We start from the raw sequence: 54,742 nt of genomic DNA, 5'->3' as shown, positions 1-54,742 counted from the left end.
ACGATCTCCTGGCCGGTGCCGCCGGTGGCACCGAAGACAGTGAGTTTCATGGGGTCTCCCGAGGACGAGTCGCGGGTGGGTGAGTATTCACTCACCTCTGCTCCTACTAGAGTGAGTAAGCACTCACCCACCCGTCAAGGGCGATTGGACATCTCATGGAGAACAAGCCGACCCGCGTCCGACTCCTCGACGCCGCACACGAGTTGATGCGCACGGTCGGGCTGGCGCGGGCCACGACGAAGGAGATCGCACGGGCGGCAGGGTGTTCCGAGGCAGCGCTGTACAAGCACTTCGACAGCAAGGAAGAGCTGTTCATCAGCGTGCTCACCGAGCGGCTGCCCCCGCTCCGCCCCCTGCTCAGCAGCCTCGCCGCCGAGCCAGGGCGGCACGCGCTCACGGAGAACCTCACCGAGATCGCCCGCCAGGCGGCCCTGTTCTACGAACAGAGCTTCCCGATCGCCGCGTCCCTCTACGCCCAGACCGACCTCAAGCGGCGCCATGACGACGCCGTACGGCAGATGGGGGTGGGCCCGCACGTGCCGATCCAGGAACTCGACACCTATCTGCGGGCCGAGCAGGAACTGGGGAGGGTCAGCACGGACGCGGACACGTTCGCGGCCGCGTCGCTGCTGATGGGCGCCTGCGCGCAGCGGGCGTTCGCCTACGACGCCACAAAGGAGGCCGTACGTCCGCCGGTGGACGAGTTCGCCGCCCGGCTGGCCCGCACGCTGCTGGCCGGCATCGCCGACTGAGCCGAGCCAGGGCGCATCCGGCGCATCAGGCACACCCTGCGGGCTACGCGGGCAGGGCGAGCCAGTCCTCCACCCCTGCCAGCAGCTTCGCCTTCGTCTCCTCCGGAGCCGCGGACCCCCGCACCGACTGCCGGGCCAGCTCCGCCAGCTCCTCGTCCGTGAAGGCGTGGTGGTGGCGGGCGATGTCGTACTGGGCGGCCAGACGCGAGCCGAAGAGCAGGGGGTCGTCGGCGCCCAGGGCCATCGGGACGCCGGCGTCGTACAGCGTCCGCAGCGGGACGTCCTCGGGCTTCTCGTAGACGCCGAGGGCGACGTTCGAGGCGGGGCACACCTCGCATGTGACGCCCCTGTCGGCGAGGCGCTTCAGCAGCCGCGGATCCTCGGCCGCCCGCACCCCGTGGCCGATCCGGTTCGCGTCCAGGTCGTCCAGGCAGTCACGGACCGAGGACGGACCGGTCAGCTCGCCACCGTGCGGGGCCGACAGCAGGCCACCCTCACTGGCGATGTGGAAGGCGCGGTCGAAGTCGCGCGCCATGCCCCGGCGTTCGTCGTTCGACAACCCGAAGCCGACCACGCCCCGGTCGGCGTACCGCACCGCCAGACGCGCCAGCGTGCGGGCGTCCAGAGGGTGCTTCATACGGTTCGCGGCGACCAGGACACGCATCCCGAGCCCGGTGTCCCGCGACGCCGTCTCCACCGCGTCCAGGATGACCTCCAGCGCCGGGATCAGTCCGCCCAGCCGGGGCGCGTACGACGTCGGGTCGACCTGGATCTCCAGCCAGCCCGAGCCGTCGTTCAGATCCTCCTCCGCGGCCTCCCTGACCAGGCGCTGGATGTCCTCCGGCTGCCGTAGGCACGAGCGCGCCGCGTCATACAGGCGCTGGAAGCGGAACCAGCCCCGCTCGTCCGTCGCCCGCAGCTTCGGCGGCTCCCCGCTGGTCAGCGCGTCGGTCAGCGCCTCGGGCAGACGTACGCCGTATTTGTCGGCCAGTTCCAGCAGGGTCGTAGGCCGCATCGACCCGGTGAAGTGCAGGTGCAGATGGGCTTTCGGCAGTTCAGAGACATCACGTACACGCTCCATTCCAGGATCCTGCCGTACGTGTCCGCCGTCCCGGTAGCGCTTTCGCCATTAGTGGTCTTGCTCGCACAAACAAACGGGGCACATACCAAACTCGGTATGTGCCCCGGGCCGATGCGGAACCGTCAGTCCCGCGCCTCGGCCAGCAGCTTCTGGATGCGGCTCACGCCCTCGACGAGGTCCTCGTCACCGAGCGCGTACGACAGTCGCAGATAGCCCGGCGTGCCGAAGGCCTCACCCGGGACGACCGCGACCTCGGCCTCCTCCAGGATGAGCGCGGCCAGCTCGACCGAGTCCTGGGGGCGCTTGCCGCGGATCTCCTTGCCGATGAGGGCCTTCACCGAGGGGTACGCGTAGAAGGCGCCCTCGGGCTCCGGGCAGACCACGCCGTCGATCTCGTTGAGCATCCGGACGATCGTCTTGCGGCGGCGGTCGAAGGCCTCGCGCATCTTCGCGACCGCGTCCAGGTCACCGGAGACGGCGGCGAGCGCGGCGACCTGCGCCACGTTCGAGACGTTCGACGTCGCGTGCGACTGGAGGTTGGTCGCGGCCTTCACCACGTCCTTCGGGCCGATGATCCAGCCGACCCGCCAGCCCGTCATGGCGTACGTCTTGGCCACACCGTTGACCACGATGCACTTGTCGCGCAGCTCGGGCAGGACGGCGGGCAGCGACACGGACACCGCGTCGCCGTAGACCAGGTGCTCGTAGATCTCGTCCGTCATCACCCACAGGCCGTGCTCGACGGCCCAGCGGCCGATCGCCTCGGTCTCGGCCTCGCTGTAGACGGCGCCGGTCGGGTTGGACGGCGACACGAAGAGGACGACCTTCGTCTTCTCCGTACGGGCCGCCTCCAGCTGCTCCACCGAGACGCGGTAGCCGGTCGTCTCGTCGGCGACGATCTCGACCGGGACACCGCCCGCGAGACGGATCGACTCCGGGTACGTCGTCCAGTACGGGGCCGGGACGATGACCTCGTCGCCCGGGTCGAGGATCGCGGCGAAGGCCTCGTAGATGGCCTGCTTACCGCCGTTGGTGACGAGGATCTGCGAGACGTCGGGTTCGTAGCCGGAATCACGCAGCGTCTTCGCGGCGATCGCGGCCTTCAGCTCGGGCAGACCGCCGGCCGGGGTGTACCGGTGGTACTTCGGGTTCTTGCAGGCCTCGATGGCGGCCTCGACGATGTAGTCCGGGGTCGGGAAGTCGGGCTCACCGGCGCCGAAGCCGATCACCGGACGCCCGGCGGCCTTGAGGGCCTTGGCCTTGGCGTCCACGGCGAGGGTGGCGGACTCGGAGATCGCGCCGACTCGGGCGGAGACCCGGCGCTCGGTGGGAGGGGTTGCAGCGCTCATGGGGCCCATCGTTTCAGACAGGAAACGCGCCCGGCACGGGGGTTTCACAGACTGAACATCAGCTGAACAACCGTGCGGATCCGGGCCACGGCCAGCGGATCTTGCGCCCGGCGACCGCTGTTCTTCGGCCGATCTTTCGTCGGCCAACCCTCCCACGGGCACTTTCTGTTCGACGGCGCGCCCAGGACCACGTACACTCTCACCTCGTTGGCCTTCAGCGGCCCGCAGTCACAGGGTGCACACCGTGCATCCGTCCGGATGCGGTACGTTGGGGGACATACAAAGGGTCGTAGCTCAATTGGTAGAGCACTGGTCTCCAAAACCAGCGGTTGGGGGTTCAAGTCCCTCCGGCCCTGCTACACACACCTTCGCCAGGATGTGTGCGCATGTACGTACAGCAATGCACCGCCGTGCGGCTCAAACCGGGCGCGGCACGGCCACGACCCGGAATCAGGTGAGGACGAGTGACGGACGCCGTGGGCTCCATCGACATGCCTGATGCCCAGGACGAGGCGCCGGAGTCCAAGAAGACCCGTAAGGGTGGCAAGCGCGCCAAGAAGGGCCCGCTGAAGCGACTCGCCCTTTTCTACCGCCAGATCATCGCGGAGCTCCGCAAGGTCGTCTGGCCGACGCGCAACCAGCTGACGACGTACACCACCGTGGTGATCATCTTCGTCGTCATCATGATCGGCCTGGTGACCGTGATTGACTATGGGCTCGACAACGCCGCCAAGTACGTCTTTGGCTGAGCCAAGAGCGAAGGGCGCCGAGGTTACCGGCGCCCCTTTCGCATGTTCCACCCCTATGTATCCAGGAAGAAGCAGCCACCGTGTCTGACCAGAACGTGAACGACGCCATCGAGCCACACGGGCAGGGCGTCGAGTCCGTGGAAGACGAGCTCGACATCGTCGAAGGCGCGGACGAGGACCTGGACGAGGTCGAGGCTGCCGACGCCGAGGCAGGCGAGCCCGCCGAGGAATCCGCCCTCCACGTCGAGGACGAGTCCGGCGGTGACGTCGAAGCCGTCGAGGACGAGGAAGAGGACGCCGAGGAGGAGCCGGCCGAGCCGGTCGACCCCGTCGCCGCCCTGCGCGACGAGCTCCGCACGCTGCCCGGCGAGTGGTACGTCATCCACACCTACGCCGGTTACGAGAACCGCGTGAAGACCAACCTGGAGCAGCGCGCCGTCTCGCTGAACGTCGAGGACTACATCTTCCAGGCCGAGGTGCCGCAGGAAGAGGTCGTCCAGATCAAGAACGGCGACCGCAAGACGATCAAGCAGAACAAGCTGCCGGGTTACGTCCTGGTCCGCATGGACCTGACCAACGAGTCCTGGGGCGTCGTCCGCAACACCCCCGGCGTCACCGGCTTCGTGGGCAACGCGTACGACCCGTATCCGCTGACCCTGGACGAGATCGTCAAGATGCTCGCGCCGGAGGCCGAGGAGAAGGCCGCCCGCGAGGCCGCCGAGGCCGAGGGCAAGCCGGCTCCGCAGCGCAAGGTCGAGGTCCAGGTGCTGGACTTCGAGGTCGGCGACTCGGTCACCGTCACCGACGGTCCGTTCGCCACGCTCCAGGCCACGATCAACGAGATCAACGCCGACTCGAAGAAGGTCAAGGGCCTGGTGGAGATCTTCGGGCGTGAGACTCCGGTCGAGCTGTCCTTCGACCAGATCCAGAAGAACTGAGCCAGTTGGCCGACATACGCAGCGAGGGCGCCCCGCCGGAGGAATCCGGTCCGGGGCGTCTTCGCCGTTTCCGCTGGCCCATCGTGTTCCTGTCGTTGACGGCGATTTTCGCGACCGCCCCGGCCTACGTCGGCACCACCCAGTGGCAGCGGGTGGCAAAGGTCCAGGACGGTGTCCGCGCAGTCGGCGTCTTCCACGCCGAGAGTTCCAACTGCTGGAGTCAGCGCTGCTGGGTCGAGTTTGAGATCGACGGCAAGCGCGTTGAGGCCGATCTGCCGGCCCTCACCTCCGAGGGGAGGCGCAGGGCCTCCCGTGAGGGCAGGCCGATCACCATCAGGTACCTGGCCTCGGACCCGATGGTTGCGGCCGAGGAGGACGGCTTCGGCTACGTCGTCGCCGTCACCGCCGCGCTCTCCATGCCCGCCGGGATCATGCTGATCTTCGGTCTCGGCACCCTCGGCGCTGCCCTGCGGGGGCGGCCACCCTTCGCCCCGTGGTCCTCCTGAGCTGCCGATTTCATGTCTCGCGACCACAGCGGCTATCGTTGTGCGGTATGCCATCTGCCTGATGATTCATCCGAATGACGCAGGTGGTACTCAACCTCTCAGTAAGGACCCGGAGAGAGCATGCCTCCCAAGAAGAAGAAGGTCACGGGGCTCATCAAGCTCCAGATCCAGGCCGGCGCAGCCAACCCGGCCCCGCCGGTCGGCCCCGCGCTGGGCCAGCACGGCGTCAACATCATGGAGTTCTGCAAGGCCTACAACGCCGCGACCGAGTCGCAGCGCGGTTGGGTCATCCCGGTGGAGATCACGGTCTACGAGGACCGTTCCTTCACCTTCATCACCAAGACGCCGCCGGCCGCCAAGATGATCCTCAAGGCCGCGGGCGTGGAGAAGGGCTCCGGCGAGCCGCACAAGACCAAGGTCGCCAAGATCACCGAGGCGCAGGTCCGCGAGATCGCCACCACCAAGATGCCCGACCTCAACGCCAACGACTTGGACGCCGCCGCGAAGATCATCGCCGGCACCGCCCGTTCCATGGGCATCACGGTCGAGGGCTGACCTCCAACCCCCCAAGCAGAAGTAAGTGGCAGGGCCTGCTCGGCCCGGACCACAACTCCTAGAAATCACAGGAGCAGTAGTGAGCAAGCGCAGCAAGACTCTCCGCGCTGCGGACGCCAAGATCGACCGGGAGAAGCTGTACGCCCCGCTCGAGGCCGTCCGTCTCGCCAAGGAGACGTCCACGACCAAGTTCGACGGCACCGTCGAGGTCGCCTTCCGTCTGGGTGTCGACCCGCGTAAGGCCGACCAGATGGTCCGTGGCACCGTGAACCTTCCGCACGGCACCGGTAAGACCGCCCGGGTCCTGGTCTTCGCGACCGGCGACCGTGCCGAGGCCGCGCGTGCCGTCGGCGCCGACATCGTCGGTGCCGACGAGCTGATCGACGAGGTCTCGAAGGGCCGCCTGGACTTCGACGCCGTCGTCGCCACCCCGGACCTCATGGGCAAGGTCGGCCGCCTCGGCCGCGTGCTCGGTCCGCGTGGCCTGATGCCGAACCCGAAGACCGGCACCGTCACCCCTGACGTGGCCAAGGCCGTCACCGACATCAAGGGCGGCAAGATCGAGTTCCGCGTCGACAAGCACTCGAACCTGCACTTCATCATCGGCAAGGTGTCGTTCGACGACAGCAAGCTGGTGGAGAACTACGGCGCCGCGCTGGAGGAGATCCTCCGTCTGAAGCCGTCCGCCGCCAAGGGTCGCTACATCAAGAAGGCCGCGATCAGCACCACGATCGGCCCCGGCATCCCCGTCGACCCGAACCGCACCCGCAACCTCCTCGTCGAGGAGGACCCGGCCGCGGTCTGAGCCACTGGCTCACCAGGCTCGAAAGCGGGCCCCACACCCTTCCCGGGTGTGGGGCCCGTCCCCGTTCTCGGACACGTTTGTCAGTGCCCTGGGTTAACGTGCATTCACGGGATTCGCACAGGGGGGACGAATGACGAGCACGAGGGTGCGCCGGTCGGCGTTCTGGGTCGGGCTGCTGACCGCGCTGACGGCCCTGGCCGCCTGCACCTCCTCCGGCAGCCCCGACGGGCCGGACCGCACCGCGCCGGCCCGCGCCGTGACGGCCGCACTGCGTGCCGTGGAGCGATCCACCGACCGGGCCGAGTCCGCCCGCGTCAGGTCCACGACCACCATGGGCTCGACGCTGTCCATGACGGCCGACGGCACCCTCGCCTGGGGCGACGACCTCACCGGCACACTGACGATCACGTACACCGGGGGCACGACGGCCGAGACGATGCGCCGTCTCGGCACGACGTCGATGGAGGCCCGCTACCTCCCCGACGCCTACTACGCGCGCATAGGCGACTCGTTCGCCGAGAAGACCGGTGGCAGGCACTGGATCAAGTACGCCTACGACGACCTGGACGACCTCGCCGGGAGTTCCGGAGCGGATCTCGCGGACCAGATGCGCGGCACCGCGCCGCATACGTCGGTGCAGCGGCTGCTGTCCTCCACGGACGTACGGAGGGTCGGCGAGGAGACGGTGAGAGACGAGCGCACCACGCACTACTCCGGGACGGTGCAGGGGGACGGTGCCACCGAACAGACCGTGGACATATGGGTCGACCGCCGGAACCTGCTGGTAAAGAAGGTCGAGAAGGGCCGGACGGCCACGGGGCAGTTGACCCAGACCGCGTACTACAGCGACTACGGAGTGAAGGCCACGGCCGAGAAGCCTCCGGCGGGGGACACCGCGGATCTCAGGGAGCTGCTGAAGGACTCGGCGGGCCGCTGAATTCGCGAGCCCGCTCAGGGCGCCTGGTATACGCTCCCGATCTTGCTGTGCGTCGACCACGCATCAGCCATGTGTTCCTTGGGGGGAATCGATGAGGCTTGCCGTACGTGCCGTCCTGCCCGCGGCCGCGCTGCCTGCCGCCGTCCTGCTGCTCGCCGGCTGTGGAGCGGGTGCCGGTGCGGAGCAGTCCGCGGGCTCATCGGCCGCCGACGCCGTCGCGCGTGCCGCGGAGAGGACCAAAGGCGTCACGTCCCTGCACTACCGGGTGACCGGAGACTTTCCGGAGCGGGGGCGGATAGCGGACGAGGGGACCGTCCGCACGAAACCGATGGTCGCGCGCCTCAGAACGGCCAACCTGAGCGGCGACGAGCGGGGCGAGACCGAGCTGCGCCTGGTCGACGGGGTGCTGTACGGCAGCGCGACCGACGACATGGTGGAGGAGATGGGCGGCCGGCACTGGATCAGCTACGGCCCGAAGGCCGAGTTCACCACGCACGGCGGCCTGCGCATGGACGTCGGTGGCCTGCGCGACCAGGTCGGCCGGAACCCGGCGCGGGAAGCCGCCTTCCTGGCCGACGCCGAGGACGTGAAGCGCATCGGCTCCGAGAAGGTCGACGGCGCCGACACCACGCACTACGCCGGGACGGCCACGATCGACGAGCTCCGGACCTCCCTCAAGCAGATCAAGGACAAGTCCACCCGGGAAGGGCGGGCGAACAGCCTCGACCAGTACCGGAAGGTGGGCGTGGACGAACTCACCCTGGACGTGTGGGTCGACCGCGACGGCCACGTCAAGCAGCTCCGCACCCAGGGCTTCGGCCGCCACGGCGTGCTCGACCTCACCTTCACCTTCCTCGACCGGGGTAAGCCGGTGACGGTCCGGGCGCCTCGTGCCGACGACACGGCGGACCTGCGCAAGCCGCTGAAGAAGAACGGCAGCTGAAGGGCCGTAGGGGCCGATTTGCCTGACAGCGACCGAGTCCCGTACTCTCCTACAGAAGCCAAAGACCGCTGGTCGTTGCCGTGCGCTCGCGAGAGGGTGCGGTGGCCGAAGGATCCGCTGAAAATGCGGGCGACCCGCGCAGGTGACAGTGGAAGAACTCCCGGAGCGCGTACGGCAACGTGTGTGCAACCGGTCGAGTCCGCCCCGTGCGCCTGCGCCGGGGCGTTTCGTTTTCCCCAGTCCTCCTTCGGGTCCGCGCGGTCAGAATCACCCGGAAGGAGGCCGAGGCTCATGGCGAGGCCCGACAAGGCTGCCGCAGTGGCCGAGTTGACGGAGCAGTTCCGCAACTCCAACGCTGCCGTGCTGACCGAGTACCGCGGTCTCACCGTGGCGCAGCTCAAGACGCTGCGTCGTTCGCTCGGTGAGAACGCCCAGTACGCCGTGGTGAAGAACACGCTGACCAAGATTGCGGCCAACGAGGCCGGGATCACGACGCTGGACGACCTGTTCAACGGTCCGACGGCTGTCGCCTTCGTCACCGGTGACCCGGTGGAGTCGGCGAAGGGTCTCCGTGACTTCGCCAAGGACAACCCGAATCTCGTCATCAAGGGCGGTGTCCTTGAGGGTAAGGCGCTGAGCGCCGACGAGATCAAGAAGCTTGCGGACCTCGAGTCCCGCGAGGTTCTGCTCAGCAAGCTGGCCGGTGCCTTCAAGGCGAAGCAGTCCCAGGCTGCCTCCGTCTTCCAGGCGCTGCCGTCGAAGCTCGTCCGCACGGTGGACGCGCTCCGCGCCAAGCAGGCCGAGCAGGGCGGTGCCGAGTAATTCGGCTCGCACACTGGCCGCCGCAGCCTGACCGCGGAGGCCACAGCGGGCCGACGTACGCCCGCCTCACCCAGTACACCCGGCACCTGCCGATTTAGTGGAAGGACCGCCATCATGGCGAAGCTCAGCCAGGAAGACCTGCTCGCGCAGTTCGAGGAGATGACCCTCATCGAGCTCTCCGAGTTCGTGAAGGCCTTCGAGGAGAAGTTCGACGTCACCGCCGCCGCTGCCGCCCCGGTCGTCGTTGCCGGCGCCGCTGGTGCCGGTGCGGGCGCCGAGGCCGTCGAGGAGAAGGACGAGTTCGACGTCGTCCTCACCGGCGCCGGCGACAAGAAGATCCAGGTCATCAAGGTCGTGCGTGAGCTGACCTCCCTCGGCCTGAAGGAGGCCAAGGACCTGGTCGACGGTGCGCCGAAGCCGGTTCTGGAGAAGGTCAACAAGGAGGCCGCGGACAAGGCCAAGGAGGCCCTCGAGGGCGCCGGTGCGGCCGTCGAGGTCAAGTAAGACCCCTCCGGTCGAGTACGACCTTCGCGCATGCTGAACGCAGCCTCCTGAGGCTGTAACGCAGTCGCACCGAAGAGCGATCATCCATTCGGGTGGTCGCTCTTCGGCGTTCCTGGGGGCGCGGCCACGGTTACCTTGCACCCGCTATGGCGGGGGGTATGGTGATCTTCGTCGTGTCTCCGGGAGCCCCTGGGTTCGGGCATGGGGGCCTTGACGAACCGCACGCAGCGCGCAATTCTCAGGACGCGTCGTCACAAGGATCCGAATCCGAGGCATGGATCGGCGACGAAGAGGGCAGTATCAACGTGCAATGAGGGCAGGCATGCCGAGGGCGTTGAGAACAACGAGGGTCGCGAAAAACCCGCACTGGACATCAGTGTGCCAAGTGGCTACACTGACCCTTTGCGCTGCCTGTTAGCTGTCCCCTGCCCGTCACCAGGGGCATGCCCTCGCTTGAGCACCGATGACCGGACCGTCCCTGACCTGGCCATTCTTTGGTCGGAGAAGGAAACGCCTGTCTCTGTGTCCCTGTGAGGGGCCGGTACGCGCGTAGTGAGTCCGAGCCCTCGGAAGGACCCCCTCTTGGCCGCCTCGCGCACTGCCTCGACCGCGAATACGAACAACGGCGCAAGCACCGCCCCGCTGCGCATCTCTTTTGCAAAGATCAAGGAGCCCCTCGAGGTTCCGAACCTGCTCGCGCTGCAGACCGAGAGCTTCGACTGGCTGCTCGGCAACACCGCCTGGCAGAGTCGGGTCGAGGCGGCTCTGGAGTCGGGTCAGGACGTCCCCACCAAGTCCGGTCTGGAGGAGATCTTCGAGGAGATCTCTCCGATCGAGGACTTCTCCGGGTCGATGTCGCTGACGTTCCGCGACCACCGTTTCGAGCCGCCGAAGAACAGCATCGACGAGTGCAAGGAGCGCGACTTCACGTACGCCGCCCCGCTCTTCGTGACGGCTGAGTTCACCAACAACGAGACCGGCGAGATCAAGTCCCAGACGGTCTTCATGGGCGACTTCCCGCTCATGACCCACAAGGGCACCTTCGTCATCAACGGCACCGAGCGTGTCGTGGTGTCGCAGCTGGTCCGTTCGCCCGGTGTCTACTTCGACAGCTCCATCGACAAGACGTCCGACAAGGACATCTTCTCCGCCAAGATCATCCCGTCCCGGGGTGCCTGGCTGGAGATGGAGATCGACAAGCGCGACATGGTCGGTGTCCGCATCGACCGCAAGCGCAAGCAGTCCGTGACCGTTCTGCTCAAGGCTCTCGGTTGGACGACCGAGCAGATCCTGGAGGAGTTCGGCGAGTACGAGTCCATGCGCGCCACCCTGGAGAAGGACCACACCCAGGGCCAGGACGACGCGCTGCTCGACATCTACCGCAAGCTGCGTCCGGGCGAGCCCCCCACGCGTGAGGCCGCGCAGACGCTTCTGGAGAACCTGTACTTCAACCCGAAGCGCTACGACCTCGCCAAGGTCGGCCGCTACAAGGTCAACAAGAAGCTGGGTGCGGAGGCTCCGCTCGACGCGGGCATCCTGACCGTCGAGGACGTCATCTCGACGATCAAGTACCTGGTGAAGCTGCACGCCGGTGAGACCGAGACGGCCGCGGACAACGGCCAGACGATCGTCGTCGAGACCGACGACATCGACCACTTCGGCAACCGTCGTCTGCGCAGCGTCGGCGAGCTCATCCAGAACCAGGTCCGCACGGGTCTGGCTCGTATGGAGCGCGTCGTCCGTGAGCGCATGACGACCCAGGACGTCGAGGCGATCACGCCGCAGACCCTGATCAACATCCGGCCGGTCGTCGCCTCCATCAAGGAGTTCTTCGGCACCAGCCAGCTGTCGCAGTTCATGGACCAGAACAACCCGCTGTCGGGTCTCACCCACAAGCGCCGTCTGTCGGCGCTCGGCCCGGGTGGTCTCTCCCGTGAGCGGGCCGGCTTCGAGGTCCGTGACGTGCACCCGTCTCACTACGGCCGTATGTGCCCCATCGAGACCCCTGAAGGCCCGAACATCGGTCTGATCGGTTCGCTCGCCTCCTACGGCCGCGTCAACGCGTTCGGTTTCGTGGAGACGCCGTACCGCAAGGTCGTCGACGGTCAGGTCACCGACGAGGTGGACTACCTGACGGCCGACGAAGAGGACCGCTTCGTCATCGCGCAGGCCAACGCCACGCTCAACGACGACCTGCGCTTCACCGAGAACCGCGTCCTGGTCCGCCGCCGTGGCGGCGAGGTCGACTACGTCGCCGGTGACGACGTGGACTACATGGACGTCTCGCCGCGCCAGATGGTGTCGGTCGCGACCGCCATGATCCCGTTCCTCGAGCACGACGACGCCAACCGTGCCCTCATGGGCGCGAACATGATGCGTCAGGCCGTCCCGCTCATCAAGAGCGAGTCCCCGCTCGTCGGCACCGGCATGGAGTACCGCTCCGCCGTCGACGCCGGCGACGTGGTCAAGGCCGAGAAGGCGGGTGTGGTCCAGGAGGTCTCCGCGGACTACATCACCACCGCCAACGACGACGGCACGTACATCACGTACCGCCTGGCCAAGTTCGCCCGGTCCAACCAGGGCACCTCGGTCAACCAGAAGGTCATCGTCAACGAGGGCGACCGGATCATCGAGGGCCAGGTCCTGGCCGACGGTCCGGCCACCGAGAACGGCGAGATGGCGCTGGGCAAGAACCTGCTCGTGGCGTTCATGCCGTGGGAGGGTCACAACTACGAGGACGCGATCATCCTGTCGCAGCGCCTCGTGCAGGACGACGTCCTCTCCTCGATCCACATCGAGGAGCACGAGGTCGACGCCCGTGACACCAAGCTCGGCCCCGAGGAGATCACCCGGGACATCCCGAACGTCTCCGAGGAGGTCCTCGCCGACCTCGACGAGCGCGGCATCATCCGTATCGGTGCCGAGGTCGTCGCCGGTGACATCCTCGTCGGCAAGGTGACCCCGAAGGGTGAGACCGAGCTGACGCCGGAGGAGCGCCTGCTGCGCGCGATCTTCGGTGAGAAGGCGCGTGAGGTCCGTGACACCTCGCTGAAGGTCCCGCACGGCGAGATCGGCAAGGTCATCGGCGTCCGCGTCTTCGACCGCGAGGAGGGCGACGAGCTTCCCCCCGGTGTGAACCAGCTGGTGCGCGTGTACGTGGCGCAGAAGCGCAAGATCACCGACGGTGACAAGCTCGCCGGCCGTCACGGCAACAAGGGCGTCATCTCCAAGATCCTGCCCATCGAGGACATGCCGTTCCTCGAGGACGGGACCCCCGTCGACATCATCCTCAACCCGCTGGGTGTGCCGTCCCGAATGAACCCGGGACAGGTCCTGGAGATCCACCTCGGCTGGCTCGCCAGCCGCGGCTGGGACGTCTCCGGCCTCGCGGACGAGTGGGCGCAGCGCCTCCAGGCGATCGGCGCCGACTCGGTCCAGCCGGGCACCAACGTCGCGACCCCGGTCTTCGACGGTGCCCGTGAGGACGAGCTCGCGGGTCTGCTGCAGCACACCATCCCGAACCGCGACGGCGAGCGCATGGTGCTCCCGACCGGTAAGGCGCGGCTGTTCGACGGCCGTAGCGGTGAGCCGTTCCCGGACCCGATCTCGGTCGGCTACATGTACATCCTGAAGCTGCACCACCTGGTCGACGACAAGCTGCACGCCCGGTCGACCGGCCCGTACAGCATGATCACCCAGCAGCCGCTGGGTGGTAAGGCCCAGTTCGGTGGCCAGCGGTTCGGTGAGATGGAGGTGTGGGCGCTGGAGGCTTACGGCGCCGCGTACGCCCTCCAGGAGCTGCTGACCATCAAGTCCGACGACGTCACCGGCCGCGTGAAGGTCTACGAGGCCATCGTCAAGGGCGAGAACATCCCCGAGCCCGGCATCCCCGAGTCCTTCAAGGTCCTCATCAAGGAGATGCAGTCGCTCTGCCTGAACGTGGAGGTGCTGTCCAGCGACGGTATGTCCATCGAGATGCGTGACACCGACGAGGACGTCTTCCGCGCAGCGGAGGAGCTCGGCATCGACCTGTCCCGGCGCGAGCCGAGCAGCGTCGAAGAGGTCTGACGGGAGTCCGGCGGGGCCCTCACCCACAGGGCCCCGCCGACCCCCAGGCCCCCGTTTCAGACCACAGACTTACAACCCTGAGAGGGATTGACGCATAGTGCTCGACGTCAACTTCTTCGATGAGCTCCGGATCGGTCTGGCCACCGCTGACGACATCCGTCAGTGGAGCCACGGCGAGGTCAAGAAGCCCGAGACCATCAACTACCGCACCCTCAAGCCCGAAAAGGACGGACTCTTCTGCGAGAAGATCTTCGGTCCGACCCGGGACTGGGAGTGCTACTGCGGCAAGTACAAGCGCGTCCGCTTCAAGGGCATCATCTGTGAGCGCTGCGGCGTCGAGGTCACTCGCGCCAAGGTGCGTCGTGAGCGGATGGGCCACATCGAGCTGGCCGCGCCCGTCACGCACATCTGGTACTTCAAGGGTGTTCCTTCGCGCCTCGGCTACCTGCTGGACCTGGCGCCGAAGGACCTGGAGAAGGTCATCTACTTCGCGGCGTACATGATCACGTACGTCGACGAGGAGCGCCGTACCCGCGACCTGCCCTCCCTGGAGGCGCACGTCTCCGTGGAGCGTCAGCAGGTCGAGAACCGCCGGGACGCCGACCTGGAGGCCCGCGCCAAGAAGCTCGAGACCGACCTGGCCGAGCTGGAGGCCGAGGGTGCCAAGGCCGACGTGCGCCGCAAGGTGCGCGAGGGTGCCGAGCGCGAGATGAAGCAGCTGCGCGACCGTGCGCAGCGCGAGATCGACCGTCTCGACGAGGTGTGGACCCGGTTCAAGAACCTCAAGGTCCAGGACCTGGAGGGCGACGAGCTCCTCTACCGCGAGCTGCGTGACCGCTTCGGCACGTACTTCGACGGTTCGATGGGTGCCGCGGCGCTGCAGAAGCGCCTGGAGTCCTTCGACCTCGACGAGGAGGCCGAGAAGCTCCGCGAGATCATCCGTACCGGCAAGGGCCAGAAGAAGACCCGTGCGCTCAAGCGTCTGAAGGTCGTCTCCGCGTTCCTGCAGACCAGCAACAGCCCCAAGGGCATGGTGCTGGACTGCGTGCCGGTCATCCCGCCGGACCTTCGCCCGATGGTGCAGCTGGATGGTGGCCGCTTCGCGACCTCCGACCTGAACGACCTGTACCGCCGTGTGATCAACCGCAACAACCGTCTGAAGAGGCTTCTCGACCTCGGCGCGCCCGAGATCATCGTCAACAACGAGAAGCGCATGCTTCAGGAGGCTGTTGACGCCCTCTTCGACAACGGTCGTCGTGGTCGCCCGGTCACCGGTCCCGGTAACCGCCCGCTGAAGTCCCTCAGCGACATGCTGAAGGGTAAGCAGGGTCGATTCCGTCAGAACCTGCTCGGTAAGCGTGTGGACTACTCCGCGCGTTCCGTGATCGTCGTCGGTCCGCAGCTGAAGCTGCACCAGTGCGGTCTGCCCAAGGCGATGGCGCTGGAGCTCTTCAAGCCGTTCGTGATGAAGCGCCTGGTCGACCTGAACCACGCGCAGAACATCAAGAGCGCCAAGCGCATGGTGGAGCGCGGCCGTACGGTCGTGTACGACGTCCTCGAAGAGGTCATCGCCGAGCACCCGGTTCTGCTGAACCGTGCTCCCACCCTGCACCGCCTCGGCATCCAGGCCTTCGAGCCGCAGCTGGTCGAGGGCAAGGCCATCCAGATCCACCCGCTCGTCTGCACCGCGTTCAACGCGGACTTCGACGGTGACCAGATGGCCGTGCACCTGCCGCTGTCCGCGGAGGCGCAGGCCGAGGCCCGCATCCTGATGCTGTCCTCGAACAACATCCTGAAGCCGGCTGACGGTCGTCCCGTCACCATGCCGACCCAGGACATGGTTCTTGGTCTGTTCTTCCTCACCACCGACGGCGAGCTGCGCGACACCAAGGGCGAGGGCCGGTCCTTCGGCTCCACGGCCGAGGCGATCATGGCGTTCGACGCCGGTGAGCTCGCTCTGCAGTCGGCGATCGACATCCGCTTCCCGGTGGGCACCATCCCGCCGCGCGGCTGGACCCCGCCGGCGCAGGAGGAGGGCGAGCCGGAGTGGCAGCAGGGGGACACCTTCCGCCTGCGCACCACCCTGGGCCGCGCGCTCTTCAACGAGCTGCTGCCCGAGGACTACCCGTTCGTCGACTACTCGGTGGGCAAGAAGCAGCTCTCCGAGATCGTCAACGACCTCGCCGAGCGCTACCCCAAGGTCATCGTGGCGGCGACGCTCGACAACCTGAAGGCGGCCGGCTTCTACTGGGCGACCCGTTCCGGTGTCACCGTGGCCATCTCCGACGTCGTCGTTCCCGAGGCGAAGAAGGAGATCGTCCGCGGGTACGAGGCGCAGGACGAGAAGGTCCAGAAGCAGTACGAGCGCGGTCTGATCACCAAGGAAGAGCGCACTCAGGAGCTCATCGCGATCTGGACCAAGGCGACCAACGAGGTCGCCGAGGCGATGAACGAGAACTTCCCCAAGACGAACCCCATCTTCATGATGGTTGACTCGGGTGCCCGAGGAAACATGATGCAGATGCGGCAGATCGCCGGTATGCGTGGTCTGGTGTCGAACGCGAAGAACGAGACCATCCCGCGTCCGATCAAGGCGTCCTTCCGTGAGGGCCTGTCCGTGCTGGAGTACTTCATCTCCACGCACGGTGCCCGTAAGGGTCTGGCGGACACCGCCCTGCGTACCGCCGACTCGGGTTACCTGACCCGTCGTCTGGTGGACGTCTCGCAGGACGTCATCATCCGCGAGGAGGACTGCGGCACCGAGCGCGGTCTGAAGCTGGCGATCGCCCACCGCGGTGCCGACGGCGTGCTGCGCAAGGCGGACGACGTCGAGACCAGTGTCTACGCCCGGATGCTCGCCGAGGACGTCGTCATCGACGGCAAGGTGATCGCGCCGGCCAACGTGGACCTCGGTGACGTGCTCATCGACCAGCTGGTGCACCACGGTGTCGAGCAGGTCAAGACCCGCTCGATCCTCACCTGCGAGTCGACCGTCGGCACCTGCGCCATGTGCTACGGCCGTTCGCTCGCCACCGGCAAGCTGGTCGACATCGGTGAGGCGGTCGGCATCATCGCCGCCCAGTCCATCGGTGAGCCCGGTACCCAGCTGACGATGCGTACCTTCCACACCGGTGGTGTGGCCGGTGACGACATCACCCAGGGTCTGCCGCGTGTCGTCGAGCTCTTCGAGGCCCGTACCCCGAAGGGTGTCGCCCCGATCTCCGAGGCCACCGGCCGCGTGCGGATCGAGGAGACCGAGAAGACCAAGAAGATCGTCGTCACCCCGGACGACGGCAGCGACGAGACGGCGTTCCCGATCTCGAAGCGTGCCCGACTCCTGGTCAGCGAGGGCGAGCACGTCGAGGTGGGCCAGAAGCTCACCGTGGGTGCCACCAACCCGCACGACGTGCTGCGCATTCTGGGCCAGCGTGCCGTCCAGGTCCACCTGGTCGGCGAGGTCCAGAAGGTCTACAACTCGCAGGGTGTGTCGATCCACGACAAGCACATCGAGATCATCATCCGGCAGATGCTGCGCCGTGTGACGATCATCGAGTCCGGCGACGCCGAGCTCCTGCCCGGCGAGCTGGTCGAGCGCTCGAAGTTCGAGACCGAGAACCGTCGTGTGGTGCAGGAGGGCGGTCACCCGGCCTCCGGTCGTCCGCAGCTCATGGGTATCACCAAGGCCTCGCTGGCCACGGAGTCCTGGCTGTCGGCGGCGTCCTTCCAGGAGACGACCAGGGTCCTCACGGACGCGGCGATCAACGCCAAGTCCGACTCCCTGATCGGCCTCAAGGAGAACGTCATCATCGGTAAGCTCATCCCGGCCGGTACGGGCCTGTCCCGCTACCGCAACATCCGGGTCGAGCCGACCGAGGAGGCCAAGGCCGCGATGTACTCGGCCGTCGGCTACGACGACATCGACTACTCGCCGTTCGGCACGGGCTCCGGCCAGGCCGTTCCGCTGGAGGACTACGACTACGGTCCGTACAACCAGTAAGCGGGCAGCGGCCTGACTCAGGCGCACCTGACTCAGGCACAGTCGAGGGCGGTCACCTTTCGGGGTGGCCGCCCTTCGGCGTTACCGGCGGTCCCGCCGGCCTCCCGGGGATCGTCTCCGGGTTTTCTCCGGGAGGACCCCGATGCCGGGAATGCCGGTTCGGCGCATCATGGAGGGACTCCGACCAGTACGTACGGGGGAGGTGCTCTCCATGGCGCAGCCGTCGTGGCAGCCCTGGCAGGCGTGGCAGGGCGGCAACGTCCCGCAGCGGTGGCAGGGCGGCAGTGCCCCGCAGCCGTGGTCCGGGCCCGGCACCCCGGCGATGCTGGCCTCGCATGCCGACCGTGAGCGTGCCGTGGACGTGCTCCGGGCCGGCTACGCGGAAGGGCGGTTGGAGCAGCCCGAGTTCGAGAAGCGGGTCACGCGGGCCTACGCGGCCCGTACGGTGGGCGAACTGGCCCTGCTCGTCGCCGACCTCCCCCAGGGCCCCATGCCGCAGCCGGCGCCCGTCACGCCCGTCCCACGGACCTTTCTGGCGGTGTCGCGGCCGCAGACCAACGCGAAAGCGGTCGGCTCCGCCGTCTGTGGTGTGCTGTGTCTGGTGACCTTCGGGCTGACCGGGATCCCGGCGGTGGTGCTGGGGCACGCGGCGCGTGCCGAGATACGCCGGAGCGGGGAGGGTGGTGACACGCTGGCCCTGACCGGGTTGGTGCTCGGGTGGCTGTCGACCGCGGGCTGGGCGGTTCTGCTGATGCTGATGCTCGTGGCGGTCGCGGTGTCCGCGTAGGCGCTCCGCTGGGAGTACCGGGACACCAGTGCCGCGAGGTCCTGTCGTCGTTCGTCCGCTGCGCCGTCGCGGCTGTTCGCGCCCACCCGGCGGAGCCGCAAATCGAGACAGCCCCGCGCCTCTTCCGGGCGCTGCCGAACCGCCGGTGACTTCGTCAGGACGGCGGATTCGAAGATCGAACACGCCGTGCGGTCTTGACATCGGCCGTATGGCGATGCGGGCGAGGCCCATTTGTTTTGACCGCAGCGAATGAGGTAGGTACGCTCAGACCTTGTGCCTGGGGTGTGCCCTGGCTCTCGTGCGTGCCTTCAAACCGCATAGCGAGCTGTGAGCGGCCACCGCAATCTGTGCTCTTTTCGCCTCGCGGCGGGAATCCGCCGGATTCGACACACCCGACCGCGTGGGTCGGCGACGTTCCAGGTTAGCTTCACCATTCGGCACACAGAAACCGGAGAAGTAGTGCCTACGATCCAGCAGCTGGTCCGTAAGGGCCGGCAGGACAAGGTCGAGAAGAACAAGACGCCCGCACTCGAGGGTTCCCCTCAGCGTCGTGGCGTCTGCACGCGTGTGTTCACGACCACCCCGAAGAAGCCGAACTCGGCCCTGCGTAAGGTCGCGCGTGTGCGTCTGACCAGCGGGATCGAGGTCACCGCTTACATTCCGGGTGAGGGACACAACCTGCAGGAGCACTCCATCGTGCTCGTGCGCGGCGGCCGTGTTAAGGACCTGCCGGGTGTTCGCTACAAGATCATCCGTGGTTCGCTTGACACCCAGGGTGTCAAGAACCGCAAGCAGGCCCGCAGCCGCTACGGCGCCAAGAAGGAGAAGTAAGAATGCCTCGTAAGGGCCCCGCCCCGAAGCGCCCGGTCATCATCGACCCGGTCTACGGTTCTCCTCTTGTCACGTCGCTCATCAACAAGGTGCTGCTGAACGGCAAGCGCTCCACCGCCGAGCGCATCGTCTACGGCGCCATGGAGGGTCTGCGTGAGAAGACGGGCAACGACCCGATCATCACGCTGAAGCGCGCGCTTGAGAACATCAAGCCGACCCTCGAGGTCAAGTCCCGCCGTGTCGGTGGTGCGACGTACCAGGTTCCGATCGAGGTCAAGCCCGGTCGTGCCAACACGCTCGCGCTGCGCTGGCTGGTCGGTTACTCCCGCGCCCGTCGCGAGAAGACCATGACCGAGCGTCTCCTCAACGAGCTTCTCGACGCCTCGAACGGCCTCGGTGCGGCCGTGAAGAAGCGCGAGGACACCCACAAGATGGCCGAGTCCAACAAGGCCTTCGCGCACTACCGCTGGTAGTCGCAGACCCCATCGAGACCGAGAGAAGACTGAAGCCTTATGGCTACCACTTCACTTGACCTGGCCAAGGTCCGCAATATCGGGATCATGGCCCACATCGACGCGGGCAAGACGACCACCACCGAGCGGATCCTCTTCTACACCGGCGTCAGCTACAAGATCGGTGAAGTCCACGACGGCGCTGCCACCATGGACTGGATGGAGCAGGAGCAGGAGCGTGGCATCACGATCACCTCTGCTGCCACCACCTGTCACTGGCCGCTCGAGGACAACGACTACACGATCAACATCATCGACACCCCGGGGCACGTCGACTTCACGGTCGAGGTGGAGCGCTCGCTGCGCGTCCTCGACGGTGCCGTCACGGTGTTCGACGGTGTCGCCGGTGTTGAGCCGCAGTCCGAGACGGTGTGGCGTCAGGCCGACCGTTACGGTGTGCCGCGCATCTGCTTCGTGAACAAGCTGGACCGCACCGGTGCCGAGTTCCACCGCTGCGTCGACATGATCTCGGACCGCCTTGGTGCGCAGCCGCTGGTCATGCAGCTTCCGATCGGTGCCGAGGCCGACTTCAAGGGCGTCGTGGACCTGGTCCGCATGAAGGCGCTCGTGTGGTCCGCCGAGGCCGCCAAGGGCGAGATGTACGACGTCGTCGACATCCCGGCCACGCACACCGAGGCTGCCGAGGAGTACCGCGGCAAGCTGATCGAGGGCGTCGCCGAGAACGACGAAGAGATCATGGAGCTGTACCTGGAGGGCCAGGAGCCCACCGAGGAGCAGCTGTACGCCGCGATCCGTCGCATCACCATCGCGTCCGGCAAGTCCAGCGACACCACGGTCACCCCGGTGTTCTGTGGCACCGCGTTCAAGAACAAGGGCGTCCAGCCCCTGCTCGACGCGGTCGTGCGCTACCTGCCGACCCCGCTCGACGTCGAGGCCATCGAGGGCCACGACGTGAAGGACCCCGAGCTGGTCGTCAAGCGCAAGCCGTCCGACGACGAGCCGCTGTCCGCGCTGGCGTTCAAGATCATGAGCGACCCGCACCTCGGCAAGCTCACCTTCGTCCGGGTTTACTCGGGCCGCCTGGAGTCCGGCACCGCCGTGCTGAACTCCGTCAAGGGCAAGAAGGAGCGCATCGGCAAGATCTACCGCATGCACGCGAACAAGCGTGAGGAGATCGAGTCGGTGGGCGCCGGCGACATCATCGCCGTCATGGGCCTGAAGCAGACCACCACCGGTGAGACGCTGTCCGACGACAAGAACCCGGTCATCCTGGAGTCCATGGACTTCCCGGCGCCGGTCATCCAGGTCGCCATCGAGCCCAAGTCGAAGGGCGACCAGGAGAAGCTGGGCGTCGCGATCCAGCGCCTGGCCGAGGAGGACCCGTCCTTCCAGGTCCACTCGGACGAGGAGACCGGCCAGACCATCATCGGTGGTATGGGCGAGCTGCACCTCGAGGTGCTGGTCGACCGTATGCGCCGTGAGTTCAAGGTCGAGGCCAACGTCGGCAAGCCGCAGGTCGCCTACCGCGAGACGATCCGCAAGGCCGTCGAGCGCGTCGACTACACGCACAAGAAGCAGACTGGTGGTACCGGCCAGTTCGCGAAGGTGCAGATCGCGATCGAGCCCATCGAGGGCGGCGACGCCTCGTACGAGTTCGTGAACAAGGTGACCGGTGGTCGTATCCCGAAGGAGTACATCCCTTCGGTCGACGCCGGTGCGCAGGAGGCCATGCAGTTCGGCATCCTCGCGGGCTACGAGATGACGGGCGTCCGCGTCACGCTCATCGACGGTGGCTACCACGAGGTCGACTCCTCCGAGCTCGCGTTCAAGATCGCCGGTTCGCAGGCCTTCAAGGAGGCCGCGCGCAAGGCCAGCCCTGTGCTCCTTGAGCCGATGATGGCCGTCGAGGTCACCACGCCCGAGGACTACATGGGTGAGGTCATCGGCGACATCAACTCCCGCCGTGGCCAGATCCAGGCCATGGAGGAGCGGGCGGGTGCCCGCGTCGTGAAGGGCCTCGTGCCTCTCTCGGAGATGTTCGGTTACGTCGGCGACCTGCGCAGCAAGACGTCGGGCCGTGCCAGCTACTCCATGCAGTTCGACTCCTACGCCGAGGTTCCGCGGAACGTCGCCGAGGAGATCATCGCGAAGGCCAAGGGCGAGTAACGCTCCGCGTTCACACGCTTTAGGCTTGACTCCGGAGCCTTGAGGGGCAAACACCCGCAAACACGGTTGTTTGCCCCGAGGCCCGGGCTTTCCAGCAAAGATCACCTGGCGCCGATGAAGCAAGGCGTTCAGAACCACTCCACAGGAGGACCCCGTGGCGAAGGCGAAGTTCGAGCGGACTAAGCCCCACGTCAACATCGGCACCATCGGTCACATCGACCACGGTAAGACGACCCTTACGGCCGCCATTACCAAGGTGCTGCACGACGCGTACCCGGACCTGAACGAGGCCTCGGCCTTCGACCAGATCGACAAGGCTCCCGAGGAGCGCCAGCGCGGTATCACCATCTCCATCGCGCACGTCGAGTACCAGACCGAGACGCGTCACTACGCCCACGTCGACTGCCCCGGTCACGCGGACTACATCAAGAACATGATCACCGGTGCTGCCCAGATGGACGGCGCCATCCTCGTGGTCGCCGCCACCGACGGCCCGATGCCGCAGACCAAGGAGCACGTGCTCCTGGCCCGCCAGGTCGGCGTTCCGTACATCGTCGTCGCCCTGAACAAGGCCGACATGGTGGACGACGAGGAGATCCTGGAGCTCGTCGAGCTCGAGGTTCGTGAGCTGCTCTCCGAGTACGAGTTCCCGGGCGACGACCTGCCGGTCGTCAAGGTCTCGGCGCTCAAGGCCCTTGAGGGCGACAAGGAGTGGGGCAACACCGTCCTCGAGCTCATGAAGGCCGTGGACGAGAACATCCCGCAGCCCGAGCGTGACGTCGACAAGCCGTTCCTGATGCCGATCGAGGACGTCTTCACGATCACCGGTCGCGGTACGGTCGTCACCGGCCGTATCGAGCGTGGTGTCCTCAAGGTCAACGAGACCGTTGACATCGTGGGCATCAAGCAGGAGAAGACCACCACCACGGTCACCGGCATCGAGATGTTCCGCAAGCTGCTCGACGAGGGCCAGGCCGGTGAGAACGTCGGTCTGCTGCTCCGCGGCATCAAGCGCGAGGACGTCGAGCGCGGCCAGGTCATCATCAAGCCCGGTTCGGTCACGCCGCACACCGAGTTCGAGGCCCAGGCCTACATCCTGTCCAAGGACGAGGGTGGCCGCCACACGCCGTTCTTCAACAACTACCGTCCGCAGTTCTACTTCCGTACGACGGACGTGACCGGCGTTGTGACCCTCCCCGAGGGCACCGAGATGGTCATGCCGGGTGACAACACCGAGATGAAGGTGGAGCTCATCCAGCCCGTCGCCATGGAAGAGGGCCTGAAGTTCGCCATCCGTGAGGGTGGCCGGACGGTCGGCGCCGGCCAGGTCACCAAGATCAACAAGTAAGCTTGTTGGTTTGACCTGGTAGCTCCAGCGCGAGCTCCTGAAGGGGCCCGTACGACTCGGTCGTACGGGCCCCTTTGCTTTCCGGTATGCGGGATGCGTCAGGTGTTGGAGCCGTCCTCGACGAGGCAGAAGTCGAGGTGGCTGAGGCCGTGGTACGTCATGTTCATCGGGTTGACCGGCGCGTGGAGGTTCTGGTCCGCCTGGATGCCGGTGGGCCGGTAGTCGTAGACGTTGGTGTTCGGGCCGCCCTTGACGAGTACGCCGATGGCGTTGAAGTCGTCGGAGATCTCGAAGTCGAAGGTGTTGTCGGTGTCGATGTTGAGGATGGTGACCTCGTCGTCGTCCCCGAACGACCCCTCCGTCACCGGATCGACCTCGACGATGCGGTCGCAGACGAACTCCTCGATGCTGTCGGGCAGCGTGTCGAAGTCCTGGTTGCCCAGTACCTCCACCGGCTGCTCGCCGGAGGCGCTGGGGGCCCCCGGCGCCGCCGACGCGGGGCCGGCCGTGAAGGCGACCGCCAGTGCCGTGGTCAGGCCAAGACCGACGCAGCGCGCTCCCCATCTTGCTCGTGTCGACCGTGTGGTTACTTGAGTGCTTGCTCGCACGACGCTTGCTCCTTGTTGCTCTGGATGTACCGGAGTTCGCCCGGGTTCGGGCGTCTGATCTTTTGCACAATCTGATCAACGCCACCCCCGGAGGGTGTTCTGCCTAGGCCGTCCGAGTCGCAGAGCACCGGAAAGGCTGAGCGCCGACGTACCGCCACGCCTGCCAGTACGACATGCAAATAGGACATACATCTAAAAAAGATTGATATAACCCTCATGTGGGGCGTGCGCTGTTCCTTCGATGCAGCCGCGCCCCACGTCTTCGCCTAGGGCCGGGGTCACAGGGAGAACCATGCGGCAGTCCACCAGCGCGGTGTCAGGGCAGGCGGTTCCCCTCACACCGCACCGGTCAACCATGCGCAGGAGCACGGCGGACGGGTGGTACGTACCGGTCGCGATCGGTGCCGACGCCGTGGGGATGGCGCTCCCGACCGCGGTGGCCTTCTCCGTGGACGGGGCGGCCCGCCCCGTCCACCAGGCGGTGGTGATCGCGGTCGTCTGGGTGCTCGTGGGTCTCGCCGCCAGACGCTACGCGCCCTCGACCTGGGACGAGGGCGCCCCGGCCGGACCGGTGGTGCGGGACTGGCTGGTGCTGCTCGGCGCGCTGGCCGTGCTGCGTGCCGTGTCCGGGCTCGGTGACCCACCCGCAGCGGTTCTCGCCGCGCTGTGTCCGTCGTTGGCGGTCACCGTGCTGTGCCGCAAGGCGATCCACAGCCGCATCCTGGCCGTACGCCGACATGCCCGAGGGCTTCGACGCGTCCTCGTCATCGGTGAGGCCGGGGTCGTGGACGCCGTGGTCGGACAGCTCGCCGAGCGTACGGACCACGGGTACGTGGTGGTCGGGGCCTGCGTCCTGGGCGAGGGCGACGTGCTGTCCGGCGTGCCGGTGTCCGCCCGGCTGCGGGTCGGCACGCCGACCGCCGTGGACGAGGATGCCGGGCACGTGGCGGAAGCGGCCGAGGTGCTCGGCGCCGACCTCGTCTTCGTCGCCACGGACAGGCACATGTGCGGGGACCGGCTTCGGCGGTTGTCCTGGGCCCTGCACGACCGGGGCCGCCGGCTGATGGTGCTGCCCGGCGTCGTCGAAGTGGCGCGGCGCAGGGTCAGGATCACCTCGGCGGCCGGGCTCACCCTGCTGGACATCTCACCGCCGGCGCGCCGCGGCCTGCCCGCGCTGCTGAAGGCCGTCACGGACCGGGCGGGCTCGCTCGTCCTGCTCCTGGTGCTGGCGCCGCTGTTCGCCCTGCTGGCGTTCGCCGTGCGCATGACTTCTCCGGGGCCGGTCCTCTACCGCCAGACCCGTGTCGGCCGGAACGGTACGCCGTTCCCCATGTGGAAGTTCCGGACCATGGTCGTGGACGCGGACCGGATGAAGGGCGACCTCGCGGCGGCGAACGAGCACGACGGCCATATGTTCAAGCTGCGCCGGGATCCGCGGGTCACCTCCGCCGGGCGCTTTCTGCGCCGCTACTCGCTGGACGAGCTGCCTCAGTTGGCCAATGTCCTCCTCGGCCATATGTCGCTGGTGGGGCCCCGCCCGCCGCTGCCCGAGGAAGTCGCCCGCTACGACCAGGTCGAGATGCGCCGGCTGAGCGTCAAACCCGGTCTCACGGGAGTGTGGCAGGTGAGCGGACGGTCGGACCTGTCCTGGCACGAGACCGTCTCGCTCGATCTGCGGTACGTCGACAACTGGTCGTGGGCCTGGGACATGGCGGTCATGGCCCGCACGGTCCGTGCCGTGCTGGACGGACGTGGCGCTTACTGAGGTCAGACGCCGACCGCCGAGTGGGACTGCTCCGTGTTCAGCCATGACGCGTAGGTGGAGGCGATGCCATCTCGCAGCGCGATCCTTGGTTCCCAACCGAGCGCGGTCATACGGGAGATGTCCAGCAATTTGCGAGGCGTGCCGTCCGGCTTCGTCGTGTCGAAGGTGATCCGGCCCTGGTACCCGACGACCTCTCCGACGAGACAGGCCAGTTCGCGGATCGTCAGGTCGTCGCCACATCCGACGTTGACGGGCAGGTCGCCGTCGTAGCGGCGCAGCAACGTCACACAGGCGTCGGCGAGGTCGTCGACGTGCAGGAACTCCCGGCGGGGAGAGCCGCTTCCCCACAGGACCACCTCGTCGAGCCCGTCCCGCTCGGCCTCGTGGAAGCGGCGGATGAGAGCCGGCAGCACATGCGAGGACTCCGGATCGAAGTTGTCGCCCGGGCCGTAGAGATTGCTTGGCATCGCGCAGATGTACGCGGCCCCGTACTGCCGCCGGTAGGACTGCACTTGGGCAATGCCCGCGATCTTGGCAAGCGCGTACGGCTCGTTGGTCGGCTCAAGGGGGCCGGTGAGCAAGGCGTCCTCCCGGATCGGCTGCGGCGCGAGCCTCGGGTAGATGCAGGACGATCCCAGGAACAGCAGGCGCCGGACGCCGGCGGTGTACGCGGCGGAGATCACGCTCAGCTGGATCCGCAGGTTGTCCTCGATGAACTGCACCGGAGAAGTGCTGTTGGCCATGATGCCGCCCACCTTGGCCGCGGCGAGGACGACGGCGTCCGGCCGGGTGTCGCGCAGGAAGGCGGCCGTGGCGGTCGGGTCGCGAAGGTCCAGTGCGGACCGGGTCCGGGCGAGGACCTCGTGACCGTCGGCCGTCAGCCGGCGGGCCACGGCGGAGCCGACGAGCCCACGGTGACCGGCGACGTATACGCGGGCGGATGAGGGGAGTAGATCTTCCATGTGGCGTAGTTTGCACCAAATAGGCTCGTATATCCCACTTTATTCGATCTCTCCTTGGAAAATCAGCGAGGCAGTGCCACACGCGAGCTCAGGAGGACCACCGCCATGGACCGTTCCCTCCGGTGTTTCACGGGAGCTGGTTACGACAAGGGGCGTCCCCTGCTCGTTCAGGCAGCCTGGTTCGCCGTCCTCAACCTTGTCTTCGTCCGATGGTGGCTTCCCGCTCGTTGGCGACCGGCCCTGCTGCGAGCATTCGGTGCGCGCATCGGACAGCGCGTGCTGATCCGTCACCGGGTGCGGGTGCACTGGCCGTGGCGGCTGGAAGTCGGCGACGACGTGTGGATCGGCGAGGGCGCGTGGCTGCTGAACCTGGAACGGATCACGATCGGCAGCAACGTGTGCGTCTCACAGGAAGCGTTCTTGTGCACGGGGAGCCATCAACGTCGTAGCGCGGCCTTTGAGTTCGACAACGCTCCCATCTGCCTGGAGTCCGGAGCCTGGGTCGCGGCGCGGGCCGTCGTGCTGCGCGGCGTCACCGTCGGCCGAGGCGCGGTGGTGGGTGCCTCGGCTGTCGCCCGCCGTGATGTCGGTCCGGGCGCGGTCATCACGACGGGAGCCGCAGCATGAGACTCCTCCACGTAGTGACGCTGCTCAGTGACGACGGCGCGTACGGCGGCCCTACGAGTGTGGCCACCGGGCAACTTGAGGAGTGCGCCGCACGAGGCCACCAGGTCGAGCTCGTGGCCCTGTGGCGGGGCAGTTCCCCGGCACCGGCACGCATCGGCTCAGTGCCGCTGCGTACGCGCCCGGCGCGCTCCCTGCTCCCGGGGCGTTTCGCCGGGCTCATGCACCCGCTGCTCGTCAGGGACATGTGGCGCTCCATGCGCCGGGCCGATGTGGTGCACATCCACGCGGGGCGTGACCTCGTTTCCCTGACGGCGCTAGGCCTGGCCGTGTTGGGACGCAAGAAGTTCCTGACGCAGACGCACGGCATGGTGGAACCGCGTCGGAGGGCCGCCGTCAGGCTGTTCGACCGCGTGTATGTGCCGCTGCTCCGCCGGTCGCGCGGCTGCCTGGTCCTCACCGAGCGGGAGAGGCGGGCCGTGGCCGAGGTCGTCGGCCGGCAAGGCCCGCCGCTGCTGAGTCTCCCCAACGGTGTCCGGCCGCCCTCTGCCGGTACCGCGGAGTACCGGCAGCGCGAGCGAGAGGTGCTCTTCCTTGCCCGCCTGCACCCGCGCAAGCGTCCGGACGCCTTCGTCGAGATGGCCGCCCTGGTCCACCAGAAGGTGCCTGACGCACGGTTCACCCTGTATGGGCCGGACGAGGGATCGCTGCCGAGGGTGCGTCAACTCATCGCCGCGCACCGCCTTGAGGAAATCGTCTCCTACCGTGGCGCGCTAGGGCATGCGGAAGCCGTGAGCGCCTACGCGAAGGCGGCCGTGTACGTGCTGCCGAGCGTTGACGAGCCGTTCCCGATGACCGTGATCGAAGCCCTGTGCGCGGGCGCTCCCGTGGTGTGCACCGACACCTGCGGCATGGCGGACGAACTGGCACGCCGTGAGGCGGCGATCGTCACCGACGGCAGTCCCCGGGAGATGGCCGACGCGGTGTGCGGGGTGCTGGCCGACGGCACCAGGCGAGACGCCCTCGTGGAGGCGGGGCATCGCGCCGTCGCGGAGGCGTTCTCCGTCCACGCGGTGATGGATCGGCTGGAGGCGATCTATCGGGGCATGTGACCGAGGGACCGCCGCGAGGATCTTGCGGCCGTTCGGATGGATACCATGACAATCCCGCTGGTCGGATCAGGTGAAGCAGGCCGAGGCGCCTACGTTCTGGCCATGGGTTCCCTTCTCGGACGGTCGTCCATGTCCCGCCGCCGCGTCAGCCACGGAAAGGCGTCGACGAGAGCATGGGGTGATCCGTCCGCCCGCTCACGCACGAGGTCAGGGAATGGACTATTCCAGCACGCTGCGACATCTCTCCGAGGTGCAGAAACCCGCCCAGGGGGTTTCCGTCTACACACGGTTCGTCAACCGGCCGGCCGGCCGGCTGCTCGCGGCCGCGGCGTACCGTATCGGGCTCTCGCCCAACCATGTGACGACCGTCAGCGCCCTGATCACCTTTGCGGGCGTGTTCGCGACGGCTCTGCTCCCGCCTTCGAACGCGCTGGGACAGTGGGTCTCACTTGCGCTGCTTCTCGGCTTCGCGCTCGACTCGGCGGACGGTCAGCTGGCCCGGCTGCACCGGTCGACCAGCCTGTCCGGAGAGTGGCTGGACCATGTGGTGGACTGCGCGAAACTCCTGGGCATCCATGCGGCGCTGCTGATTTCCTTCTACCGCTTCTTCGACCTGCCACGTCCCGCGCTGCTGCTCCCGGTCATCTTCCAGTTCGCCGCTGTCCTGCTGTTCTTCGGAGGCATCCTCACCGAACAGCTGCGAAGGCGAAGAGGGGATGCGTCCGCCGGGCCGGCGCCCGCGCCGTCCGCTGTTCGTGGTGTGGCTCTGCTGCCCGTGGATTACGGCCTGTTGTGCCTGATCTTCGTTTTCCTGGGGAACCAGAAACTCTTCTTGGTGCTGTACGTCGCTCTGCTCGCGGTGCACGTGGTGTTCGTACCGGCATTCCTCGTCAAGTGGTTCCGGGAGCTCACCTGACGAAACAGGAACGCACGGGAACAGTCGGGCCGAGTCGCCGCGGTGCATCATTCCAAAAGCGGAAGTGATCATTAACATGGCGATGTGCTGGGGTGCCGGGCCGTGGAACAGGCGCATTCAGCGCACCTTTGCACACCCCCCGCCAGCCAAGGAGTGCGTGTGACTGTCAAGACAGCGCTCATCACCGGTATTACGGGCCAGGACGGCTCGTACCTCGCGGAGTTGCTTCTGGAAAAGGGCTACCGGGTGCACGGAATCATCCGCCGTGCCTCCACCTTCAACACCCAGCGGATCGACCACCTCTACCGAGATCCGCACGACCCCGACGCCCGCCTCTTCCTGCATTACGGCGACCTCACCGACGGGACCCGGCTGGCGAGTCTGCTGGAGCAGGTGCAGCCCGACGAGGTGTACCACCTTGCGGCCCAGTCGCATGTCCGGGTGTCGTTCGACGAACCCGAATTCACTGGGGACACCACCGGACTGGGTACGACGCGGCTGTTGGAAGCCATCCGGAGCACGAAACTTTCCTGCCGCTTCTACCAGGCTTCCAGCTCCGAGATGTTCGGCGCCGCACCGCCGCCCCAGAACGAACTCACTCCTTTTCAACCGCGCTCGCCCTATGGCGCCGCAAAGGTGTACGCGTACTGGATCACCCGCAATTACCGGGAGGCGTACGGGCTTTACGCGGTCAACGGCATTTTGTTCAACCACGAGTCCCCGCGCCGCGGCCCCACGTTCGTGACCCGCAAGGTGGCCGCGGCCGCCGCCCGGATCAAGGTCGGCCTGCAGGACGTGGTGCACCTCGGTAATCTCGAAGCCCGTCGGGACTGGGGCTACGCCGCCGAGTACGTCGAGGCGATGTGGTTGATGCTGCAGCAGGATGATCCGGACGACTACGTCATTGCCACGGGCACCAGCTACAGCGTGCGTGACTTCGTCGAGCACTGCTTCACTCATGTGGGCATCGACTGGCGCGACCACGTGCGCTTCGACGAGCGCTACCTGCGCCCGACAGAGGTCGACCACCTGGTCGGCGACGCCTCCAAGGCCGAGCGAGCCCTCGGATGGCGTCCGACGGTGCGCGCGCCGGAACTGGCCTGCCTGATGGTCGACGCCGAGCTCAGCGCCGTAGCGCACATCCGCCGGCCCGCGGAGCTGGCCACACTGCTCACCGCTCCCGGCGTGGCCCTGCGCTGACCTCTCACCGCGCGTCCGAGGCGGGTCGGGCTTCCGGCTCTCTCGCAGAGTGGGCCAGCGCCTCGGACACTACTGCGGTGATCCGGCCCAGTCCGGCCTCCGGGCTCAACCGTTCCCGGACGTAGGCGGGACCGCGTGCGCCGAGCGCGGCCGATCGGTCGGGATCCCGCATCAGTTCCACGACAGAGCCGTGCAGCGCGACCGGATCCTCCGCGCGGACGAGTACTCCGGCACCGGACCTGCGTACCTCCTGGGCCGTGCCGCCCTGTGAGGCCACCGAGGCGACGGTGGGCCGCCCGCTCGCGAAATATGAGGTCAGCTTGGAGGGCAGGCTCATGTCGCCCACGGACGCCCGCTGGGTGAGCGCGAGGAGGTCCGCCGCGGCCAGTACGTCGGGGAAGTCTGCGTGGGCCGCGGGCGGGAGAAAGTGCAAGTTCGGCAGATCGGCAGCGAGATGCTCCAGGTGTCTGCGCTGGCTGCCGTCGCCCATGAGGACGATGCGTAGGCGCGGGGTGTCGCGGTGCGCGATGCGGGCCGTCTCGACCAGGATCTCCAGCCCCTGCTTCAGGCCCATGTTCCCCGCATGCAGCAGGACGAACTCCTCGTCACGCCAGCCGAGTCGCGCTCGTACCGCTCGGCGGTCGCCAGTAGGAGGCGTCACATGGCTCCAGTTGGGGACCACCCTGACGCGCGAGCCAGGCACACCCATGGCGGTGACACGGTCCACGAACGACTCGTGCACCACGCCGATCAGGGCGGCCGTGCGCAGGATTCTCGACTCCACTCCGGCCACGACCGATGCCACGCGGCCGCCGCCCCTGATCCCGCTCTGCGCGGCTGCCGCGCTCATGAGGTCCTGCACCACGACCACATGCGGCACCCGGTGGCGACGGGCGATCCGGCCGCCGATCACGCCCCCCGCGAGGGTGGGCATCTGACTCAGCACCAGGTCCGGCCGTGCGGCTGGTGGCCGGATCGAGCCATGCGCCAGGAAGCCGGCCTCGTAGGCCGCCCTGAGCAGCGCGGTCTGACGCGTGGGAACGAAGCTGCGGCGGCGATGGACCCGGACACCTCCCCGGCTCTCCACCATGCGCCAGCGTCCACGGTAGTCGGCGTGCACCCGCCAGCCCGGATAGTGCGGCATCCCCGTCAGGACGTCGACGTCAGCGCCGCTGGCGGCGAGGTGTTCCGCGGTCAGAGTCGCGTAGGGGGCGATTCCGGCGTGCTCGGGGGCGTAGTTGGTCGACACCAGGAGGACGCGGCAGCCGGAAAACATATCGGTCATTTAAATAAAATACGACACACGTACAGGGATTCCCCGAAAGAAACGCCCGGCAATATCGCCTGATATGTTCCGGGTCTGGGCTATAAATCGATTGCTGTTGATTCATTCAATGATGGCATCGATGAGGGGATACAGGTGCGGGACAGCCGGGTCCGTTGCATGGCTGCGGTATGCGTCTGGTCCTTGGTGCTCGTCGTCCTTCTGCCGGCGCTGATCCTTCAGTCCATCGATACGCGATTCGGGGCGGCTCTCGCCGTGCAGTGCGTCGTTGTGGTGCACGCCGGAGGGGGACTCACCAGAGTGCTCACCGATGCGTCGGTGCGTCTCGTCGCTTTCGGGTTCTGGCTCTTCGCCTATGTGTGGCTCGGACTGGCGCCGCTCGCGATGCTCGCCACCAATTCCTACCCGCTTGAATACCGCACCGGTGAGACGACCGCGTTCGCGGCCGCAACGCTGACCGAACTCGGGCTCCTCGCCTACAGCGCGGGGGCGGCACTTTCCGCCGGACGCAACGGCGGCAGCTCGGTCGTGTTCGCGCCACTGCTGTCCCGCAGACTCTCGCCGCTGCCCGTACTCCTGCTGTGCGGCCTGTCGCTCGCCCTCGCGGCCGTGTTGATTCCCGGGCAGGAAGGCGGGCTGCGAGCCTTCTTCACCAGCAGGCAGGCTCTCTGGCAGTCGCGTGCCGAAGCGGACGCCACCCATGCGCTGCGCATCTGGGCCCTCGCCGTACCCGCCTTCTGGGCCCTTGCGGCTCTGGTCCAGCTGCCCCGCCCGCCCCAAAGGGGCCGGCTGCTGCGGGCGATCCATTGGGCAGTGCTCCCGAGCCTCCTCGTGCTTAACGTGATCGTCAACAACCCGATCAGCAGGCCGCGTTTCTGGGCCGGCACCGTCCTTCTGGTTCTGCTTTTCTCCTGGCGTCGCTTCAGCACCCCGCGAGCCTTTCGCGTCGCCGCCGCAGCGATCACCGCCGTGGTTCTGTTCGCTTTCCCGTACAGCGACTACTTCCGCTACGACGAACGTGAAGCGGTGCAAGTCGTGCCGCTGGCAGAGCAGTTCAGCACCAGCATGGACTACGACGCATTTCAGCAAATGCAGACCGGCATCGACTATGTGCAGGAAAACGGCTTCTCACCGTCGGCGGTGCTTGGCCTCATCCTGTTCATGGTGCCCCGCTCCATGTGGCCCGAAAAACCACAGGCCACGGGTATCGAACTCGCCCAGTATGCGGGATACGAATTCCACAACCTTTCAGCTCCGCTGTGGATCGAGAGCTACTTGTGGGGCGGTGCTCCGTGTGTCGTCGCGGTCTTCTGTCTGCTGGGCGCGGCAGGACGGCGGATGGACGATGTCCGGGAGAGGCTGCGGCACCGCCGGCGCACGTTGGCGGTACTCCTGGTCCCCGCCTTCGCCTTTTATCAGCTGATCTTCCTGCGCGGCAGCCTCATGGCGATCGTCGGGCCCCTGCTCCTGCTCCTGACCGTGCCGCTCCTCATCACCAGCCGCGCCGCCGGGCCGTCCCGGTCGCCGGCACCGGGGCGGCAGCCCAAGACGACGAGCCACGCACTCATCCCCGGACACAGGAGGCATTCGTGACCAGCCCCGCCGGCCTCGACGATCGATACGACGACTCCGACCGGCTTCGCGACCAGGTGCGCCTGCTGCTCAGGTATCGTGCGACCATCGTGCTGGGCGTGCTCCTCGGGCTGCTCGGCGGACTGCTCCTGGTCCTGCTGCGCGCGGGCCACTACACCTCCACCAGCGAGGTGCTCGTCCGCCCGCGCACGGACCCCTTCAGTACGTCCGCGGTGCCCGTCGACAATCAACTGAGCATGGGCACGGAGCGGCAGATCGCGCTCAGCGCGACGGTCGCGGCACGGGCGGCGACGGCATTGCGGCGATCCTCTCGCGCCGATGCGCTGCTGACGGACCTGCGCGTGACGAATCCCGTGGACACCCAGATGCTCCGGTTCGAGTACACGTCGGGCACGGCGAAGGACGCGGCCCGGGTGAGCAACGCGTTCGCGGAGGCATACCTCGCTGATCGCCAGGACCGGTCCAAGTCCATGATCACGCGGATGATCGCCGGGCTGGAGCTTCAGCTCACACAGCTCACCAAACGCATCAGCGCGAAGAAGTCCGCTGGGTCCGCCGTCGGCACGACAGGCGTTCAGCAACAGATCGGCATTCTGCAGAAGCGTGTCTCGGACATCAGGGCGTACGACACCTCCGGTGGCGACATCGTCCGCCGAGCCGTGCCCTCGACGAGGCCCTCGGGACCAGGCCCCGCCTGGCTCATCGCGCTCGGCCTCATCGGTGGTCTCGTCCTGGGGGTCGTACTCGCCTGGCTGCGAGCCGCCCTCGAACCACGAGCACGTTCGGTCGCCGAGGTCCAAGGAGCGCTCGGCGCTCCGGTGCTGGGCATTCTCCCGGCCCTCGGCACCGACGGCGAACTGCTGGAGGTCGGCCGGGCCGACGGCGGCCGCGCGGAGACCTACCGCACACTCGCCCTCCGCCTGCGGGGCGGCGACGGCCGTACGGCCGTGGGCACGCTCATGGTCGTGGCGCTGAGGCAGGAACGCTGCGCCGTCGCCGTCGCCGTGAACGTTGCCGCGGCCCTCGCCGAGTCCGGGGACGACGTACGAGTCGTGGACGCCACCGCGCGCACACCCGGCCTGGCGGCACGACTGCCGTTGTCGGCCGGCGACTCCGCGTCGGCCGATGTCCCCGAGGGCGGTGTGGTCGTCGACGCGGGTACTGCCGGGCACTTCACGCTCTGCGCCGCAGACCGTGGCACCTCCGGCGACGACGGACCGACGGTCCCGACGGCGGCGCGCGCCCTGCTGTGCGCTGGTTCCGGGACGACGCTCTTCCTGACCCGCTCCCCGCTGGAACATGCCGACGCTCTCGCGCTCACCCAACGCGTGGACGGCGTTCTCGTGGTGGGCGCTCTGGATGACATCAGGCGCGACGACCTCAAGCGCGTGCGGGAGCTGGTCGGCTGCTCGGGAGGGAACATCGTGGGCGCGGCGCTCCACAACGGCCCACAGCGCAGCTTGCTCCGGCGTGTCGTCGACATTGGCCTGCTGCGCCGCACGAGGGAGCGGAATGTGTCCACGGCCTCGTCCGCGCCGGTCGGTCACACCGTGGAGCAGCCGACCGCTCCAGTGCCGGACGACACGCTCAGCGCCTCCCGGTGAGCGCCTCCGGTACCGCTGTCCCCGCCACCGGCGGGTCGACCGCCAGGTGCGGGGTCGCCGCCACCGCGCGCGGCGGGTGGTGGGGCTTTCTCGGCTCAACGGTCAACGCGGTCTTCGGCTACGCCCTGGTCGCCCTGGTCACCCGCGCGCTCGGGGCGTACGGGGCGGGAGCGGTGTTCACCGGTGTCGCGGCCTTCACCATCCTCTGCAACACCTGCAAGCTCGGCGCCGACACCGGGTTGGTGCGCTTCGTCTCGGGTGACCTGGCCACCACCGGTGGCCGCAAGGTGGGAGCACTGCTGCGCAGCGCGGTCCTGCCAGGGGCCGTGGCGAGTACCGCGGCCGCTGCGCTGCTGTTCCTGTCGCCCTGGACGGCCACGTCGCTGCTGCCGAATCTCGCCCCGGACGACGCGGTGACCCTGGTCCGGCTGTTCGCCGTGTTCCTCCCTTTGGCCACCGTCACCCTTGTCCTGCTCGGCGCCACCCAGGGCTATGGCACCGTGATTCCGTTCGTCGGTGTCGAGCAGATCGGCAAACCGGTACTGCGCGTGCTGATCGCCGTACCCGTCGTGCTGCTCGCTCCGGGCGTGCTGAGCCTGGCCGCGGCCTGGCTCGTGCCTTCCCTGGCCGGCTCCGTCATCGCCTGGCTCGCACTGTGCAGGTGCCGTCGCGGGTCGAGTCCGGGCCGCACGTCCGGACCGGAAACGGCCGCCGCCCGGCGGGGGTTCTGGGCGTTCGCCGCGCCGCGGGCGGTCTCCTCCGTCTTCGACATCAGCGCGGTCTGGGTGGGCGTCGTCCTGCTGTCCTGCCTGGCGACGAGCGAAGAGGCGGGCATCTACACGGCTGTGGGCCGTGTGGTCATCGCGGCGACGCTGCTCCAACTCGCCATCCGGCTGGCCGTCGCTCCGGAGATCAGCCGGCTCCTCGCCGTGGGCGACATCCCGCAGGCCCGCCATCTGTACCGGGTCTCGACGCGCTGGATCGTCCTGTTCTCCTGGCCGCTGCTCGTTCTGCTCACCGGTTTCCCGGGCACCGTCCTGTCCTTGTTCGGGCCGGAGTTCGAGCAGGGGGCGGATGCGCTGGTGGTGCTCTGTGTCGCATCGGCGGTCAACGTGGGGGTGGGAAACGCCCAGACCGTGCTGCTCATGGCAGGTAAGAGTTCCTGGCATCTGGCGATCACCGGCGTAGCGTTCACGGTGCAGCTGACGGTCGGCCTCCTCGCCGTCCCCAGGCTGGGCGTCCTCGGAGCCGCACTGTCCTGGGGGGCTGCGACCGTCGTCGAGAATCTGGTCGCCGCTGCGTTGGTGCGGCGGCATCCGGGCTTCACGATCATCGACAGCGGATACCTCATGGCCACGGTCATCGGCCTGTGTCTCACGGTGCCGCTGGTCCTTCCCGCCAGGCTACTGGCAGGTGACACGACCATCGGACTTGCCGTCGCAATCACCATGGGATTTTTCGTATTCGGTATAAGTTTGTGGCGATTTCGCACACCCCTGGGAGTACATGAACTCGTCGGTGTGCTGCGCGAACGCGCCACTTGAGGCCGTCTCAGAACCGAGACCGCCCCACCCTCTCCCCTCCCTCCACTCGTACTTGCTGCAACCAGGGATGTTCCATGCGCATGAGAAAAAGCACGAAGAGGGGGGCCACCACGGCCTCGGCTGTGGCCCTCCTCGCGGCTGCCTCGCTCATCACCGCTTCCGCCTCAGCAGCCGAGGGCGGCAAAAAGACCCTGACCGCCGACACGTTGGCGACCTGGCAGACCGACGGCATCGTCTGGTCGATCGAGTACGCGGGCGGTGTCGTGTACGTCGGGGGGACCTTCGACAAGGTCCGTCCTCCGGGCGCGAAGCCGGGCCAACGGGAGGTCGCGCGGAAGAACTTCGCCGCGTTCGACGCCAGGACCGGCAGACTGCTGCCGTGTGCCCAGCCCTTCTCCGGTGCCTTCAACACCGTACGGGCGCTGAAGGCGTCACAGGACGGCAAAGTGCTGTACATCGGCGGCTCGTTCCGCAAGGCCGGCAAGGCCAGAGCGTCCGGTGCCGCCGCGCTCAACACGGCCAACTGCACGCTGCGCAAGGGATTCCGCCCGGCCATGTCGTCGTTCGTCCGGGCCATCGAGGTCACGGACGGCGCGATCTATCTCGGGGGCGATTTCACCACCGTCAACGGCAAGAAGAGGCAGCGCATCGCGGCGGTCACCCCCGAGGGCTCGCTACTGCCGTTCAAGGCGCAGATCGACGCTCCCGTCCGGGCCATCCTCGCCGCGCCCGAATTCGGCAAACTCATCGTCGGCGGCGACTTCCTGGAGGTCAACGACGAGTTCGAGTTCAAGCTCGTCGCCCTGCGTCCCGCCACCGGCACGACCGTGACCTCGTACCCGGACTGGCTGCCGCCGAGATCGCGGGTGAAGGCGCTGGTACGCGACGCGGCCAACTTCTATGTCGCGGCCGAGGGCAGGGGCACCGGCATCTTCGACGGCCGCATCGCCGGCCGCCTCGGCAACGGCGAGATGGTGTGGAAGGACACCTGCCTGGGCGCCACCCAGGCCCTCGCCGTGCACAACGGCGTTCTCTACAGCGGGTCCCACGCCCACAACTGCATGGACACACCGGGCGGCTTCGCCGAAGGCAACTTCCGCCAGCACTTCCTCGCCCAGTCCATCCGTGACCGGCACATCCTGCACTGGTTCCCCGACACGGACGGCGGGACCGGCGAGGGCAACGGCCCCCGCGCGCTGAAGATGGCGGGCGGGACCCTCTGGGCGGGCGGTGAGTTCACCACGGTCAACGACAGGCCGCAGCAGAGCCTGACCCGCTTCTCGGCCGGGCCCGACCGGGGCGCCCCGCAGGAGCCGCCCCAGCTGCGGGCCTCAGCGTCGCGCACCGGCCGGGTCACGCTCACCTGGCGTGCCGCGTGGGACCGGGACAACGCGGAGCTGAAGTACCTGATCTACCGGGACGGCAAGCTCGTGGCCTCGCCGACGCGGCGGTCCGCGGAGTGGAACCGCCCCACGATGACGTACACGGACACCGTCACACCCGGCTCCAGCCATCGCTACCGGATCGCCGTCACCGACGGCCGGAACGCCTCGGCCAGGTCGAAGGCGGTCGTGGTCACCGCGGTCACCGCGGCCGCCGCGGAGCGTACGAAGGCAAGGCGTTGATGGGAGAACGTCTCGGCTACGCGCCGGGGGTCTTCGACCTCTTCCACGTGGGCCATCTGAACATCCTGCGCCGGGCGCGCGGGCACTGCGACCGGCTGGTGGCCGGGGTCTGCTCCGACGAACTCGTGGTGCGCCTGAAAGGCAGACCGCCCGTCGTACCGCTCGCCGAGCGGCTCCAGATCGTCCGCAGTGTGCGCTATGTGGACGAGACCTTCGTCGCGACCGTGGACGACAAGATCCAGATCTGGAAGGAGGTCGGTTTCGACGTCATCTTCAAGGGTGACGACTGGCTCGGCACGGACGTCTGGACGACGCTCGAAGCCGAATTCGCGCGGGTCGGGGTGAAGGTCCTCTACTTCCCCTACACCGTGCACACCTCCAGCACGCTGCTACGGGACGCACTCCGCCTCCTCGGCGAGCAGAGTCCCTCCGAGCCGCCCCCGGGCCAGCTCGCGGGACCCCGTCCGAGCGGGACAGGGAGCTGACACACGCCTGCCCCCGGATGCCGGCACGCCCGGCGGGTCTCCTGAGCCGGACCCGCCGGGCCGAGCCGACGGTGGCAGGCGCCGTACGGTCCGCGGATCAGGGGGCGCGTGCCCGGTCGGGGCCAGGGCGGGGGCGCTCGGGTTTGACCTACGTCACCCTCGGGGTATTCTCTCCGGCTCGATTGGCCAGCCCCCTGCCCCATATGGCAGACTGTCCGAGTTGCTCGGTCGAGTGTTGATGCTGCGCGCCTCCCGCCGGGAGGACCGGAAGCGAGTCCCACAGTACTCGTCGCCCTAACTGCCACACGGCAGCGCTGGGGCGGACGTACGGGAATCTTTCGGGAAGTGTCAGTGCGGCACCGGCCAGGCACCCGGTGGGCCTTCCGCCCCCGGCTTGCGGTTCCGGAAGGGCCGTGCTCCCAGACAAGGGATGTTCGAACAAGGGGCATCTGTGTCAGCGAGAGCGCGACACGCCCGACCGCGTGGGTCGGAGGAGCGGGCAGAGGAACACCAGGTTCCAGAGCGTAAGAGAGACAGGACTACTGAGTAGCCATGGCGGGACAGAAGATCCGCATCCGGCTCAAGGCCTACGACCACGAGGTCATCGACTCCTCGGCGAAGAAGATCGTCGAGACGGTGACCCGCACTGGTGCGTCGGTCGCGGGCCCGGTGCCGCTGCCCACTGAGAAGAACGTGTACTGCGTCATCAAGTCGCCGCACAAGTACAAGGACTCGCGCGAGCACTTCGAGATGCGCACGCACAAGCGCCTGATCGACATCCTCGACCCGACCCCCAAGACCGTTGACTCTCTGATGCGACTCGACCTCCCGGCCGGTGTCGACATCGAGATCAAGCTCTGAAGGCCGGTGATCTGAGAATGGCTAAGCAGATCAAGGGCATCCTGGGCGAGAAGCTCGGCATGACGCAGGTGTGGGACGAGAACAACCGTGTTGTTCCGGTCACCGTCGTCAAGGCCGGCCCCAACGTCGTGACCCAGGTCCGCACGAACGACGTCGACGGCTACGAGTCGGTCCAGATCGCCTTCGGCGAGATCGACCCGCGCAAGGTGAACAAGCCCCTCAAGGGCCACTTCGCCAAGGCCGACGTCACCCCCCGTCGTCACCTCGTCGAGATCCGCACCGCGGACGCCTCCGAGTACACGCTGGGCCAGGAAGTCACCGCTGAGGTGTTCGAGTCCGGCGTGAAGGTCGACGTCACCGGCAAGAGCAAGGGCAAGGGCTTCGCCGGTGTCATGAAGCGTCACAACTTCAAGGGCCTCGGCGCCGGTCACGGCACCCAGCGCAAGCACCGCTCGCCCGGTTCCATCGGTGGCTGCGCCACCCCGGGCCGCGTGTTCAAGGGCCTCCGCATGGCGGGTCGCATGGGCAACGAGCGGGTCACCACCCAGAACCTGACCGTCCACGCCGTTGACGCGGAGAAGGGTCTGCTGCTCATCAAGGGCGCGGTTCCCGGTCCGAACGGCGGCCTCGTCCTGGTCCGCACCGCGGCCAAGGGGGCCTGAGGTAACCGATGAGCACTGTTGACATCCTTTCGCCGGCGGGCGACAAGGCCGGTTCCGTCGAGCTCCCCGCGGAGATCTTCGACGTAGAGAAGATCAGCGTCCCGCTGCTCCACCAGGTCGTCGTCGCACAGCTGGCCGCTGCCCGCCAGGGCACGCACAAGACCAAGACCCGCGGTGAAGTCCGTGGTGGTGGCAAGAAGCCTTACCGCCAGAAGGGCACCGGTCGCGCCCGTCAGGGCTCGACCCGCGCGCCGCAGTTCGCCGGTGGTGGCGTCGTGCACGGTCCCGTGCCGCGTGACTACTCGCAGCGGACCCCGAAGAAGATGAAGGCCGCGGCCCTGCGCCACGCCCTCACCGACCGGGCCCGCAACAACCGCATCCACGTCGTCTCCGGCGTCATCGAGGGCGAGAACCCGTCCACGAAGGCCGCCAAGAGCCTGTTCGGCAAGATCAGCGAGCGCAAGAACCTGCTCCTGGTCGTCGAGCGCGCCGACGAGGCCGCGTGGCTGTCCGCCCGCAACCTGCCCCAGGTCCACATCCTGGAGCCGGGCCAGCTGAACACGTACGACGTTCTCGTCTCGGACGACGTGGTCTTCACCCAGGCCGCCCTGGAGTCCTTCGTGTCCGGCCCGAAGGCCAATGACACCGAAGGGAGCGAGGCCTGATGGCTATCCGTCACCCCGCCATTGCCTCGAAGGCCGCGAAGAAGGCCAAGGCCGCTCGCGTCGCCAAGGCGCGTCGCCACGCCGCCGAGGGCAAGAACACCGTCGTCACGCCGGCGAGCAAGGCGTTCACGGACCTCCGTGACATCCTGATCAAGCCGGTCGTGTCCGAGAAGAGCTACGCGCTCCTCGATGACAACAAGTACACGTTCGTCGTCGCCCCGGGCAGCAACAAGACCCAGATCAAGCAGGCCGTCGAGACGGTCTTCGAGGTCAAGGTCACCGGGGTCAACACGATCAACCGCCAGGGCAAGCGCAAGCGGACCCGCACGGGCTTCGGCCAGCGCGCGTCCACCAAGCGCGCGATCGTGACCCTCGCTGAGGGCGACCGTATCGACATCTTCGGCGGTCCGACCGCCTAAGGGCGGTCCGGATCGTCCGATATCGGACGAGGACTGAGAAATGGGAATCCGCAAGTACAAGCCGACTACGCCGGGCCGTCGTGGCTCCAGCGTCGCCGACTTCGTCGAGGTCACGCGGTCCACGCCGGAGAAGTCGTTGGTCCGCCCCCTGCACAGCAAGGGTGGCCGTAACAACTCCGGTCGTGTGACCGTCCGCCACCAGGGTGGTGGCCACAAGCGCGCCTACCGCGTGATCGACTTCCGTCGTCACGACAAGGACGGCGTGCCGGCGAAGGTCGCGCACATCGAGTACGACCCCAACCGCACCGCGCGCATCGCGCTGCTGCACTACGCCGACGGCGAGAAGCGCTACATCCTCGCCCCGCGCAACCTGCAGCAGGGTGACCGCGTCGAGAACGGTCCCGGGGCCGACATCAAGCCGGGCAACAACCTGGCGCTGCGCAACATCCCGGTCGGTACCACGATCCACGCGATCGAGCTCCGTCCCGGTGGCGGCGCCAAGTTCGCCCGCTCCGCCGGTGCCTCCGTGCAGCTGCTCGCGAAGGAGGGCCAGATGGCCCACCTGCGCATGCCTTCCGGTGAGATCCGCCTGGTCGACGTGCGCTGCCGCGCCACCGTCGGCGAGGTCGGCAACGCCGAGCAGTCCAACATCAACTGGGGTAAGGCCGGCCGTAAGCGCTGGCTGGGCGTTCGCCCGACCGTTCGCGGTGTGGCGATGAACCCGGTTGACCACCCGCACGGTGGTGGTGAGGGCAAGACCTCCGGTGGTCGCCACCCGGTCTCCCCGTGGGGTCAGAAGGAGGGTCGTACTCGTGCTCCCAAGAAGGCGAGCAACAAGTACATCGTCCGCCGCCGCAAGACGAACAAGAAGCGCTAGGAGCGGGTTTAGATGCCGCGCAGTCTCAAGAAGGGGCCCTTCGTCGACGACCACCTGATCAAGAAGGTGGAAGCCCAGAACGAAGCCGGCACCAAGAACGTCATCAAGACCTGGTCCCGTCGCTCCATGATCGTGCCGGCCATGCTCGGCCACACGCTCGCGGTGCACAACGGCAAGACCCACATCCCGGTGTTCGTCACCGAGTCGATGGTCGGCCACAAGCTCGGCGAGTTCTCGCCGACGCGCACCTTCCGGGGCCACGTCAAGGACGACCGGAAGTCGAAGCGCCGCTAGTAGCGGATCGCATTCAGACACGTAAGTAACTGAGAGGGACAACCATGGAAGCCAGGGCCCAGGCGCGGTACATCCGCGTTACGCCCATGAAGGCCCGCCGCGTGGTGGACCTTATCCGTGGCATGGATGCCACGGAGGCTCAGGCTGTTCTGCGATTCGCTCCGCAGGCAGCCTCCGTGCCCGTCGGCAAGGTGCTCGACAGCGCCATCGCCAACGCCGCGCACAACTACGACCACCCTGACGCCTCCTCGCTGGTCATCAGCGAGGCGTACGTCGACGAGGGCCCGACCCTGAAGCGGTTCCGGCCGCGCGCCCAGGGCCGTGCCTACCGGATCCGCAAGCGGACCAGCCACATCACCGTGGTCGTCAGCAGCAAGGAAGGAACCCGGTAATGGGCCAGAAGGTTAACCCGCATGGGTTCCGGCTCGGTGTCACCACGGACTTCAAGTCCCGGTGGTACGCCGACAAGCTGTACAAGGACTACGTCAAGGAAGACGTCGCCATCCGTCGGATGATGACGTCCGGCATGGAGCGCGCCGGTATCTCGAAGGTGGAGATCGAGCGCACCCGTGACCGCGTGCGTGTGGACATCCACACCGCTCGTCCGGGCATCGTCATCGGCCGCCGTGGCGCCGAGGCCGACCGCATCCGCGGTGACCTCGAGAAGCTCACGGGCAAGCAGGTCCAGCTGAACATCCTCGAGGTCAAGAACCCCGAGACCGACGCTCAGCTGGTTGCCCAGGCCGTTGCCGAGCAGCTCTCCTCCCGCGTCTCCTTCCGCCGCGCCATGCGTAAGAGCATGCAGTCGGCGATGAAGGCCGGCGCCAAGGGCATCAAGATCCAGTGCGGTGGCCGCCTCGGTGGCGCCGAGATGTCCCGCTCGGAGTTCTACCGCGAGGGCCGTGTGCCCCTGCACACGCTCCGCGCGAACGTGGACTACGGCTTCTTCGAGGCCAAGACGACCTTCGGCCGCATCGGTGTGAAGGTCTGGATCTACAAGGGCGACGTCAAGAACATCGCCGAGGTCCGCGCCGAGAACGCCGCTGCCCGTGCGGGTAACCGCCCGGCCCGTGGTGGTGCCGACCGCCCGGCCCGTGGTGGCCGCGGTGGCGAGCGGCGCGGTCGTAAGCCGCAGCAGGCTGCCGGCGCCGAGGCCCCCAAGGCCGAGGCTCCCGCGTCCGCTCCGGCTGAGAGCACCGGAACGGAGGCCTGACCGACATGCTGATCCCCCGTAGGGTCAAGCACCGCAAGCAGCACCACCCGAAGCGCTCCGGCGCGGCCAAGGGTGGCACGACGGTTGCGTTCGGCGAGTACGGCATCCAGGCGCTCACCCCGGCGTACGTGACGAACCGTCAGATCGAGGCCGCTCGTATCGCCATGACGCGTCACATCAAGCGTGGTGGCAAGGTCTGGATCAACATCTACCCGGACCGTCCCCTCACCAAGAAGCCTGCCGAGACCCGCATGGGTTCCGGTAAGGGTTCCCCGGAGTGGTGGATCGCCAACGTCAAGCCCGGACGCGTGATGTTCGAGCTGTCGTACCCCAACGAGAAGATCGCCCGTGAGGCTCTGACTCGCGCCGCCCACAAGCTGCCGATGAAGTGCCGGATCGTCAAGCGCGAGGCAGGTGAAGCGTGATGTCGGCCGGTACCAAGGCGTCCGAGCTGCGCGAGCTGGGCAACGAGGAGCTTCTGGCGAAGCTCCGCGAGGCCAAGGAAGAGCTGTTCAACCTCCGCTTCCAGGCGGCGACGGGTCAGCTCGAGAACCACGGTCGGCTGAAGGCCGTCCGTAAGGACATCGCGCGGATCTACACCCTGATGCGTGAGCGCGAGCTGGGCATCGAGACGGTGGAGAGCGCCTGATGAGTGAGAGCAACGTGACTGAGCAGACTGCAGAGGCCCGCGGCTTCCGCAAGACCCGTGAGGGTCTCGTCGTCAGCGACAAGATGGACAAGACCGTCGTCGTCGCCGTCGAGGACCGCGTCAAGCACGCGCTGTACGGCAAGGTCATCCGCCGTACCAACAAGCTCAAGGCACACGACGAGCAGAACGCCGCGGGTGTCGGCGACCGCGTCCTCCTGATGGAGACCCGGCCGCTGTCCGCGACGAAGCGCTGGCGCGTCGTCGAGATCCTCGAGAAGGCGAAGTAATCAAGCGGGGGTTCGCCCCCGCTGCCCCCCGCCGGGGCTCCGTCCCGGACCCCGGCGTGGGTTTCCGCCTGAAGAGGCGCAAGTAATTCCTGCGAGGCAATCCCCGCAGGACGGTTCCGCCAGGCTCTCCGGTTCAACCTCCGGAGGGAACCGGCAGACAAACAGGAGATAGACGTGATCCAGCAGGAGTCGCGACTGCGCGTCGCCGACAACACTGGTGCGAAGGAAATCCTTTGCATCCGTGTGCTCGGTGGCTCCGGTCGCCGCTACGCGGGCATCGGTGACGTCATCGTCGCCACCGTCAAGGACGCGATCCCCGGTGGCAACGTGAAGAAGGGTGACGTCGTCAAGGCGGTCATCGTTCGCACCGTCAAGGAGCGCCGCCGTCCGGACGGCTCGTACATCCGCTTCGACGAGAACGCCGCCGTCATTCTGAAGAACGACGGTGACCCTCGCGGCACCCGCATCTTCGGCCCGGTCGGGCGTGAGCTGCGCGAGAAGAAGTTCATGAAGATCATCTCGCTGGCTCCGGAGGTGCTGTAAGCATGAAGATCAAGAAGGGCGACCTGGTCCAGGTCATCACCGGCAAGGACAAGGGCAAGCAGGGCAAGGTCATTGCCGCTTACCCGCGCGACGAGCGTGTCCTGGTCGAGGGTGTCAACCGGGTCAAGAAGCACACCAAGGCCGGCCCGACCGCCAAGGGCTCGCAGGCCGGTGGCATCGTCACGACCGAGGCGCCGATCCACGTCTCCAACGTCCAGCTGGTCGTTGAGAAGGACGGCAACAAGGTCGTCACGCGTGTCGGCTACCGCTTCGACGACGAAGGCAACAAGATCCGCGTTGCCAAGCGGACGGGTGAGGACATCTGATGGCTACCACCACCACTCCGCGTCTGAAGACGAAGTACCGCGAGGAGATCGCGGGCAAGCTGCGTGACGAGTTCAAGTACGAGAACGTCATGCAGATCCCCGGCCTCGTCAAGATCGTGGTCAACATGGGTGTGGGCGACGCCGCCCGCGACTCCAAGCTGATCGAGGGCGCCATCCGCGACCTCACCACGATCACCGGTCAGAAGCCGGCCGTCACCAAGGCCCGCAAGTCCATCGCGCAGTTCAAGCTGCGCGAGGGTCAGCCGATCGGTGCCCACGTCACGCTTCGTGGCGACCGCATGTGGGAGTTCCTGGACCGCACCCTGTCGCTCGCGCTGCCGCGCATCCGCGACTTCCGTGGTCTGTCCCCCAAGCAGTTCGACGGCCGTGGCAACTACACCTTCGGTCTCACGGAGCAGGTCATGTTCCACGAGATCGACCAGGACAAGATCGACCGTACCCGGGGTATGGACATCACCGTGGTCACCACGGCGACCAACGACGCTGAGGGCCGCGCGCTCCTTCGTCACCTCGGCTTCCCGTTCAAGGAGGCGTGAGCGAGATGGCGAAGAAGGCTCTGATTGCCAAGGCTGCTCGCAAGCCCAAGTTCGGTGTGCGTGGCTACACGCGCTGCCAGCGCTGCGGCCGTCCGCACTCCGTGTACCGCAAGTTCGGCCTGTGCCGCGTGTGCCTTCGTGAGATGGCTCACCGTGGCGAGCTGCCGGGCGTGACCAAGAGCTCCTGGTAATCCCTGTAATTAGGGATTCCTGAAGCTCTCGGTAAGCATCTGGGTGGACAGGGGCCCACCCCCGCATGGCTTAGGCTTGTGGGGTTGGGCGCCTGTCGCGCCCGTACGACTTACTACGCCGTAGGTCCACCGCGCCGCACCCGTCCCGTCTCGGATCGGGGAGAGGGATGGCGCACCAGGAAACCCCGGCGAGAGAGGCCGAAGGCCAATTCATGACCATGACTGATCCGATCGCAGACATGCTTACGCGTCTGCGGAACGCGAACTCGGCATACCACGACTCCGTGACGATGCCGGCATCGAAGATCAAGTCGCACATCGCGGAGATCCTCCAGCAGGAGGGCTTCATCACGGGCTGGCGTGTCGAGGACGCCGAGGTCGGCAAGAACCTCGTCCTCGAGCTGAAGTTCGGCCCGAACCGTGAGCGCTCCATCGCGGGCATCAAGCGGATCTCCAAGCCCGGTCTCCGGGTTTACGCGAAGTCCACCAACCTGCCGAAGGTGCTCGGCGGCCTCGGCGTGGCGATCATCTCCACGTCGCACGGGCTCCTCACCGACAAGCAGGCCGGCAAGAAGGGCGTGGGTGGGGAAGTCCTCGCCTACGTCTGGTAGCGGAAGGGAACGGAGGAAACAGCTATGTCGCGTATTGGCAAGCTCCCCATCACGGTTCCCGCCGGCGTGGACGTCACCATCGACGGCCGTACGGTCTCGGTCAAGGGCCCCAAGGGCACGCTGACCCACACCGTTGCCGCGCCGATCGACATCGCCAAGGGTGAGGACGGCGTTCTGAACGTCACCCGCCCCAACGACGAGCGTCAGAACAAGGCCCTGCACGGCCTGTCCCGCACGCTGGTGGCGAACATGATCACCGGCGTGACCCAGGGTTACGTGAAGAAGCTCGAGATCAGCGGTGTCGGTTACCGCGTGACGGCCAAGGGTTCGAACCTCGAGTTCGCGCTCGGCTACAGCCACCCGATCACCGTCGAGGCCCCCGAGGGCATCACCTTCAAGGTGGAGGCCCCGACCCGGTTCTCGGTCGAGGGCATCGACAAGCAGAAGGTCGGCGAGGTTGCGGCCAACATCCGCAAGCTGCGCAAGCCCGACCCGTACAAGGCCAAGGGCGTCAAGTACGAGGGCGAAGTCATCCGCCGCAAGGTCGGAAAGGCGGGTAAGTAAGCCATGGCATACGGACAGAAGATCCTCAAGGGCGACGCCTACAAGCGCGCCGCGATCAAGCGCCGCCACATCCGGATCCGCAAGCGGATCAACGGTACGGCGGAGCGTCCTCGTCTGGTCGTGACCCGCTCGAACCGCCACATCGTGGCCCAGGTGATCGACGACCTCAAGGGTCACACCCTTGCGTCGGCGTCCACCCTGGACACCTCGATCCGCGGTGGCGAGAGCGACAAGTCCACGCAGGCCAAGCAGGTCGGCGCCCTGGTCGCCGAGCGCGCCAAGGCCGCCGGTGTCGAGGCTGTCGTATTCGACCGTGGTGGCAACCAGTACGCCGGGCGCATCGCCGCCCTGGCGGACGCCGCCCGCGAAGCCGGGCTCAAGTTCTGAGCCGCTTCCGTAGCTAGCGGAAAGAGAGAGGTAATCCAATGGCTGGACCCCAGCGCCGTGGAAGCGGTGCCGGTGGCGGCGAGCGGCGGGACCGGAAGGGCCGTGACGGCGGCGCTGCTGCCGCCGAGAAGACCGCGTACGTTGAGCGCGTTGTCGCGATCAACCGCGTCGCCAAGGTTGTGAAGGGTGGTCGTCGCTTCAGCTTCACTGCGCTCGTCGTAGTGGGCGACGGTGACGGCACCGTGGGTGTCGGTTACGGCAAGGCCAAGGAGGTGCCGGCCGCCATCGCCAAGGGTGTTGAGGAGGCCAAGAAGCACTTCTTCAAGGTCCCCCGTATCCAGGGCACCATCCCGCACCCGATCCAGGGTGAGAAGGCTGCCGGCGTCGTGCTGCTCAAGCCCGCGTCCCCCGGTACCGGTGTTATCGCCGGTGGCCCGGTGCGTGCGGTGCTCGAGTGCGCCGGTATCCACGACATCCTGTCGAAGTCGCTCGGCTCCGACAACGCGATCAACATCGTGCACGCGACCGTGGAGGCCCTCAAGGGCCTGCAGCGTCCCGAGGAGGTCGCGGCCCGCCGCGGTCTGCCGCTCGAGGACGTCGCCCCCGCGGCTCTTCTCCGTGCACGTGCCGGGGCGGGTGCGTAATCATGGCGCAGCTCAAGATTACGCAGGTCAAGTCCTACATCGGCAGCAAGCAGAACCACCGTGACACCCTGCGCTCCCTTGGTCTCAAGGGGATCAACACGCAGGTCGTCAAGGAGGACCGCCCCGAGTTCCGCGGCATGGTGCACACCGTCCGCCACCTCGTGACGGTCGAGGAGGTCGACTGATCATGGCGGAGAACAACCCGCTCAAGATCCACAACCTCCGTCCCGCCCCGGGCGCCAAGACCGCCAAGACCCGTGTGGGTCGTGGTGAGGCGTCGAAGGGTAAGACGGCCGGTCGTGGTACCAAGGGTACGAAGGCCCGTTACCAGGTTCCGGAGCGCTTCGAGGGTGGCCAGATGCCCCTCCACATGCGTCTTCCGAAGCTGAAGGGCTTCAAGAACCCGTTCAAGACCGAGTTCCAGGTCGTGAACCTCGACAAGCTGGCGGCGCTGTACCCCGAGGGTGGCGAGGTCACCGTCGAGGGCCTGGTCGCCAAGGGTGCCGTTCGCAAGAACAGCCTCGTCAAGGTCCTCGGCCAGGGCGAGATCTCCGTGGCGCTGCAGGTGACGGTCGACGCCGTCTCCGGCTCCGCCAAGGAGAAGATCACCGCCGCCGGCGGTACCGTCACCGAGCTCGTCTGAACGCAACAGGCGTCTCGATGACTTGAGCGATCCCGACCGGGGATACCCCACAAATGGGGTATCCCCGGTTGGTCGTTCCAAGGGGGGCGGTCTCGCCGGTAAGGTGACCTGCACTGCCCACTTTTACGGAGTGCTTCTTGTGGGGCACTCTGAGCGGCAGTTGACCGTTAGCTAAGTCGTTCCTATTAGTCGATCCTCAAGACCGTCACCCTTGACGCAGTAGCGCGGGGGTCGCAGGAGGCACCGTGCTCACCGCGTTCGCCCGGGCGTTCAAGACGCCCGACCTGCGCAAGAAGCTGCTCTTCACGCTCGGCATCATCGTGATCTACCGGATCGGTACGCATATCCCGATCCCCGGCGTCGACTACAGGGCCGTACAGGTCTGTATCGATCAGGCGAGCACCAACACAGGCCTCTTCGGCCTGGTGAACATGTTCAGCGGTGGCGCTCTGCTTCAGATCACGATCTTCGCGCTCGGCATCATGCCGTACATCACGGCGAGCATCATCCTTCAGTTGCTGACCGTGGTGATCCCGCGCCTGGAAGCCCTCAAGAAGGAGGGTCAGGCGGGCACGGCCAAGATCACGCAGTACACGCGCTACCTGACCGTCGCGCTCGCCATTCTCCAGGGCACCGGCCTGGTGGCCACCGCTCGCAGTGGTGCGCTCTTCCAGCAGTGCCAGGTCGCCAACCAGATCGTTCCCGACCAGTCGATCTTCACCACCGTCGTGATGGTCATCACCATGACCGCCGGTACGGCCTGTGTCATGTGGCTCGGTGAGCTCATCACCGACCGCGGCATCGGCAACGGCATGTCGATCCTGATGTTCATCTCGATCGCCGCGACCTTCCCGTCCGCGCTGTGGGCCATCAAGGAGCAGGGCTCCCTGGCCGGCGGCTGGATCGAGTTCGGCACCGTGGTCGCCGTCGGCCTCGTGATGATCGGGCTGGTTGTCTTCGTCGAGCAGGCTCAGCGCCGAATTCCGGTCCAATACGCGAAGCGGATGATCGGCCGCCGTTCCTATGGCGGCACGTCGACGTACATTCCGCTGAAGGTCAACCAGGCGGGCATCATCCCTGTGATCTTTGCCTCGTCGCTGCTCTACATCCCGGCACTGATCGCGCAGTTCTCCGGCGGAACTTCCGACTGGAAGGCCTGGATCGAGCGAAACCTCGCGCAGACGGACGCCCCGACGCACATCGTCCTCTACTTCTTCCTGATCATTTTCTTCGCGTTCTTCTACGTGGCCATCTCGTTCAACCCCGAGGAAGTCGCGGACAACATGAAGAAGTATGGTGGCTTCATCCCGGGCATCCGGGCTGGCCGACCGACCGCTGAGTACCTTTCGTACGTGCTCAACCGGATCACCTGGCCGGGCTCGCTGTACTTGGGCCTGATCGCTCTCGTGCCGACGATGGCGTTGGCTGGTTTCGGGGCAAACCAGAACTTCCCGTTCGGCGGGACCAGCATCCTGATCATCGTGGGTGTCGGTCTCGAAACGGTGAAGCAGATCGAGAGCCAGCTCCAGCAGCGCAATTACGAAGGGTTCCTCCGCTAATGCGTATCGTCCTCGTCGGGCCGCCGGGTGCCGGTAAGGGAACGCAGGCCGCGTTCCTCGCCAAGAACCTGTCGATCCCGCACATTTCCACGGGCGACCTGTTCCGGGCCAACATCAGCCAGCAGACGGAGCTCGGGAAACTCGCGAAGTCCTACATGGACGCGGGCAACCTGGTGCCTGACGAGGTCACCATCGGGATGGCCAAGGACCGCATGGAGAAGCCGGACGCCGAGGGCGGCTTCCTCCTGGACGGCTTCCCGCGCAACGTGTCCCAGGCCGAGGCGCTCGACGAGATGCTCCAGTCCGAGAGCATGAAGCTGGACGCGGTGCTGGACCTCGAGGTCCCCGAGGAAGAGGTCGTCAAGCGGATCGCCGGGCGGCGGATCTGCCGCAAGGACTCCAGCCACGTCTTCCACGTCACGTACAGCCAGCCGAAGAAGGAGGGCGTCTGCGACGCCTGCGGCGGCGAGCTGTACCAGCGGGACGACGACTCGGAGGAAACCGTCCGCACGCGGCTGGAGGTCTACCACACGCAGACCGAGCCGATCATCGACTACTACAAGTCCCAGGGGCTGGTCGTCACCATCTCCGCGCTGGGCAAGGTCGAAGAGGTCACGGCGCGCGCCATGGAGGCGCTTCAGCGTGACGAGGGCGGCAAGTAGCAGCGTTCTCGGCTGTACGTAGCTCAGGCCGCGGTTCCCGGTGAGGGGGCCGCGGCTGCTGCGTGGGGTGGGCCCGCAGGCTCGGCCCTTATGGTTGAAGCAGTCCCCTCTATCCCGTCCAGAAAGGCGCCCGTCCCCATGGTGCAGATCAAGTCCCCCGAGCAGATCGCCAAGATGCGTGAGGCGGGGTTGGTCGTCGCTGCCATCCACGCGGCCACGCGTGAGGCCGCGGTGCCCGGGGCCAGCACCAGGGATCTGGACGAGGTCGCGCGCAAGGTGCTCGCGGAGCACGGCGCGAAGTCGAACTTCCTCGGCTACGGCGGTTTCCCCGCGACGATCTGCACCTCCGTGAACGACGTCGTCGTCCACGGCATCCCGTCCGAGGACGTCGTCCTCAAGGACGGCGACATCATCTCCATCGACTGCGGCGCCATCATCGACGGCTGGCACGGCGACGCCGCCTACACCGCCTTCGTGGGCTCGGGTCACGCTCCGGAGCTGGTCGAGCTCTCCCGGGTGACCGAGGAGTCGATGTGGGCCGGCATCGCGGCGATGAAGCAGGGCAATCGGCTGGTCGATGTGTCGCGTGCCATCGAGACGTACATCCGCCGGCAGCCGAAGCCCGGTGGCGGCAAGTACGGGATCATCGAGGACTACGGCGGCCACGGCATCGGCACCGAGATGCACATGGACCCGCATCTGCTGAACTACGTCGACCGGCGACGGGGGAAGGGGCCGAAGCTGGTCCCCGGGTTCTGCCTCGCGATCGAGCCGATGGTCTCGCTGGGCACGCCGAAGACCGAGGTCCTTTCGGACGACTGGACGGTCATCACCACGGACGGCACGTGGTCGTCTCACTGGGAGCACTCGGTCGCGCTGACCGAGGCGGGGCCGCTGGTGCTCACGTCTCCCGACGGGGGTAAGGCGAAGTTGGCTGAGCACGGGATCGTCGCCGCGCCGGATCCGCTGGCGTGACGCCTATGAGGGAGCTGATTGCCGCTGTCCTGCGGCTGCGGCGCCGTCGTGGCTTGTCGCGCAGTTCCCCGCGCCCCTTTGGGGCGCTTAACGATCTGTCTCCTGGGGCAGGATCTCTCGATTCGTCTTTCCGGGTGCGCTGACGTAGACTGACTCGTCGGCTCTCGTGCACCCGCATGTCCGCATGCGCCCGTAAGGGAACGCGGGGGAGTCGATCAAGGTAGTCGATTCGAAGGGCGAAGCGTGGCCAAGAAGCAAGGTGCCATCGAGATCGAGGGCACTGTCGTCGAGTCTCTTCCGAACGCCATGTTCAAGGTCGAGCTCCAGAACGGCCACCAGGTCCTGGCACACATCAGCGGCAAGATGCGTATGCACTACATCCGCATCCTCCCTGACGACCGGGTCGTGGTGGAGCTGTCTCCGTACGACCTGACGCGTGGCCGGATCGTCTACCGGTACAAGTAGATCTTGCCCGCGCCCCGGGCCTCCCGAGGCGATGGCACTGACCCGGAGAACCTCACCCAATGAAGGTCAAGCCGAGCGTCAAGAAGATCTGCGACAAGTGCAGGGTGATCCGCCGTCACGGTCGGGTCATGGTCATTTGCGAGAACCCGCGCCACAAGCAGCGCCAGGGCTGACGCACGACCAACTCCCTCTGCACCGATATCGCAGAGTTTCGCGCGACGCGAGCTGAATATGTTCATACGCAGAATCCAGGCGAGTCATCGTCTGACACCCCCGGTTCGGAGGCTGGGGACCCAGTTCGTACCTGGTACGGCGGCTGGGAGTCGATTCTGCGGAAGACCTCCGAAGATCACCAGGAGCCATTGAATGGCACGCGTTTCCGGTGTTGACATCCCGCGCGACAAGCGCGTGGAGGTCGCCCTCACCTACGTGTTCGGCATCGGCCGGACCCTCTCGCAGGCGACGCTGGCAGCGACCGGCGTCGACCCGAACACCCGCGTTCGCGACCTCTCCGAGGAGCAGCTCGTCGCGATCCGCGAGTACGTCGACAACAACATCAGGACCGAGGGTGACCTCCGTCGTGAGATCCAGGCCGACATCCGCCGCAAGGTCGAGATCGGTTGCTACCAGGGTCTGCGTCACCGTCGCGGTCTGCCCGTCCGCGGTCAGCGCACCAGCACCAACGCTCGTACCCGTAAGGGCCCGCGTCGCGCCATCGCCGGTAAGAAGAAGCCGGGCAAGAAGTAGTCCTCAGCGGACAACGCTTCATCAGCGGTCTTCGCTGTAGGACCGACCACCTCCCCGTAGGAGTTTGTAGATGCCCCCCAAGGGACGTCAGGGCGCTGCCAAGAAGGTGCGCCGCAAGGAAAAGAAGAACGTCGCTCACGGCCACGCGCACATCAAGAGCACGTTCAACAACACGATCGTCTCCATCACGGACCCGTCCGGCAACGTGATCTCCTGGGCCTCCGCCGGCCACGTCGGCTTCAAGGGCTCCCGGAAGTCCACGCCGTTCGCCGCGCAGATGGCCGCCGAGTCGGCTGCCCGCCGCGCCCAGGAGCACGGCATGCGCAAGGTCGACGTGTTCGTGAAGGGTCCGGGTTCCGGTCGTGAGACCGCGATCCGTTCGCTCCAGGCCACCGGTCTCGAGGTCGGCTCCATCCAGGACGTCACCCCGACCCCGCACAACGGCTGCCGTCCGCCGAAGCGTCGTCGCGTCTGACGTACGGCTGCTTCGCAGCAGGCTTGGTCTCGGGCGGTACGGCTCTCTGAGGGGCGTATCGCCCGTACCCTTGCAGTACCCGCGCTTTCCATGGGTGCGGTTTCCGTCGGGCGTCAAATAGCGGGCGTCCACGAATGAAGGATCTGATCCACACATGCTGATCGCTCAGCGTCCCTCGTTGACCGAAGAGGTCGTCGACGAGTTCCGCTCCCGGTTCGTGATCGAGCCGCTGGAGCCGGGCTTCGGCTACACCCTCGGCAACTCCCTGCGCCGGACCCTCCTGTCCTCGATCCCGGGTGCAGCGGTCACGTCCATCCGTATCGACGGCGTGCTGCACGAGTTCACCACCGTGCCGGGCGTCAAGGAGGACGTCACCGACCTGATCCTCAACATCAAGCAGCTGGTCGTCTCCTCGGAGCACGACGAGCCCGTCGTGATGTACCTGCGCAAGCAGGGCCCGGGTCTGGTCACCGCCGCCGACATCGCGCCGCCGGCCGGTGTCGAGGTGCACAACCCCGACCTCGTCCTCGCC

Annotated in this window: 61 protein-coding genes, 1 tRNA gene and 1 pseudogene (1 of these 63 cut by a window edge); 57 read left to right on the top strand and 6 right to left on the bottom strand. The window is 67.0% G+C overall.

Annotation, left to right across the window (positions count from 1 at the left end):
- A protein-coding gene (locus tag ADK36_RS32785; RefSeq protein WP_048585303.1) for an NAD(P)-dependent oxidoreductase crosses the window boundary here: on the bottom strand, positions 1–50 show its 5' portion. It extends 583 nt beyond the left edge of the window; only the first 50 of its 633 coding nucleotides appear in the window; its start codon is at positions 48–50; the stop codon falls past the left edge of the window.
- 105 nt (positions 51–155) lie between these two features.
- On the opposite strand from ADK36_RS32785, the gene ADK36_RS32780 reads away from it, so the two are divergent.
- A complete protein-coding gene (locus ADK36_RS32780) occupies positions 156–752 on the top strand; it encodes a TetR/AcrR family transcriptional regulator (RefSeq protein ID WP_048585304.1) in 597 nt (198 codons plus the stop codon).
- A 43-nt stretch (positions 753–795) separates the two neighbouring features.
- Here ADK36_RS32780 and ADK36_RS32775 read toward each other — a convergent pair whose 3' ends face one another.
- Positions 796–1,833 carry an adenosine deaminase gene (locus ADK36_RS32775; protein ID WP_048585305.1) on the bottom strand — a complete coding sequence of 346 codons (1,038 nt, stop codon included), beginning with the start codon at positions 1,831–1,833 and terminating at the stop codon, positions 796–798.
- Between the two features lie 122 nt (positions 1,834–1,955).
- Positions 1,956–3,182 carry a pyridoxal phosphate-dependent aminotransferase gene (locus tag ADK36_RS32770; protein ID WP_048585306.1) on the bottom strand — a complete coding sequence of 409 codons (1,227 nt, stop codon included), beginning with the start codon at positions 3,180–3,182 and terminating at the stop codon, positions 1,956–1,958.
- 283 nt (positions 3,183–3,465) lie between these two features.
- Between ADK36_RS32770 and ADK36_RS32765 the strand changes: the two genes are divergently transcribed.
- From ADK36_RS32765 to tuf, 17 genes are all read left to right on the top strand, one after another.
- Positions 3,466–3,538: transfer RNA gene (locus ADK36_RS32765), tRNA-Trp, on the top strand.
- A 108-nt stretch (positions 3,539–3,646) separates the two neighbouring features.
- Entirely contained in the window at positions 3,647–3,931 is a 285-nt protein-coding gene (secE, locus tag ADK36_RS32760) for a preprotein translocase subunit SecE (RefSeq protein WP_030046346.1), read from the top strand.
- A gap of 80 nt (positions 3,932–4,011) precedes the next feature.
- Positions 4,012–4,869 (top strand): transcription termination/antitermination protein NusG, encoded by an 858-nt coding sequence (gene nusG, locus ADK36_RS32755; protein WP_048585307.1) that lies wholly within the window; start codon positions 4,012–4,014, stop codon positions 4,867–4,869.
- 5 nt (positions 4,870–4,874) lie between these two features.
- Complete coding sequence (locus ADK36_RS32750) at positions 4,875–5,375, top strand: hypothetical protein (RefSeq protein ID WP_048585308.1); 501 nt, start codon at positions 4,875–4,877, stop codon at positions 5,373–5,375.
- Between the two features lie 120 nt (positions 5,376–5,495).
- Positions 5,496–5,930, top strand: a complete 435-nt coding sequence (gene rplK, locus ADK36_RS32745; RefSeq protein WP_028805116.1) for a 50S ribosomal protein L11 — start codon at positions 5,496–5,498, stop codon at positions 5,928–5,930.
- A 79-nt stretch (positions 5,931–6,009) separates the two neighbouring features.
- A complete protein-coding gene (rplA, locus tag ADK36_RS32740; protein WP_053200048.1) occupies positions 6,010–6,735 on the top strand; it encodes a 50S ribosomal protein L1 in 726 nt (241 codons plus the stop codon).
- A gap of 130 nt (positions 6,736–6,865) precedes the next feature.
- Positions 6,866–7,672: a hypothetical protein gene (locus ADK36_RS32735; protein WP_107083885.1), complete on the top strand. Its 807-nt coding sequence runs from the start codon at positions 6,866–6,868 to the stop codon at positions 7,670–7,672.
- A 91-nt stretch (positions 7,673–7,763) separates the two neighbouring features.
- Positions 7,764–8,615 (top strand): hypothetical protein, encoded by an 852-nt coding sequence (locus ADK36_RS32730; RefSeq protein ID WP_063776936.1) that lies wholly within the window; start codon positions 7,764–7,766, stop codon positions 8,613–8,615.
- A gap of 291 nt (positions 8,616–8,906) precedes the next feature.
- Positions 8,907–9,437, top strand: coding sequence for a 50S ribosomal protein L10 (gene rplJ / locus ADK36_RS32725; protein WP_030046352.1), 531 nt, complete (start codon positions 8,907–8,909; stop codon positions 9,435–9,437).
- Positions 9,438–9,551: 114 nt separating this feature from the next.
- The gene (rplL, locus tag ADK36_RS32720) at positions 9,552–9,941 is read left to right on the top strand and encodes a 50S ribosomal protein L7/L12 (RefSeq protein WP_048585311.1); all 390 of its coding nucleotides are present in this window, start codon (positions 9,552–9,554) and stop codon (positions 9,939–9,941) included.
- 582 nt (positions 9,942–10,523) lie between these two features.
- Positions 10,524–14,009: a DNA-directed RNA polymerase subunit beta gene (gene rpoB / locus ADK36_RS32715; RefSeq protein ID WP_048585312.1), complete on the top strand. Its 3,486-nt coding sequence runs from the start codon at positions 10,524–10,526 to the stop codon at positions 14,007–14,009.
- Positions 14,010–14,106: 97 nt separating this feature from the next.
- Positions 14,107–18,006 carry a DNA-directed RNA polymerase subunit beta' gene (locus ADK36_RS32710; RefSeq protein WP_048585313.1) on the top strand — a complete coding sequence of 1,300 codons (3,900 nt, stop codon included), beginning with the start codon at positions 14,107–14,109 and terminating at the stop codon, positions 18,004–18,006.
- Positions 18,007–18,217: 211 nt separating this feature from the next.
- The gene (locus tag ADK36_RS32705; RefSeq protein ID WP_078942765.1) at positions 18,218–18,793 is read left to right on the top strand and encodes a DUF1707 and DUF4190 domain-containing protein; all 576 of its coding nucleotides are present in this window, start codon (positions 18,218–18,220) and stop codon (positions 18,791–18,793) included.
- A gap of 459 nt (positions 18,794–19,252) precedes the next feature.
- On the top strand, positions 19,253–19,624 hold the full coding sequence (rpsL, locus tag ADK36_RS32700) for a 30S ribosomal protein S12 (protein ID WP_003948652.1): 372 nt from the start codon (positions 19,253–19,255) through the stop codon (positions 19,622–19,624).
- 2 nt (positions 19,625–19,626) lie between these two features.
- Positions 19,627–20,097: a 30S ribosomal protein S7 gene (gene rpsG / locus ADK36_RS32695; RefSeq protein WP_003992340.1), complete on the top strand. Its 471-nt coding sequence runs from the start codon at positions 19,627–19,629 to the stop codon at positions 20,095–20,097.
- A 39-nt stretch (positions 20,098–20,136) separates the two neighbouring features.
- Positions 20,137–22,263: an elongation factor G gene (gene fusA, locus ADK36_RS32690; protein WP_048585314.1), complete on the top strand. Its 2,127-nt coding sequence runs from the start codon at positions 20,137–20,139 to the stop codon at positions 22,261–22,263.
- Positions 22,264–22,417: 154 nt separating this feature from the next.
- The gene (tuf, locus tag ADK36_RS32685; protein WP_030046358.1) at positions 22,418–23,611 is read left to right on the top strand and encodes an elongation factor Tu; all 1,194 of its coding nucleotides are present in this window, start codon (positions 22,418–22,420) and stop codon (positions 23,609–23,611) included.
- Between the two features lie 98 nt (positions 23,612–23,709).
- Here tuf and ADK36_RS32680 read toward each other — a convergent pair whose 3' ends face one another.
- Positions 23,710–24,219: a hypothetical protein gene (locus ADK36_RS32680; RefSeq protein WP_159029286.1), complete on the bottom strand. Its 510-nt coding sequence runs from the start codon at positions 24,217–24,219 to the stop codon at positions 23,710–23,712.
- Positions 24,220–24,574: 355 nt separating this feature from the next.
- On the opposite strand from ADK36_RS32680, the gene ADK36_RS32675 reads away from it, so the two are divergent.
- Positions 24,575–25,984: a sugar transferase gene (locus ADK36_RS32675; protein ID WP_078916576.1), complete on the top strand. Its 1,410-nt coding sequence runs from the start codon at positions 24,575–24,577 to the stop codon at positions 25,982–25,984.
- Positions 25,985–25,986: 2 nt separating this feature from the next.
- Here ADK36_RS32675 and ADK36_RS32670 read toward each other — a convergent pair whose 3' ends face one another.
- Entirely contained in the window at positions 25,987–26,946 is a 960-nt protein-coding gene (locus ADK36_RS32670) for a GDP-L-fucose synthase family protein (protein WP_048585316.1), read from the bottom strand.
- 105 nt (positions 26,947–27,051) lie between these two features.
- Here ADK36_RS32670 and ADK36_RS32665 point away from each other — a divergent pair, with 105 nt between their 5' ends.
- The 4 genes from ADK36_RS32665 to gmd all read left to right on the top strand — a co-directional run bounded on the left by ADK36_RS32665 (position 27,052) and on the right by gmd (position 30,798).
- Entirely contained in the window at positions 27,052–27,573 is a 522-nt protein-coding gene (locus ADK36_RS32665; RefSeq protein WP_053200044.1) for an acetyltransferase, read from the top strand.
- On the top strand, positions 27,570–28,682 hold the full coding sequence (locus tag ADK36_RS32660) for a glycosyltransferase (RefSeq protein WP_053200042.1): 1,113 nt from the start codon (positions 27,570–27,572) through the stop codon (positions 28,680–28,682). Before ADK36_RS32665 ends, ADK36_RS32660 begins: the two co-directional genes overlap by 4 nt.
- Positions 28,683–28,896: 214 nt before the next feature.
- The gene (locus ADK36_RS32655) at positions 28,897–29,598 is read left to right on the top strand and encodes a CDP-alcohol phosphatidyltransferase family protein (RefSeq protein WP_048585319.1); all 702 of its coding nucleotides are present in this window, start codon (positions 28,897–28,899) and stop codon (positions 29,596–29,598) included.
- 159 nt (positions 29,599–29,757) lie between these two features.
- Positions 29,758–30,798, top strand: a complete 1,041-nt coding sequence (gmd, locus tag ADK36_RS32650) for a GDP-mannose 4,6-dehydratase (protein WP_048585320.1) — start codon at positions 29,758–29,760, stop codon at positions 30,796–30,798.
- A 4-nt stretch (positions 30,799–30,802) separates the two neighbouring features.
- Here the strand turns inward: gmd and ADK36_RS32645 are convergent, their stop codons facing one another.
- Positions 30,803–32,083 carry a glycosyltransferase gene (locus ADK36_RS32645; RefSeq protein ID WP_053200040.1) on the bottom strand — a complete coding sequence of 427 codons (1,281 nt, stop codon included), beginning with the start codon at positions 32,081–32,083 and terminating at the stop codon, positions 30,803–30,805.
- A 186-nt stretch (positions 32,084–32,269) separates the two neighbouring features.
- Here ADK36_RS32645 and ADK36_RS32640 point away from each other — a divergent pair, with 186 nt between their 5' ends.
- The 34 genes and pseudogenes from ADK36_RS32640 to ADK36_RS32475 all read left to right on the top strand — a co-directional run.
- Positions 32,270–33,676, top strand: coding sequence for a hypothetical protein (locus tag ADK36_RS32640; RefSeq protein ID WP_234329961.1), 1,407 nt, complete (start codon positions 32,270–32,272; stop codon positions 33,674–33,676).
- Positions 33,673–35,280: a hypothetical protein gene (locus ADK36_RS32635; RefSeq protein WP_053200036.1), complete on the top strand. Its 1,608-nt coding sequence runs from the start codon at positions 33,673–33,675 to the stop codon at positions 35,278–35,280. Before ADK36_RS32640 ends, ADK36_RS32635 begins: the two co-directional genes overlap by 4 nt.
- A complete protein-coding gene (locus ADK36_RS32630) occupies positions 35,277–36,824 on the top strand; it encodes an oligosaccharide flippase family protein (RefSeq protein ID WP_053200034.1) in 1,548 nt (515 codons plus the stop codon). The genes ADK36_RS32635 and ADK36_RS32630 overlap by 4 nt, the downstream gene beginning before the upstream one ends.
- An 80-nt stretch (positions 36,825–36,904) precedes the next feature.
- On the top strand, positions 36,905–38,449 hold the full coding sequence (locus ADK36_RS32625; protein ID WP_234329960.1) for a fibronectin type III domain-containing protein: 1,545 nt from the start codon (positions 36,905–36,907) through the stop codon (positions 38,447–38,449).
- Positions 38,446–38,934, top strand: a complete 489-nt coding sequence (locus ADK36_RS32620; RefSeq protein ID WP_234329959.1) for an adenylyltransferase/cytidyltransferase family protein — start codon at positions 38,446–38,448, stop codon at positions 38,932–38,934. Before ADK36_RS32625 ends, ADK36_RS32620 begins: the two co-directional genes overlap by 4 nt.
- Positions 38,935–39,486: 552 nt before the next feature.
- On the top strand, positions 39,487–39,795 hold the full coding sequence (gene rpsJ, locus ADK36_RS32615) for a 30S ribosomal protein S10 (protein ID WP_003948644.1): 309 nt from the start codon (positions 39,487–39,489) through the stop codon (positions 39,793–39,795).
- Between the two features lie 17 nt (positions 39,796–39,812).
- Positions 39,813–40,457, top strand: coding sequence for a 50S ribosomal protein L3 (gene rplC / locus ADK36_RS32610; protein ID WP_030046373.1), 645 nt, complete (start codon positions 39,813–39,815; stop codon positions 40,455–40,457).
- Between the two features lie 8 nt (positions 40,458–40,465).
- Positions 40,466–41,122 (top strand): 50S ribosomal protein L4, encoded by a 657-nt coding sequence (gene rplD / locus ADK36_RS32605; protein WP_030046374.1) that lies wholly within the window; start codon positions 40,466–40,468, stop codon positions 41,120–41,122.
- Positions 41,122–41,541, top strand: coding sequence for a 50S ribosomal protein L23 (gene rplW, locus ADK36_RS32600; protein WP_048585326.1), 420 nt, complete (start codon positions 41,122–41,124; stop codon positions 41,539–41,541). Before rplD ends, rplW begins: the two co-directional genes overlap by 1 nt.
- A 40-nt stretch (positions 41,542–41,581) precedes the next feature.
- Positions 41,582–42,418, top strand: coding sequence for a 50S ribosomal protein L2 (rplB, locus tag ADK36_RS32595; protein ID WP_037887002.1), 837 nt, complete (start codon positions 41,582–41,584; stop codon positions 42,416–42,418).
- Positions 42,419–42,430: 12 nt separating this feature from the next.
- Entirely contained in the window at positions 42,431–42,712 is a 282-nt protein-coding gene (gene rpsS / locus ADK36_RS32590) for a 30S ribosomal protein S19 (RefSeq protein WP_019753092.1), read from the top strand.
- A gap of 44 nt (positions 42,713–42,756) precedes the next feature.
- The gene (gene rplV, locus ADK36_RS32585; protein ID WP_026290933.1) at positions 42,757–43,104 is read left to right on the top strand and encodes a 50S ribosomal protein L22; all 348 of its coding nucleotides are present in this window, start codon (positions 42,757–42,759) and stop codon (positions 43,102–43,104) included.
- Entirely contained in the window at positions 43,104–43,925 is an 822-nt protein-coding gene (gene rpsC, locus ADK36_RS32580; protein ID WP_003998826.1) for a 30S ribosomal protein S3, read from the top strand. The genes rplV and rpsC overlap by 1 nt, the downstream gene beginning before the upstream one ends.
- Positions 43,926–43,930: 5 nt before the next feature.
- Complete coding sequence (gene rplP, locus ADK36_RS32575) at positions 43,931–44,350, top strand: 50S ribosomal protein L16 (protein WP_030967307.1); 420 nt, start codon at positions 43,931–43,933, stop codon at positions 44,348–44,350.
- Positions 44,350–44,574: a 50S ribosomal protein L29 gene (gene rpmC, locus ADK36_RS32570; protein WP_003974259.1), complete on the top strand. Its 225-nt coding sequence runs from the start codon at positions 44,350–44,352 to the stop codon at positions 44,572–44,574. The genes rplP and rpmC overlap by 1 nt, the downstream gene beginning before the upstream one ends.
- Positions 44,574–44,861 (top strand): 30S ribosomal protein S17, encoded by a 288-nt coding sequence (rpsQ, locus tag ADK36_RS32565; RefSeq protein WP_003992363.1) that lies wholly within the window; start codon positions 44,574–44,576, stop codon positions 44,859–44,861. Before rpmC ends, rpsQ begins: the two co-directional genes overlap by 1 nt.
- 174 nt (positions 44,862–45,035) lie before the next feature.
- Entirely contained in the window at positions 45,036–45,404 is a 369-nt protein-coding gene (gene rplN, locus ADK36_RS32560) for a 50S ribosomal protein L14 (RefSeq protein WP_003998823.1), read from the top strand.
- A 2-nt stretch (positions 45,405–45,406) separates the two neighbouring features.
- Positions 45,407–45,730 carry a 50S ribosomal protein L24 gene (gene rplX, locus ADK36_RS32555; protein WP_030046380.1) on the top strand — a complete coding sequence of 108 codons (324 nt, stop codon included), beginning with the start codon at positions 45,407–45,409 and terminating at the stop codon, positions 45,728–45,730.
- Positions 45,730–46,287, top strand: a complete 558-nt coding sequence (rplE, locus tag ADK36_RS32550) for a 50S ribosomal protein L5 (protein WP_020135807.1) — start codon at positions 45,730–45,732, stop codon at positions 46,285–46,287. Before rplX ends, rplE begins: the two co-directional genes overlap by 1 nt.
- Positions 46,288–46,292: 5 nt before the next feature.
- A complete protein-coding gene (locus ADK36_RS32545) occupies positions 46,293–46,478 on the top strand; it encodes a type Z 30S ribosomal protein S14 (protein ID WP_003948630.1) in 186 nt (61 codons plus the stop codon).
- A gap of 212 nt (positions 46,479–46,690) precedes the next feature.
- Positions 46,691–47,089 (top strand): 30S ribosomal protein S8, encoded by a 399-nt coding sequence (rpsH, locus tag ADK36_RS32540; RefSeq protein ID WP_030046382.1) that lies wholly within the window; start codon positions 46,691–46,693, stop codon positions 47,087–47,089.
- A gap of 24 nt (positions 47,090–47,113) precedes the next feature.
- A complete protein-coding gene (rplF, locus tag ADK36_RS32535; protein ID WP_030046383.1) occupies positions 47,114–47,653 on the top strand; it encodes a 50S ribosomal protein L6 in 540 nt (179 codons plus the stop codon).
- A gap of 3 nt (positions 47,654–47,656) precedes the next feature.
- Positions 47,657–48,040, top strand: coding sequence for a 50S ribosomal protein L18 (gene rplR, locus ADK36_RS32530; RefSeq protein WP_030046384.1), 384 nt, complete (start codon positions 47,657–47,659; stop codon positions 48,038–48,040).
- A 38-nt stretch (positions 48,041–48,078) separates the two neighbouring features.
- A complete protein-coding gene (gene rpsE, locus ADK36_RS32525; protein WP_016434633.1) occupies positions 48,079–48,684 on the top strand; it encodes a 30S ribosomal protein S5 in 606 nt (201 codons plus the stop codon).
- 2 nt (positions 48,685–48,686) lie between these two features.
- Positions 48,687–48,869: a 50S ribosomal protein L30 gene (gene rpmD / locus ADK36_RS32520; RefSeq protein ID WP_003974250.1), complete on the top strand. Its 183-nt coding sequence runs from the start codon at positions 48,687–48,689 to the stop codon at positions 48,867–48,869.
- Positions 48,870–48,871: 2 nt separating this feature from the next.
- Positions 48,872–49,327 (top strand): 50S ribosomal protein L15, encoded by a 456-nt coding sequence (gene rplO, locus ADK36_RS32515; RefSeq protein WP_003974249.1) that lies wholly within the window; start codon positions 48,872–48,874, stop codon positions 49,325–49,327.
- Positions 49,328–49,572: 245 nt separating this feature from the next.
- The gene (gene secY, locus ADK36_RS32510; RefSeq protein WP_048585327.1) at positions 49,573–50,886 is read left to right on the top strand and encodes a preprotein translocase subunit SecY; all 1,314 of its coding nucleotides are present in this window, start codon (positions 49,573–49,575) and stop codon (positions 50,884–50,886) included.
- The gene (locus ADK36_RS32505) at positions 50,886–51,548 is read left to right on the top strand and encodes an adenylate kinase (protein WP_048585328.1); all 663 of its coding nucleotides are present in this window, start codon (positions 50,886–50,888) and stop codon (positions 51,546–51,548) included. Before secY ends, ADK36_RS32505 begins: the two co-directional genes overlap by 1 nt.
- 138 nt (positions 51,549–51,686) lie before the next feature.
- Positions 51,687–52,523, top strand: a complete 837-nt coding sequence (map, locus tag ADK36_RS32500; RefSeq protein ID WP_048585329.1) for a type I methionyl aminopeptidase — start codon at positions 51,687–51,689, stop codon at positions 52,521–52,523.
- Positions 52,524–52,766: 243 nt separating this feature from the next.
- Positions 52,767–52,988 (top strand): translation initiation factor IF-1, encoded by a 222-nt coding sequence (infA, locus tag ADK36_RS32495; protein ID WP_003948620.1) that lies wholly within the window; start codon positions 52,767–52,769, stop codon positions 52,986–52,988.
- A 59-nt stretch (positions 52,989–53,047) separates the two neighbouring features.
- Positions 53,048–53,161 (top strand): 50S ribosomal protein L36, encoded by a 114-nt coding sequence (gene rpmJ, locus ADK36_RS32490; protein ID WP_003998809.1) that lies wholly within the window; start codon positions 53,048–53,050, stop codon positions 53,159–53,161.
- Between the two features lie 193 nt (positions 53,162–53,354).
- Positions 53,355–53,735 carry a 30S ribosomal protein S13 gene (gene rpsM, locus ADK36_RS32485; protein ID WP_030046388.1) on the top strand — a complete coding sequence of 127 codons (381 nt, stop codon included), beginning with the start codon at positions 53,355–53,357 and terminating at the stop codon, positions 53,733–53,735.
- 70 nt (positions 53,736–53,805) lie between these two features.
- The gene (gene rpsK / locus ADK36_RS32480) at positions 53,806–54,210 is read left to right on the top strand and encodes a 30S ribosomal protein S11 (RefSeq protein ID WP_003956432.1); all 405 of its coding nucleotides are present in this window, start codon (positions 53,806–53,808) and stop codon (positions 54,208–54,210) included.
- A 154-nt stretch (positions 54,211–54,364) separates the two neighbouring features.
- Positions 54,365–54,742: pseudogene (locus ADK36_RS32475) on the top strand (DNA-directed RNA polymerase subunit alpha); the annotation flags it as partial.

The organism is Streptomyces viridochromogenes (assembly GCF_001270495.1).
Classification (GTDB): domain Bacteria; phylum Actinomycetota; class Actinomycetes; order Streptomycetales; family Streptomycetaceae; genus Streptomyces; species Streptomyces viridochromogenes_A.
The sequence above is the reverse complement of the archived record's forward strand: the minus strand, read 5'-3'. Positions and strand labels throughout refer to the sequence as shown.

What these genes read in the sequence shown, in the direction of transcription:
- ADK36_RS32655 (WP_048585319.1), top strand. Translation starts at nt 28,897, where the DNA reads ATGGACTATTCCAGCACGCTGCGACATCTCTCCGAGGTGCAGAAACCC.
- rplK (WP_028805116.1), top strand. Translation starts at nt 5,496, where the DNA reads ATGCCTCCCAAGAAGAAGAAGGTCACGGGGCTCATCAAGCTCCAGATC.
- ADK36_RS32625 (WP_234329960.1), top strand. Translation starts at nt 36,905, where the DNA reads ATGAGAAAAAGCACGAAGAGGGGGGCCACCACGGCCTCGGCTGTGGCC.
- rplC (WP_030046373.1), top strand. Translation starts at nt 39,813, where the DNA reads ATGGCTAAGCAGATCAAGGGCATCCTGGGCGAGAAGCTCGGCATGACG.
- ADK36_RS32780 (WP_048585304.1), top strand. Translation starts at nt 156, where the DNA reads ATGGAGAACAAGCCGACCCGCGTCCGACTCCTCGACGCCGCACACGAG.
- map (WP_048585329.1), top strand. Translation starts at nt 51,687, where the DNA reads ATGGTGCAGATCAAGTCCCCCGAGCAGATCGCCAAGATGCGTGAGGCG.
- rpmJ (WP_003998809.1), top strand. Translation starts at nt 53,048, where the DNA reads ATGAAGGTCAAGCCGAGCGTCAAGAAGATCTGCGACAAGTGCAGGGTG.
- rplP (WP_030967307.1), top strand. Translation starts at nt 43,931, where the DNA reads ATGCTGATCCCCCGTAGGGTCAAGCACCGCAAGCAGCACCACCCGAAG.
- rpsM (WP_030046388.1), top strand. Translation starts at nt 53,355, where the DNA reads ATGGCACGCGTTTCCGGTGTTGACATCCCGCGCGACAAGCGCGTGGAG.
- rpsE (WP_016434633.1), top strand. Translation starts at nt 48,079, where the DNA reads ATGGCTGGACCCCAGCGCCGTGGAAGCGGTGCCGGTGGCGGCGAGCGG.
- ADK36_RS32660 (WP_053200042.1), top strand. Translation starts at nt 27,570, where the DNA reads ATGAGACTCCTCCACGTAGTGACGCTGCTCAGTGACGACGGCGCGTAC.
- rpmC (WP_003974259.1), top strand. Translation starts at nt 44,350, where the DNA reads ATGTCGGCCGGTACCAAGGCGTCCGAGCTGCGCGAGCTGGGCAACGAG.
- rpsS (WP_019753092.1), top strand. Translation starts at nt 42,431, where the DNA reads ATGCCGCGCAGTCTCAAGAAGGGGCCCTTCGTCGACGACCACCTGATC.
- rplD (WP_030046374.1), top strand. Translation starts at nt 40,466, where the DNA reads ATGAGCACTGTTGACATCCTTTCGCCGGCGGGCGACAAGGCCGGTTCC.
- ADK36_RS32735 (WP_107083885.1), top strand. Translation starts at nt 6,866, where the DNA reads ATGACGAGCACGAGGGTGCGCCGGTCGGCGTTCTGGGTCGGGCTGCTG.
- rplV (WP_026290933.1), top strand. Translation starts at nt 42,757, where the DNA reads ATGGAAGCCAGGGCCCAGGCGCGGTACATCCGCGTTACGCCCATGAAG.
- ADK36_RS32770 (WP_048585306.1), bottom strand. Translation starts at nt 3,182, where the DNA reads ATGAGCGCTGCAACCCCTCCCACCGAGCGCCGGGTCTCCGCCCGAGTC.
- rplJ (WP_030046352.1), top strand. Translation starts at nt 8,907, where the DNA reads ATGGCGAGGCCCGACAAGGCTGCCGCAGTGGCCGAGTTGACGGAGCAG.
- ADK36_RS32645 (WP_053200040.1), bottom strand. Translation starts at nt 32,083, where the DNA reads ATGACCGATATGTTTTCCGGCTGCCGCGTCCTCCTGGTGTCGACCAAC.
- ADK36_RS32705 (WP_078942765.1), top strand. Translation starts at nt 18,218, where the DNA reads ATGGCGCAGCCGTCGTGGCAGCCCTGGCAGGCGTGGCAGGGCGGCAAC.
- ADK36_RS32665 (WP_053200044.1), top strand. Translation starts at nt 27,052, where the DNA reads ATGGACCGTTCCCTCCGGTGTTTCACGGGAGCTGGTTACGACAAGGGG.
- rpsQ (WP_003992363.1), top strand. Translation starts at nt 44,574, where the DNA reads ATGAGTGAGAGCAACGTGACTGAGCAGACTGCAGAGGCCCGCGGCTTC.
- ADK36_RS32670 (WP_048585316.1), bottom strand. Translation starts at nt 26,946, where the DNA reads ATGGAAGATCTACTCCCCTCATCCGCCCGCGTATACGTCGCCGGTCAC.
- rplR (WP_030046384.1), top strand. Translation starts at nt 47,657, where the DNA reads ATGGCATACGGACAGAAGATCCTCAAGGGCGACGCCTACAAGCGCGCC.
- rplF (WP_030046383.1), top strand. Translation starts at nt 47,114, where the DNA reads ATGTCGCGTATTGGCAAGCTCCCCATCACGGTTCCCGCCGGCGTGGAC.
- rplO (WP_003974249.1), top strand. Translation starts at nt 48,872, where the DNA reads ATGGCGGAGAACAACCCGCTCAAGATCCACAACCTCCGTCCCGCCCCG.
- rpsG (WP_003992340.1), top strand. Translation starts at nt 19,627, where the DNA reads ATGCCTCGTAAGGGCCCCGCCCCGAAGCGCCCGGTCATCATCGACCCG.
- rpsJ (WP_003948644.1), top strand. Translation starts at nt 39,487, where the DNA reads ATGGCGGGACAGAAGATCCGCATCCGGCTCAAGGCCTACGACCACGAG.
- ADK36_RS32675 (WP_078916576.1), top strand. Translation starts at nt 24,575, where the DNA reads ATGCGCAGGAGCACGGCGGACGGGTGGTACGTACCGGTCGCGATCGGT.
- rplW (WP_048585326.1), top strand. Translation starts at nt 41,122, where the DNA reads ATGGCTATCCGTCACCCCGCCATTGCCTCGAAGGCCGCGAAGAAGGCC.
- rplL (WP_048585311.1), top strand. Translation starts at nt 9,552, where the DNA reads ATGGCGAAGCTCAGCCAGGAAGACCTGCTCGCGCAGTTCGAGGAGATG.
- rpsC (WP_003998826.1), top strand. Translation starts at nt 43,104, where the DNA reads ATGGGCCAGAAGGTTAACCCGCATGGGTTCCGGCTCGGTGTCACCACG.
- rpmD (WP_003974250.1), top strand. Translation starts at nt 48,687, where the DNA reads ATGGCGCAGCTCAAGATTACGCAGGTCAAGTCCTACATCGGCAGCAAG.
- rplE (WP_020135807.1), top strand. Translation starts at nt 45,730, where the DNA reads ATGGCTACCACCACCACTCCGCGTCTGAAGACGAAGTACCGCGAGGAG.
- rpsH (WP_030046382.1), top strand. Translation starts at nt 46,691, where the DNA reads ATGACCATGACTGATCCGATCGCAGACATGCTTACGCGTCTGCGGAAC.
- ADK36_RS32730 (WP_063776936.1), top strand. Translation starts at nt 7,764, where the DNA reads ATGAGGCTTGCCGTACGTGCCGTCCTGCCCGCGGCCGCGCTGCCTGCC.
- rplX (WP_030046380.1), top strand. Translation starts at nt 45,407, where the DNA reads ATGAAGATCAAGAAGGGCGACCTGGTCCAGGTCATCACCGGCAAGGAC.
- ADK36_RS32775 (WP_048585305.1), bottom strand. Translation starts at nt 1,833, where the DNA reads ATGGAGCGTGTACGTGATGTCTCTGAACTGCCGAAAGCCCATCTGCAC.
- rpsK (WP_003956432.1), top strand. Translation starts at nt 53,806, where the DNA reads ATGCCCCCCAAGGGACGTCAGGGCGCTGCCAAGAAGGTGCGCCGCAAG.
- ADK36_RS32545 (WP_003948630.1), top strand. Translation starts at nt 46,293, where the DNA reads ATGGCGAAGAAGGCTCTGATTGCCAAGGCTGCTCGCAAGCCCAAGTTC.
- fusA (WP_048585314.1), top strand. Translation starts at nt 20,137, where the DNA reads ATGGCTACCACTTCACTTGACCTGGCCAAGGTCCGCAATATCGGGATC.
- rplB (WP_037887002.1), top strand. Translation starts at nt 41,582, where the DNA reads ATGGGAATCCGCAAGTACAAGCCGACTACGCCGGGCCGTCGTGGCTCC.
- ADK36_RS32505 (WP_048585328.1), top strand. Translation starts at nt 50,886, where the DNA reads ATGCGTATCGTCCTCGTCGGGCCGCCGGGTGCCGGTAAGGGAACGCAG.